Here is a 56,560-nt window from a genome sequence, read left to right as displayed (position 1 = left end):
CGAGCTCGAACGAGCACCCGAACACATCCACACGTACCGGATCACCCGGCTCGGCCTGTGGAACGCACGCGCTGCCGGGCACCAGGCGGACGACATGCTCGCGACACTCGAACGCTGGTCGAAGTTTCCGGTGCCCCCGTCGGTGTCGATCGATATGCGCGAGACCGTCGGCCGTTACGGGCGACTCGTCATCGAGCGCGACGACGAAGGAACCCTCGTGCTGCGCAGCACGGACGGCGCCGTGCTGTCCGAGGTTGCCCGCAACAAGCGCATCCAGCCGCTGCTGACGGGACAGCCCGTGCCGGGCACCTTCACGGTCGACGCGTGGGCGCGCGGGCACATCAAGCAAGAGCTTCTGAAGATCGGCTGGCCTGCCGAAGACCTCGCCGGCTACACCCCGGGTACACCGCACGAGATCGCACTCGACGAGAGCGAATGGAATCTGCGGCCGTATCAGCGGCAGGCCGTCGACAGCTTCACGGATGGCGGATCCGGCGTCGTCGTCCTGCCCTGTGGCGCCGGCAAGACGCTCGTCGGTGCCGCCGCGATGGCCGACACCAAGACGACGACACTGATCCTCGTCACCAACACCGTCTCTGCCCGACAGTGGCGGGACGAGCTGCTCAAGCGCACCACCCTGACCGCCGAAGAGATCGGCGAGTACTCCGGGCAGGTCAAAGAGGTCAAGCCGGTCACGATCGCGACCTACCAAATCCTCACGGCCAAGCGGAAGGGCGAATACGCCCACCTCGCCCTCCTCGACGCGCTCGACTGGGGGCTGATCGTCTACGACGAGGTCCACCTGCTTCCGGCCCCCGTGTTCAAGCTGACGGCCGAGCTGCAGGCGCGCCGCCGCCTGGGGCTCACCGCGACCCTCGTCCGCGAAGACGGACGCGAGGGCGACGTGTTCAGCCTGATCGGACCCAAGCGGTTCGACGCCCCGTGGAAAGAGATCGAAGCCCAGGGCTTCATCTCCCCCGCCGCCTGCTACGAGGTGCGCATCGACCTTCCGGCATCCGACCGCCTCGAATACGCCGCGGCGGCCGACGACGAGCGGTACCGCCTGGCCGCGACCGCGCACGCAAAGATCGATGTGGTTCGCCAGCTGGTCGAGCGACACGAGGGCGAACGGATTCTGATCATCGGGCAGTATCTCGACCAGATCGACATTCTCGCCGAAGCACTCGACGCCCAGAAGATCACGGGAGCGACGCCCGTCGACGAGCGGGAAGTTCTCTTCCAGGCATTCCGAGAGGGTTCGATCTCGGTGCTCGTGGTGTCGAAGGTTGCAAACTTCTCGATCGACCTGCCCGACGCATCCGTCGCCATCCAGGTCTCGGGATCGTTCGGCTCTCGTCAGGAAGAGGCGCAACGCCTCGGACGCCTGCTGCGCCCCAAGACGAATGGCCACACCGCGAGCTTCTACACACTCATCGCGCGTGACACCGTCGACCAGGACTTCGCACAGAACCGCCAGCGCTTCCTCGCGGAGCAGGGCTACGCCTACACGATCCTCGATGGAACGGCCATCGCCGCGTAAGTCCCGAACGCCCCGACGCGAGCCGAGCCCGGCGAACGTCGGAGATCCGGTCGGCGTCGGAGCCAAAGCATCCGATCCCTCCGACCCTCGCCGAATCTCCGACCGCGGCGCAGTCGGCGCCGGCCACCACGAGCCCCGAACGCGCCGATCAGGGCAGGATTCAGCGGATGCATCGCTCCAGTGGGGATAATGGGGTAATGACTGCACCGCGCATCCTCGTCGTGGACGACGAGCCGAACATCCGCGATCTCTTGATCACGAGCCTGCGCTTCGCCGGCTTCCAGGTCAGGGCCGTCTCTAACGGGGCTCAGACGATCTCGGCCGTTCTCGAAGAAGAGCCCGATCTGATCGTGCTCGACGTCATGCTGCCCGATATGAACGGGTTCAGCGTCACCAAGCGTTTGCGAAGCGCTGGCTACACCGCCCCCATCCTGTTCCTGACCGCCAAGGACGAGACCGAAGACAAGATCGAGGGCCTGAACGCCGGCGGTGACGACTACGTCACCAAGCCGTTCAGCCTCGACGAGATCGTCGCGCGCATCCAGGCCATCCTCCGCCGCACCATGCAGGCCGACGAAGAGGCCGTGATCCGCGCCGGCGAGCTGTCGATGGACCAGGACACGCACGACGTCAAGGTCGGCGAGGTCTCGATCGACCTGAGCCCCACCGAGTTCAAGCTGCTGCGGTACCTGATGCTCAACCCCAACCGCGTGCTGTCGAAGGCTCAGATCCTCGACCACGTCTGGGAGTACGACTTCAACGGCGACGCGGGCATCGTCGAGAGCTACATCTCGTACCTGCGTCGCAAGATCGACCCGCACTCCACCGAAGCGCTCATCCAGACCAAGCGAGGCTTCGGCTACATGCTGAAGGCCGGCAAGACCGCGTAGGGGGCTCCCCTGAGCGATCGTCACAAACCCGACAAGGTCACCCGGTGGTGGCGGGGCGTCAGCCTCCGCGCCAAGGTCACCGGGGTCACTGTGGCGATCCTCGCGATCGGCCTGTTCGCCTCGGGGATCGCGACCATGGCGTTCGTGCGCAACGCCCTCGTCGTCGCGCAGGACGAGCAGCTCCAGGCACGCGCGTCCTCGAACCTTGGCGCCGGGCTGCTCGATGTCGAGATCGATGAAGACAACGGCACCGTGAAGATCTCTTTGACCGATCAGGCCGTGGCCGGCGACTATTTCATCGCCGTCTACGAGGCGGAGGGCGAGTCGCTCGGGGGGCGACCCTCCGGTGGCGGCCCGAACTGGCCCGAGGAGTACACGCTCGAGAAGACGATCTCGCTCGGCACGACACCATTCACGTTGTACGACGACGACGGTGCGGTCTATCACGCCAGCGCCGGAACCTTGGACCCCGGCCTGAATGGGCAGCTCTACACCCAGGTGATCGCGCAACCCCTCGCTCCGATCGACCGGACGGTCGCGACCTTCTTCGGCGTCTTCACCATCCTCGGCCTCATCACGATCGCGGCGGGTGCACTCACCACGCGGCTCCTCGTCACCCAGACGTTCCGCCCGCTCGGACAGGTTGAGCGCGCCGCGACATCCATCTCGTCCGGGGACTTCAGCCAGCGACTCACTCCCGGCGACCCGCGCACCGAGGTCGGAAAGCTCACGGGCGCGCTGAACACGATGCTCGATCGTGTGGATGCCTCGCTCAGTCAGCGCGAGGCGACGGTCCGCCAGATGCGGCGCTTCATCGGCGACGCGAGCCACGAACTGCGCACGCCCCTCGTGACGGTGCGCGGTTATGCCGAGCTGTACCGGATCGGTGCGATCCGCGGCGACGAAGACACCGCCCAGGCGATGGAACGCATCGAAAAAGAGGCGATCCGCATGGGCGTGCTGGTCGAGGACCTGCTTGCCCTGGCGCGCCTCGACGAGCGCCGCGAGGTCGAGATCGCGCCGATCGACCTGCGCCCGATCGCGCGTGACGCCGGCATGGATCTGCGCGCCGCCGCACCGCAGCGCACGGTGACGGTGATCGACGCGGATTCTCTCGCGGCGCGCATCGCCCTCGAGGACGATGGTGCGACGGGCACGATCCCCGTGGACACGGATCCCGCAGAGAAGGATGCCTCGGCCCCCCGTCGACGCGGCGGTGCGAGCTCCGGCGCACGAGCACGCTCGCTCCTTCGCCGCATCCCGCGACCCATTCCGGCACCTCGCGGCGGGTCCTCGGCCGGTGCCCCGGGGAGTCCCGCTCAGCTCTCGTTCCCGACCAAGCCGATCCCGGTCGCCGTGAGTCGCCCACCCGTGGTGCTCGGGGACGAGAACCGGATCCGCCAGGTCGTCGCGAACCTGCTCGGCAACGCGCGCCGCTTCACCGCCGACGATTCACCGATCGAGATCGTGGTCGGCACCGACGTCACCGCGGTGAGCGAGACCGCGCCGCTCGGTATGGGATGGGTCGCGATCGTCGACCACGGCGAGGGCGTTCCCGAGCAGATCCGCGACAACATCTTCCAGCGCTTTTGGCGCGCCGATTCTTCGCGTACGCGCGAGACCGGCGGCTCCGGCCTCGGACTCGCCATCGTCGCGTCGATCGTCGCGGCACTGAACGGCACCGTCGAGGTCGAAGACACCCCGGGCGGTGGCGCCACCTTCCGCGTCTCGTTCCCCATTGCGCCCGAATCGACGCTGTACCTCGACACCCAGCCTCTGCCCGAGCTCCCGCCGCGCCCGCCCCTCCCCTGACGCCCGATCCACGTCGCTCCGCTGTCGCACATCGACCTTGCGGCGCGGCACGAGCATCGATCTGCGACAGCGGAGCAGGTCTTTCGTGCCTCCTCCCCAGGGGCGCGTGGCAGGGCGGAGCCACGGAACGGATGTCGGGGCATGGGCAGGCCCGCCGACGCCCGTAGCGTCGGGGCATCCGCCACCACTCGGCGACCCGATCCGCACCTCAAGGAGCCCCTCATGGCCGTTTTCACCGTCGACTCCGACGCCGTCCTCGCCCAGTCCGCCGCGATTCGCGGCACGATCGACCGCATCCAGTCCGAGTCCCAGTCGATGCTCGGCCAGCTCGTCCAACTCCAGTCCGCGTGGACCGGTCAGGCATCCGCGGCCTTCCAAGAGACCATCGAACGGTGGCGCACGACGCAGCGACACGTCGAGGAGAGCCTCGCCGCGATCACCCTCGCACTGGAGTCGGCCGGTCGGCAGTACGCGGATGCCGAGATCACGAACGCCGCCCTGTTCCGGTAACCCGGCCTGCAGGATCCGGTGCAGACACGAAGAAGGGCCCCGGCGTTATGCCGGGGCCCTTCTTGTGATTCGTGCGGGACTTAGAAGTCCATGCCACCCGTCGGGTCGCCCGCCGGGGCGGAGACCTTCTCGGGCTTGTCGGCAACGACGACCTCGGTCGTCAGGAACAGACCGGCGATCGACGCCGCGTTCTGCAGGGCAGAGCGCGTCACCTTGGCCGGGTCGATGATCCCGTGAGCGAACATGTCGACGTACTCACCGGTCGCGGCGTTGAGGCCGTGTCCGATGGGCAGCTCGGCGACCTTGTTCGCCACGACGCCGGGCTCGAGGCCAGCGTTCAGGGCGATCTGCTTGAGCGGCGCCTCGATCGCGACGCGAACGATGTTCGCACCGGTCGCCTCGTCACCCGTCAGGTTGAGCGTGTCGAACACGTTCTTCCCAGCCTGGATCAGAGCCACCCCACCACCGGCGACGATGCCCTCTTCGACGGCGGCCTTCGCGTTGCGAACGGCGTCTTCGATGCGGTGCTTGCGCTCCTTGAGCTCGACCTCGGTTGCAGCGCCGGCCTTGATGACGGCGACGCCACCGGCGAGCTTGGCGAGACGCTCCTGGAGCTTCTCACGGTCGTAGTCGCTGTCGGTGTTCTCGATCTCGCGGCGGATCTGGGTCACGCGACCCTCGATCAGCTCCGAGTCGCCGGCACCCTCGACGATCGTGGTCTCATCCTTGGTGATGATGACCTTGCGCGCCTTGCCGAGCAGGTCGGTGGTCGTGTTCTCGAGCTTGAGACCGACCTCTTCGCTGATGACCTGACCACCGGTGAGGATGGCGATGTCCTGCAGCTGCGCCTTGCGACGGTCGCCGAAGCCGGGAGCCTTGACGGCAGCCGACTTGAAGATGCCGCGGATCTTGTTGAGCACGAGAGTCGCGAGAGCCTCGCCCTCGACGTCCTCGGCGATGATGACGAGCTCCTTGCCCTCCTGGATCACCTTGTCAACGACCGGCAGAAGGTCCTTGATGTTCGAGATCTTGGAGTTCGCGATGAGGATGTAGGGGTCCTCGAACACGGCTTCCTGGCGCTCGGGGTCGGTGACGAAGTAGGGGTTGATGAAACCCTTGTCGAAACGCATACCCTCGGTGAGCTCGAGCTCGGTGCCGAACGTGTTCGACTCCTCGACGGTGACGACGCCTTCCTTGCCGACCTTGTCGATCGCCTCGGCGATCAGGTCACCAATGGTGGTGTCGGCGGCCGAGATCGACGCGGTAGCGGCGATCTCTTCCTTGGTCTCGACCTCTTTGGCGCTCTTCAGCAGCTCGGCCGAGATGGCCGCGACGGCCTTCTCGATACCGCGCTTGAGCGAGATGGGGTCGGCGCCGGCTGCGACGTTGCGCAGGCCTTCCTTGACGAGGGCCTGAGCGAGAACGGTAGCGGTGGTGGTGCCGTCACCTGCGACGTCGTCGGTCTTCTTGGCGACCTCCTTGACGAGCTCCGCGCCGATCTTCTCGTACGGGTCGTCGAGTTCGATCTCCTTGGCGATCGAGACGCCATCGTTCGTGATGGTGGGGGCGCCCCACTTCTTCTCGAGCACGACGTTGCGACCGCGGGGGCCGAGCGTCACCTTGACGGCGTCGGCGAGGATGTTCAGGCCGCGCTCGAGGCCGCGACGGGCCTCTTCGTCGAAAGCGATGATCTTTGCCATGTGTGTGTCGTCCCTCCCGGACGTAGGTATTGGTTTAGCACTCCGGTAAGGCGAGTGCTAACGCCCATTCTGGCACTCACCCCCACCGAGTGCAAGCCGCGCAGAGTCCGGATGACTCAGGTCAGACGACCGCGATGCTCCCGCCGCGCGCATTGGGTACGAGCTCGACCCATGTGTTGCCGGGCGCGAGGTACACGGGGGTGCCGTATTGGTTCGTGAGCTGGATGGGCGCGTCGGCGGATGCCTTGGTCCAGGTGACCTGGATGACCTTCCCGCCCGTCGACACCCACGCCGGCCCGCTGCCCACCATGACGGTCTTCGGGATGTCGCCGTAAGCCCAGTCGATGCTCACCGAAAGCGCGACGACGTTGGTCGCCGCGAGCTGCCCGTCCGCCGAATCCATGTCGGGCGCGCCGTTCTGCGAACGCAGGTAGCGTTCGGACCCCGCGTCCCACCGCCATGACCGGCTTTCCTTGGCCGAGAAGAACAGGTCGAATCCGTTCGCCGCACTCCCGTAGGCCGCGGCGGACGCCGTCTGCGGGCGCTGCGAGTACGCGAACTGCTGTGCCGGCGGAGGCACATCGGCGTATGCGGCGCGCAACTCCTGCGCCTTGACGAGCACGTTGTGGGGCGAGGCCTTGGAGCGGGTGCGGTACATGAACCGGTCATCCGCTCCGCCGTGGATAGCGTTGTGCACGGGGGTGTTCAGCATCATGTCCACAAAACGCTGCTGCCCACCCGAGTAGGCGATCAGTCCGCCGAACGGCGACACGATGTCGGGATCCATCGGACGGATGCTTCGCACCGGACCGATTTCGGCCGGCACATCCGAGAACCACACGGCGACGTAGCGGGTGAGCCCACCCTCGACGAGTTCTTCGAACACGATGTCGGTGTGATCCAGGCCCACCTGCGGGCGTGCCGCGACATGGTTGTCGATCTTCGCGGCGAGCGCGGGACCCGTAATCGTCTCGGGCGGGACGAACGTGCCGCGGAGGGGCTGCACGGCCATCGCGGGAGCTTCGGGAGTCGCGTCGGGAGTGGGCTCTTGCGAAGCGGATGCGTCGGCCGTAGAGCCGTCCGTCGACGCCGGGGACGCGACATCCGTCGACTCGGCGGCGCACGAACCGAGCAGCAGCGCCGAGACGAGCACGCCGACGGTCGCGGCGAGCCGTACCGAACGAGCGCGCACCGAACGAGTGCGCACCGAACGCGGGAGCGCGCGGGCCCGCGCAGACGACGTCATGCGCGCCACATTAGGCCGCACGCTCGAGGTCGCGCCGTCGACACGGCGAACGATGCGGAAGCCGAGGGGTCAGGAAACGACGCGAACGGATTCGGCTTGCGGGCCCTTCTGGCCCGCACCGACCGTGAACTCGACGAGCTGGCCCTCTTCGAGGACGCGGAAGCCCGTCATGTCGATGTTCGAGTAGTGGACGAAGACGTCCTGACCACCGTCGACCACGGTGATGAAGCCGAATCCCTTCTCGGCGTTGAACCATTTGACGGTGCCCTGGGTCATGCGTAACTCCTGTGCTGCGTGGGTGAGACAGGGTCAGACTAGCCAGCACATTCACCCCAAAAGAGTCCCCAGACCAACTATTGACACGGGGGCCGTCAACTCGTAACTCCGCCGAAACATGCGGAGGAATGGAGCACTATCCGGCGGGCGTCTCGGTCGCCGCGGGCTCGATGCGGTCGAGTCCGAGCACCACCGTGAGCTGCGTCGCGGGCGTACCGGGGAGCGGATACTCGGGGTCGAGCACGATCTCGGTGGCACCGATCAGACCGGCGAGGCCGCGTGCGGCACCCTCCGCCTCGGGCGCGGCGTAGTAGACGGTCGTGGCGGGGAAGGCCCGGTCTCCGGCATTGCCCGCGAGAACGCCCTCCTCGGGCCATCCGTTCGCCACCAGTTCGTCCTTGACGAGCGTCGCCTGACCCTCTTCGGGGGTGCCGTTGAGCACCAGCACCGTGTACGAGGTGTCGATGACCGGCTCGGCGGTCGGGACCACCGTCACCGAGGGTGCGGGGGTCGGGAACAGGACGATCTTGCCCTGCCAGATCATGCTGGCGAAGATGCCCAGCGCAACGAGCACGATGGTCGCGGCGAGCGCCCACAGGAGAGTCGTCCAGCCCCGCACGCGAGGGTTTTCGGCCCTGTGCGCCCCCACACGGCCGGGGGACGCGGTGATGTCGTCGAATCGATCGTGTGTGGGGGTGGGCACCACAGAATGCTACCGGCGGTCGCGTGTGCGAACCCTCAACGGCGCGGGAGCCCGGCGCGCGAGCCCGGCGAGGGAGCGGAGCTAGAGGCCGAGTGCGCCCTCGCGCGCGGCACGGTCGGCCGCACGCTGATCGCGGACGCGCCGGAGCCGCTTGACCAGCATGGGGTCGTACGCGAGTGCCGCCTCGGTCTCGATCAGACGACCGAGCAACTGGTAGTAGCGGGCCGGTGCCAGATCGAGTTCCGCCCGGATGGCCTCTTCCTTGGCGCCGACGTGGCGTCGCCACTCGCCTTCGAAAGCCAGGATCGCGCGCTCCTGCGCGGTGAGCGCGTCGCTTCGGGACTCGACGCTTGCGGACTCGGCCATGCCCTCAGGGTAGATCGCGCGAGCGCGTCAGCCCGCGCGCCACTCCACCCACGCGCCAAGTGGATCGGCTGCCGCGAGCACAAGCTCGTTCAGGCTCAGGACGAAGCCGGGCCACACGCTCGCGTCGACCGGTGTGGTCCACCGATCGTGCAGCCCCGGGGGGTCGAGCGAGATCCAGTGGACGCGCCCGTGCTCGCGTTCGCGGAGGTCGGCGATCGTCTCGAACAGTCGCTCACGTCCCGCGCGGGGAACGTGGGGCAGCAGGCCCGGCGTGGTCACGACGATGCTCGCCTCGGCGGGCGCCCCCTCGATCAGGCGCGCGAGCGCGGCGGGATCCGTCGCATCCCCCGACTCGATGCGCAGGCGTTCGTGGGCGGCGATCTCGAGCGCCGACACGATGCGTTCGACGCGTCCCGTCTCGCCGGGCCAGACGAGCGCTGTCGCGAAGCGGCGATCCGCGTCATCGGAGGGATCGAGGGGACGAAGGTCGAGCCCGGCGCGCCAGACAATCTTGGGCATCCTCAGCTCGGGCACCCGCGCGCCGCGCAGATCGCACGACAACACGACCGACGACTCGCCGCCCGCCGGGTCGAGGTCGACCCGCGCGGCACCCGCGTAGCGGTACGAATAGCGATCGGGCAGCAGGCAGAGCCCCGCGGATGCACCGAGCTCGATCAGCGCAATCGGCGCGTCGATCATCGACAGCGCGGGCAGCAGCACGGCCGACCGTTGCGGCTCGTTGGTCTGCAGCGAGCGGACGGATGCATCCGCCACCAGCTCATCGCCGTGCTCCACGAGCCATGCGGCGAAGGCCGCGTACCCCGCCTCGGGCGCCCCCCGGAGGCGTGCGAGAGCGAAAACCAGCGGGGGTTGGCGGCGGTCGGCCGGGAGACGGGCGATCACGTCGCACGCCGAGGCATCCGTCGCCACACCGTTCGCCCAGTCGGTGTAGAGCGCGGAGCGACCGGGAGCCTCGACGCGGGCGAATCGCGCGTACCGCTCGGCAACCTGGTCCCGCGTCATGTCTCTATTCAATCGCGCCCGTTCACACGCCGCGCGCCCCATCCCCGGGCATGCAGGGTTGAATGGAGGAGAACAAGGAGTGTGCGATGGACTACACCGTCACCAAGAGCGACGAACAGTGGCGTGCCGAACTCGACGCCGACCGATTCGCGGTGCTACGCCGGGCGGCGACCGAGACGCCGTTCACGGGCGAGCTGCTCGGCGAAGACCGGGCGGGGCTCTACACCTGCGGCGCGTGCGGCAACGAGCTCTTCGAGAGCGGCACCAAGTTCGATTCGGGATGCGGATGGCCGAGCTTCTACGAATCCGTCCGGCCCGACGCGGTCGAGCTCATCGAGGACGACTCCCTCGGCATGATGCGCACCGAGGTTCGCTGCGCCGCCTGCGGGTCCCACCTGGGGCACGTCTTTCCCGACGGGTACGGCACCCCCACGGGCGACCGGTATTGCATGAACTCGCTCGCGCTGTCGTTCCAGCCCGAACGGTGAGCGCGCTCGACGCCGTCCGGGTCCGGCGGTCGTGGTCGAAGGTCACGGACGAGGCGCCGACCCCCGAAGAGGTGCTCGAACTCGTCTCGGCCGCGGGTCGCGTCGCCGACCACTCGGGTCTGCGTCCCTGGCGCCTGATCGAGCTGCGCGGCGACGACCGCGACACTCTCGGGCGCGCGATCAACAAGGCCGAGGGCGAGAAGGGTGTGTCGAGCAAGCCGCGGCGTGCTCCCCTGCTGATCGCCGTCGTCGCGAGTTATCGCAAGAGCGACAAGGTGCCGCGGTGGGAGCAGGAGGCCGTGGCATCCGGTGTCGCTCACATGCTCAGCCTGCTGCTCGACGAAGCCGGGTACGGGGTGCTGTGGCGCACCGGCCGTTACACGCGGTCGAAGGCTGTCGCGAAGGCGCACGGGCTGAAGCAGAACGAAGAGCTGCTGGGGTGGCTGTACGTCGGCAAGAAGCCCGAGCGCACCCGGGGCGGATTTCGTCGCGGCGTGGACGCCTCCCGCTTCGTCTCGCGGATGCCCCGCCCGTAGCCCCCACACACCAGTCCGCCGAAACACCCAAACTGCGGCGAAACACCCCACGTCGAGAGGTGTCTCGCCGCAGTTTGGGTGTTTCGGCCGCGAGGCTATGCCGGCGGGGGCACGCGGCGCCGGGGTAGCACGACGACCAGCACCGCGGCGAGCGCCACCGCGACCGCGATGAGCGCTCGAGGCAGGTCGAGGTCGGCATCCGTCGGCCATACCGCGTCGAGCACGACGGACGTTGCGAGAAGTCCGACGACCGACCCGAGCCCGAGCAGCAGCACGCCCGTGTAACGGACGAGCCCGGCCGACACGAAGATGTAGACCACGCCCGTGGCTCCCCCGAGGTAGAGCCACGGGTTCGTGGGCAGAGACGCGGGCGGGCCGACGAACGCGATGTGGATCGCCGCCGCGACACCGAGGATGATGCTGCCGCCGAGGAAGTTGACGAACGTCGCGGCGAACGCCGACTCGACACGCTGTCGCAGGCGTCCGTTCGTCGCCTGCTGCCAGGCGATTCCCGCGCCCGCGAGGAACGGCAGGCTGAGCATCCACCACGGCACCGATGTCAGGCCTCCGCCCGCGAGCCCCACCCCCACGGCGACGAGCGCGAGCGCTCCGCCGCCGACACGACGCATCGTCACCGGGACCACCCCGGCCGGTCCGTAGCCGACCCGGTCGAGGACGAGACCACCGACCGTCTGACCGGCAACGACACCGACCGTGAACAGCGAAACCCCGAGCAGTCCGACGGTGAGCCCCTGGGTCGCGGTCGTGAGCGCCCCGGCGAGGCCACCCAACAGCATCCACGACGGGATGCTGCGTTCCCGGACCCCGACGAAGAGTCTCCGCATAGCGCTCCGGCCCGCGGATGTCAGGGGTGCCGCCACGATGAGGATCAGCAGCCCCGAGCCGAACGACACGAACGCGGCCAAGATGCCGTCGCCGGACTCGCTGCCGAGCCCGCCGTTCATCCGGGCTTGCACGGCGGTCATGGCGCCGACCGACACGGCGCCCAGCGCCGCGAGAAGAACCGGGGGGCGACGACCCATCGCCAATCCCTCCTCTGGAGCCGACTACGGGACTTGAACCCGTAACCCCCTAATTACAAGTTAGGTGCGCTACCAATTGCGCCAAGTCGGCAGACACATCAGTCTAGCGACGACGAGCAGGTCGATCGCGTCTAGGGCGTCGGCGTCGGTGACGGCGCAACCGACGTCGTCGGTGTGGGAGTCGGGCTCGGCGTCGAGAAGTAGGCCTCGCTGGCCAGCGTCAGCACGAACTGCGCGAACTCCTTCGCGTCCGTGAGGTCACCGTTGTACGGCTTGCCGTTGACGTAGACCTTCGGACCGGTCAGCGCCTCGCCGGTGCTTCCGACGGGCTCGGCGAGTGCACGTGCCGTGGCCTTCTGCACCCACGGCACGAAGCTCGCATCCTCGATGCACGCGGCGACGCGCTTGGGGTACTCGACACCCACGGCCTGCGCGAGCACGGCGAGGTCGGCGTCGCTCAGCCCGTCCGTGTCGATCTCGGGGCGCTGTTCGAGAAGCTTGTGGTTGAACGCGAAGAACGAGTCCGGCGCATACGTCGCCACACACGCCGCGGCACCCGCCGAACGGAGCGAGTACTTCGTTCCGTTCGACTTGCCCGTCAGGAGCGCGACCGGGTGGTACGAGATGGTCGCTGCACCCTCCGAAACCCACTCGGAGAGCTGTTGGGCGTTCGCAAGCTGGAAGTCCGAGGATGCCTGCGACAGATAGTCGACGTAGACCTCGATCTGCAGCGGCTGCTGCGTGGGCGTCGGCTCGGGGCTCGCGCCCGCCACCGGGGCCTCCGTCGCCGTCGTGTCGCTCGCCGCGGGCGGGTTCTCGGCCGCGCCAGCGCCGGCGAACGATGCCAGCACGCTCGCGGGAATCGACGTGACGACGATGCCGTCGTCTTCTACCGCTGGCGCGAGTTGCGGCTGGGAGGCGGATTCGCCGAGCGTCCACGCCACGGCGACACCGGCGGCCACCACGATCGCGCCCACGACCACGCTCACGGCGGTGATGCGCGCGACGCGTCCACGGCGCTGGCGCGCCTGGACCGCAGCCGCCTTCTCGCGCACGGCCTCGCGGCGGTCGCGGCGCGCGGGGACGTTGGGCGTCTCATCGCTCGACATGGAACCTCGGAATCAGTCGGCCGGGAACATCGGGAGCTCCCGGGTCGGACGCGCGCGGGTACAGCGACATCCGTATCTGATGCTAGCCAGCCAGGCTGGGAAACACCCAGACGGGCGCGCGTTTGCTGTGTCATACTTTCCGCGGGCCCGATGATGAGCCTGCGGCGGTTTACCCCCGCCGTTTCCATTCACTACGGATCGTCCGGCACGTACCTGCCGGTGAAGGAGAAAACAATGTCGTCTGTCACGTTCGACAACGCCACCCGCCTGTACCCCGGCGGTGAGCGCCCCGCCGTCGACAAGCTGAACCTGGATGTCGCCGATGGCGAGTTCCTCGTTCTCGTCGGCCCCTCGGGCTGCGGTAAGTCCACGTCGCTTCGTATGCTCGCCGGTCTCGAAGAGGTCAACTCGGGTCGCATCCTCATCGGCGACCGCGACGTCACCGATGTTCCGCCGAAGGATCGCGACATCGCGATGGTCTTCCAGAACTACGCCCTCTACCCGCACATGACGGTGGCCGAGAACATGGGCTTCGCCCTGAAGATCGCCGGCGTCGGCAAGGACGAGCGGGCCGCTCGCGTGCTCGAAGCCGCCAAGCTGCTCGACCTCGAGCAGTACCTGACCCGCAAGCCCAAGGCCCTCTCGGGTGGTCAGCGTCAGCGCGTCGCGATGGGTCGCGCCATCGTCCGCCAGCCCCAGGTGTTCCTCATGGACGAGCCGCTGTCGAACCTCGACGCCAAGCTCCGCGTCCAGACCCGCACGCAGATCGCGTCGCTGCAGCGTCGTCTCGGCGTCACCACGGTCTACGTCACGCACGACCAGACCGAGGCCCTCACCATGGGTGACCGCATCGCCGTGCTGAAGGACGGCATCCTGCAGCAGGTCGGCACGCCCCGTGACCTGTACGAGAAGCCGAAGAACGTCTTCGTCGCCGGCTTCATCGGCTCGCCGGCCATGAACCTGTTCACGGTTCCGCTCGTCGAGGGTGGCGTGCAGTTCGGCAGCGCGGTCGTCGGAATCGAAGCCGACACCCTCAGCCGCGCGCACGGCAGCGAGGTCACGATCGGTATTCGTCCCGAGGATGTCGTGCTCAGCCCGGCCGACGGCAAGGGTCTGAACGTCGTCGTCGACCTGGTCGAAGAGCTCGGCGCCGACGGCTACCTGTACGGCCACACCGAGATCAACGGCAAGCGCACCGACCTCGTCGCGCGCGTCGACGGCCGTCGTCACCCCAACGCGGGCGAGACGGTCACCCTGGCCCCGATCCCCGGACACATGCACGTCTTCGACGTCACGTCCGGCGAGCGCCTCACCGACAAGCCCGTCGTCTCGGCGTAAGTCCCTCGTGCGGCGCGGGTCCTCTTCGGGGGCCCGCGCCGCACGCATTTTTCCGCGCCCGCACCCGAAACCGACCGAGGAGGAACCGTGAGCGATGCCCTCAGCATCACCGCGAGCGAGGTCGACCCGGGCTTGCTGACCCTGCCGTGGTCGGTGCCGCTCGCCGAGTGGCCGAGCAGCACGATCGTCTCGCTCCCCAAGGGTCTGTCGCGCCACCTGGTGCGATTCGCGAATCTGTCCGGCCGCGTCGTGGCCGTGAAAGAGACGACGGCCGAGATGGCGCGGCGTGAGTACGAGATGCTCGGCAACCTGCACCGACTCGACGTGCCGTGCGTCGACCGCGTCGCGGTCATCGCGGGACGCAAGGATGCCTCGGGCGAGCCGCTCCCGGCAGCCCTGGTGACCGCGCACCTCAAGTTCTCGCTCCCCTACCGCGCCCTGTTCACCCAGGTGCTACGGCCCGACACCGCCACACGCTTGGTCGATGCGCTCGCGGTGCTGCTGGTGCGCCTGCACAACGTCGGCTTCTTCTGGGGTGACGTGTCGCTCTCCAACACGCTCTTCCGGCGCGACGCGGGCGCCTTCGCCGCGTACCTCGTCGACGCCGAGACCGGTGAACTGCACGAGAGCGGCCTGACCCTCGGTCAGCGGGAGCACGATCTCGACGTCGCGCGCACCAACATCGCCGGCGAGATCATGGACCTCGAGGCGGGCGGGCGGCTCGAGGGCGGTGTCGACGCGGTCGAGATCGCCGACGGCATCCTCTCGTCCTACCACTCGCTGTGGGCGGCACTCACGGACCAAGAGAGCTTCTCGTCGGCAGAGTCGTGGCGCCTCACCGAACGCGTGCAGCGCCTGAATGCTCTCGGGTTCGACATTGGCGAGATGTCCATCCAGGCCGCGCCCGACGGCACGCGCGTTTCGATCCAACCGAAGGTCGTCGACGCCGGGCACCACCAGCGCCGCCTGATCCGGCTCACCGGGCTCGACGTCGAAGAGAACCAGGCACGGCGCCTGCTGAACGACCTCGACGAGTTCCGCGCCCGCGTCTCCCGTCTCGGCGTCGACGAAGAAATGGTCGCCCACGAGTGGCTGACGCGCGTCTTCGAACCCGTCGTCAAGGCCATCCCCTACGACCTCCGCGCCAAGCTCGAGCCCGCCGAGGTGTTCCACCAGGTGCTGGAGCACAGGTGGTACATGTCGCAGGAGCGGGGGTCATCCGTTCCGCTCGCCGAGGCCCTGACGTCGTACGTCAACGATGTCCTGCGTCACCGCCGGGACGAGGCCACGATCATGGGCCCGCCAACTGAGACGCTGGCGCTCTCGGTCATCCCCGAGGATGCGCCCATCGAGCCGGACGCCGAGGCAGACGCCGTCGACTGGCGCGACCTCGTCTAGTAGTCAGTACCCGACCGTGAAGCGCTCGCGCGAGTGCTTCGGCGACTCGATCTCATCGAGCACCGCGACGCCCAGGTCGGCGCCCGAGATGAACGACTCCCCGTCGGCGTCGGTCACGATGACATCGCCGCCGTCACGGTACGACCCGGTCCGCTCACCCGGGTTCCATGCTCCGAACCCGCCCGCCGGGTGGACGTAGAAGAAATCGATCGACGGATCCCCGGCCTGCAAGTCCTCGAGGATGCCGATCGCCTCGAACGCCTCGGGCTTGTACTCGTCGTTGAAGCTCGGCAGATCGATGACCCGGGGGCCGCCCGGTGCGGAGAGGCTTCCGCCCGCCCCGCCGATCACGCCGATCCGTGTTCCCGGCTGCAGGGTTGCGACGAGCTCGGCGACGGCGGGACGAAGGAGTCCTGCCATCTCGCCCCGCGCGGGAACCGACACGACGACGACCTCGGCACCCTGGATCTCGGCGACGAGGCCCGGGACGTCCATCAGCGTTCCCTCGATGTAGGTCACACCCGTGACGCGCTCGGACGGCGCGGTGCGGGCGACAGAGAGCACGGTGTGCCCGCGATCCACCGCCTCGGCGACGATGTGACTACCGGCGTAGCCGGTTCCTCCGATGACGGCGATGCGAGACATCCGTGATCCTTTCGCGTGCGGCTAGGCGGGTGCTTCAGTCTCCGACCGACGCGCGCAGCGTCGACACCTGATACAGGGCGACGGATGCCGCGATGCCGGCGTTCAGCGATTCGGTGCTGGCCGAGATGGGGATCGACACGATCTGGTCGCATGTTTCGGCCACCAGCCGCGACAGGCCCTTGCCCTCGCTGCCGACGACGATCACGATCGGCCGGTCGGCGAGCTCGAGTGCGGGCAGCGACACATCGCCATCGCCGTCGAGCCCGAGCACGAAGACGCCCTGGCGTTTGAAGTCCTTCAGGGTCGAGGTGAGGTTCGGTGCGACCACGACGGGCGTACGCGCCGCCGCTCCCGCGCTGGTCTTCCACGCCGCGCTGTTCACGCTCGCCGAACGACGCTGCGGCAGGATGATGCCGTGACCGCCGAACGCCGCGGTCGAGCGGATGATCGCGCCGAGGTTGCGGGGATCGGTGATGCCGTCGAGGGCGACGAAAAGCGGCAGCTTGCCGGCGTCGATGACCTTCTCGAGCAGGTCCTGAGGGTGTCCGTACTCGTACGGCGGAACCTTGAGCGCGACACCCTGGTGCACGCCATCAAAGCCGGCCATGCGGTCAAGCTCCGGGCGGGTGACCTCGAGCACGGGGATCTCGCGGTTCGTCGCGAGCGAAAGCATCTCTTTCACGCGGTCGTCCATCTCGACGCGCTGCGCGATGTAGAAGGCCGTCGCGGGGATCTTCGCCCGGAGCGCCTCGAGCACCGAGTTGCGACCGGTGACGACCTCGGTCTCTTCGTCCTTCTTCGCGCGGGGTGCGCGGCCCGAGTTCGGGTTCGAGCTGGGGCGCCCCTTGCCGCCCGCGGCAGCGAAGCGCTCGGCCGCGGCCTTGCGCTTACCCGCGGGGTGCCACGCGCGATCCTCGGCCTTGGGCGTCGGCCCACGACCTTCGAGTGAACGCTTGTTCTTTCCGCCCGTGCCCTTTGTCGGGCCCTTTTTGCCCCTGCTCGCGCCGGGCCGTCCTGGCTTAGCCATCGATGCTCCAATGCGTGCCGTCTGAGGTGTCTTCTAAAGTGATGCCGGCCGCCGCGACGGCGTCGCGGATCCGGTCTGCCGCGGCCCAGTCCTTGCCGGCGCGCGCACGCGCACGCTGGTCGATCAGGCTCGTGACCAGAGTATGCAATGCGCGGGCCTCTGCGCCGTCCGAATGCCCGCGCAAGCGCTCGGACATGGGGTCGATCCCGAGGATCCCGGCCATCGTGTGCACGTGAATCGCCGCGGTTGTCGCGGTATCCACATCTCCCGCGTCGAGCGCCGCGTTCCCCGCGCGCACGGTCTCGTGCAGCACGGCGAGTGCTTCGGGAACACCCAGGTCATCGTCCATCGCGGCGACGAAGGCGTCGGGCAGGTCGGTGGCGAACCATCCGTACTCCCCATCGCGGGCACGTCCGAGCCGGACCAGGAACGTACGCAGTCGCTCGAGGGCCGACGCGGCCTCCGCGAAGGAAGATTCCGTGATGTCGAGGCTGGAACGATAGTGCGCCGACACGAGTGCGTAACGGACGACAAGCGGATCGTAGGCGCGCAGGATGTCCTCGGCGAGCACGAAGTTGCCGAGCGACTTTGACATCTTCTGGCCGTCGACGGTGACGAGCCCGTTGTGTACCCAGTACCGCGCGAACGCGTCGCCCGCGGCCGAAGACTGCGCGAGCTCGTTCTCGTGGTGCGGGAAGCGCAGGTCGAGGCCGCCGCCATGGATGTCGAACTCGGGACCGAGGTAGCGGCGCGACATCGCCGAGCACTCGATGTGCCAACCCGGCCGGCCGGCGCCCCACGGTGAATCCCAGATCGCGCTGGCGGGTTCGTCCGCCTTCGCGCCCTTCCACAGCGCGAAATCATGCGCATCGCGCTTGCCCCGCGGGTCGGCGTCGGCCGCGGCCTCCATAGCGTCGAGCGACTGACGCGTGAGCGTGCCGTACTCGGGCCACGAACGAACATCGAAGTAGACGTCGCCCTCCGCGGCGTACGCGTGCCCCTCGTCGATCAGCCGCGCGATCAGTTCCTGCATCTGCGGAATCGACGCCGTCGCGCGCGGTTCATACGTCGGAGGACGAATGCCGATCGCGGAATACGCGTCGTCGAAGGCGCGCTCCATGCGGTAGGCGAGCGCCCACCAGGACTCGTCGGGCGTCGCATTCGCGAGCACCTTGTCGTCGATATCCGTGACATTTCTGACGTACGTCACGGGGCCGACGCGGTGCTCGAGCCATCCGCGCAGCACGTCGAACGCGAGCGCGCCGCGCAGGTGCCCGAGGTGCGGGCCGGACTGCACGGTCGGGCCGCAGACGTACATCGACACGCGTCCGGGTTCGCTCGGCACGAAGTCGCGCAGTTGCTGCGCCTTCGTGTCATGGAGCCGGAGAGTCACTCATCTACCCTACCGGCGGGGGTTCGGCGCATCGAGCTGTCACGAAACGCTCGATCTGGCGAGCGGATGCAGCGGTTTGCGACAGTTCGACGCCCCCACGCCGACCGGGTAGAACTGGAGGGTGCTTCCTGTCCTCGCCGTGCTCGCCGCGGCCGTCCTCTTCGGCACGACCGGTACCTCGCAGGCGCTCGGCCCCGACAACACCACCCCCCTCTCGATCGGAGTGGTGCGCCTTGTGCTCGGTGGTACCGGCCTCGCAGTGATCGCGTTCCTGCTCGCCCGGCGTGCCCACCGCCGCGGCACGGTCCCACCGCGCCCCCGCCTCACGGCAGCGCCGCTCGCTCTCATGGCGCTCACGGGCCTGTGCCTCGCGCTCTACCAGCCGCTGTTCTTCCTGGGCACCGCCCGCAACGGCGTCGCGGTGGGCACGGTCATCGCGCTCGGCTCGGCGCCGATCCTGGCCGGTGTACTCGAGTGGTCGCTGACGCGCCGCCGTCCGAGCGGCGCCTGGCTGCTCGCCACGGCACTCTCCACCGTCGGTGTCGCCCTGCTGGGAATGGGCGGCGGGACGGATGCCGCGGGAACCGGCGGCACGGACCCCCTCGGATTCCTCGGCTCGGTTGGCGCGGGCGCAACCTTCGCCGTCATCGCCAATGCGCAGCGACGACTGCTGGACGGCGGGTGGGACCCTTTCACCGTGGTCGGCGCGATGGGCGCGGGCTCCGCCGTGCTCTCCGCCTGCGTGCTGCCCTTTGTCGACCTCTCGTGGCTCCGGGAGCCCGCGGGAGTGGTGATGGCCGTATGGCTCGGCATCGGAACGATATCCGTCGCCTACGTGCTGTTCACCTGGGGCCTGAACGGGCTGACGGCCGCGACCGCGGCGACACTGACCCTCGGCGAGCCACTGACCGCGAGCATCCTGGGGGTGAGCGTCCTCGGCGAGCAGCTGAGCGTTCTCGCCGTGGCGGGGCTCCTGGTGCTCGCCGTCGGCCTCGTCACACTGGCATGGGGCTCACGCGCGCCCCGAGACCCGAAGCCCTTCGCCGTGGAGGCGTGAAATTCAGGCGGGAACGACCAGGGCAACAGCGAAGGCCGCCACGCCCTCACCGCGGCCGGTGAACCCCAGTCCGTCCGTCGTCGTCGCGGCGATCGAGACCGGAGCACCGAGAGCCTCGGACAACACCGCTTCCGCCTCGGCGCGACGTGCCGAGAATCGCGGCCGGTTGGCCTGGAACTGAACGGAGACGTTTCCGACAGCCCAACCCGCGTTGCCGAGGAGCTCTCGCGTCCTCGTCAAGAACGCACCCGCGTGCGCGCCCGCGAACTCGGGGCGGTCCACACCGAAGTGCGTGCCGATGTCGCCCAGCCCAGCGGCAGAGAGGAGCGCGTCGACGATCGCGTGTGCGACGGCGTCGCCATCCGAGTGCCCCGCCAGTCCCGGCTCGCCCGGCCAATGCAGCCCCGCGAGCCACAGCTCGGCGGCAGGCTCCCCGGCGCCGTCGACTCCCGCGAACGCGTGAACGTCGGTGCCGACCCCCACCCGCGGCCCACGCCCGCCGGTTTCGAACCGTGCGTGAGCCGGCGCGAGGGGCACGATGAGCCCGCGCGCGCGGTCCATGTCGGCCGGCGTCGTGATCTTGAACGAGAGGGCATCACCCGGCACGGTGACGATCGGATGCCCCGCCGCGGCCACGAGCGCCGTGTCGTCCGTGTAGTCCTGCTCGGCGCTCGCATACGACGCGACGAGTATCCCGCGCGGGAAGCCTTGCGGGGTCTGCGCGGCCGCGAGATCAGCACGGTCGACGGCCTCCAGCACGACCTCTCCCCCGACCCGCTTGATGGTGTCGATCACCGGAAGGGTCGGAACGATGCCCGACCCGGTACGGTCGACCGCCTCGACGACTCGCTCGAATACGGCGGGCGGGGTGAGTGCCCGTGCAGCGTCATGCACCAGCACGACCTCGACGTCGGCCCAGAGTGCAGCCAGACCCGCGGCGACCGAGCGCTGCCGGGTTTCGCCCCCGGTGACGACGGAGATTAGATCACGTCGACGACCGCTCTCGAGTGCGGGAGCCTCTTCCGAGGCGGCCAGAGCCTCGGTGAGGGCATCACCCTCACGTCCGGCGGGCGCGACGATCACGACCTGCGCGGGTCCCGCGGCGAGCACACCCCGCAGAGCATGCCGAAGCATCGAGTGTCCATCGATGCCGACGAAGGCTTTCGGTGTTCCCGCGCCAAGGCGCGTGCCCGAACCACCCGCGACGACGATGATTCCGATGCGAGGGGAGGGCGTGATGCTCACGCCGGGAGCCTAGCTTGCGAGGACCTCGTCGAGCACGACGCCCGCACGCTCTTCATCGGTCTTCTCGGCCAACGCGAGCTCGGAGATGAGGATCTGCCGCGCCTTGGCGAGCATCCGCTTCTCACCCGCGGAGAGACCGCGGTCCTGGTCACGACGCCACAGATCGCGAACAACCTCGCTGACCTTGATGACATCGCCGGAAGCGAGCTTCTCGAGGTTCGCCTTGTACCGGCGGGACCAGTTCGTGGGCTCTTCCGTGAACGGTGCGCGCAGCACCTCGAATACCCGATCGAGACCCTCTTTGCCGATGACGTCGCGGACGCCGACCAAGTCGACATTCTCTGCGGGTACCTCGATGACGAGATCACCCTGAGTGACGTTGAGCTTCAGGTATTTCTTGGTCTCGCCCTTGATGACCCGGTCTTTGACTTCGATGATCGTCGCGGCCCCGTGGTGCGGGTAAACGACCGTTTCGCCAACCTCAAAAAGCATGCAGTTATGTCCTTTCGGCAACCTACAGAATACCACAGGCGCCATACGCTAAGGTTCGCCGTGCACGGCGGGCAGCCGCGGTCAAGCGCACCCCCCTAGAATGAGATTGCAACGTCTGCGATCTCCCTGGAGGACCCGTGAAATCCCGTCGGCTCGCGTCTCTGGCCCTGGTGGCCGCCGTTCTGGTGGGAACTTCCGGCTGCACGCTGATCTCGCCGCAGGCGACGCTCATCCCCTATGCGCCGGCAGACGGCGTCAGCGCACACACCGGCGATGTCGCCGTGCGCAACGCGCTCATCGTCTCGGATGACGGAATCGACGGGAACTTCCTCGCCGCCTTCGTGAACGAGAGCACCGACCCCGTGACGCTTCGGGTCGAGTACGGCGAGGGCTCCGCCAAGACGGAACTCACGGTGCGACTAGGTGCGTGGGTCAGATCCTTCCGTTAACGCGCCGGGGTGAATCCGGTGGATAGCGCGGGGTGCTGGGAGAATCGATTCATGACGGTGACTGCCAGCCTGGAGGGTCTGTTCGAGGTCGAGCCGGGTGAGGCGCGGGCGCCGGGATCGGCTGCACCGGCGGGTGCGGGCAAGACGTTCCGTGGGTATGACCAGGGGCAGTGTTTCCTGCTCCCGCCGAGTCTGGATGACTGGCTGGACGAGGATGATGAGGCCCGGTTCATCTCCGAGGTCGTCGAAGAGCTCTTGGATCTGACGCCGGTCTACGCGTCGTACGCGTCCGCCTCGGGTGCGCCTCCGTATGACCCGCGGATGATGTTGAAGCTGCTGCTGTTCGCGTACGCGACGGGCGTGACCTCGTCTCGTGAGTTGGAGCGGCGCTGCAAGCGCGATATCGCCTTCCGGTGGCTGTCGGGCAACCAGGCGCCCGACTACCGGTCGCTGGCCCGGTTTCGTCGGCGTCACCTGGATGCCCTGCCGGGGTTGTTCCTGCAGGTGCTGCGGGTCTGCGCGGAGGCGGGGCTGGTGCGGTTGGGGCGGGTCGCGCTGGATGGCACGAAGCTGGCTGCGAACGCGTCGCGGCATAAGGCGATGAGCTATGACCGGATCGTGCCGAAGATCGATCAGCTCCAAGCCGAGGTCGCTGCGCTGCTCGCCGAGGCGGAGGCGGTCGATGAGGCCGAGGATCAGCAGTTCGGCCAGGACCGGCGCGGGGACGAGGTCGCCCCGGAGCTGGCCCGCCGTGAGGGGCGCCTGGCAAAACTACGTGCCGCGAAGGACGCGATCGAGGCCGACGCCGCCGAGAAGGCGGCAGCCGTGGCGCGGAAGAAGGCCGACGCCGCCGGTCAGCCCCCTGAGCAGGCCGACGCGGCCGTCGCGACTGCGGTGGACACGGCGGCGCCGAAGCCGAAAGCGCAACGCAATTTCACCGATCCTGAGGCGCGGATGATGAAGACGGTCCGCGGCTTCGATTACGCGTTCAACGCGCAGGCCGTTGTCGATGAGGGCCACCAGATCGTGTTGAGCGCCGAGGTCACCCAGCAGGCCACCGATATCCAGCAGTTCGTCCCGATGGCCGAGCAGACCCTACGGAACCTCGACGCGGCAGGAATCGAGCGTTCCCCAGAGGTCGTCCTCGCTGACGCGGGCTACTGCTCGGAAGCCAACCTCGAAGCCGCCGACGATCTGGACGCACAGGTGTTGATCGCGACGGGACGGCAACGTCACGGCGAGAGCTTCCCTACCGCCGGCGCCCCGGACCCGGCCCCAGAGGACGCGAGCCGGCGGGAGCGGATGGCGCACGCGCTGCGCACCGAGCAGGGCCGCACCGACTACGCGCGCCGCAAAGCCATCGTTGAACCCGCGTTCGGGCAGATGAAGACCCGGCAAAACGCCGGACAGCTCCGGCTACGCGGACTCGCCGGCGCCCAAGGCGAATGGCTACTCCACACGATCTGCCACAACCTCCGCAAGCTCCGCGTCGCTACAGCCGCCGGGCTGGCGCCCGCATAGGCCTCCCCAGGGGTCCCTGGGCGTCACAGCACGCACCGACAGTCGCCACGAGCCCCTCGCCGTGCGATCCCGCACGCTCTCACACCGCAACGGCCCGCCCGTTCCCGTTCGCGACCGTCAGCGCGCGATGCCAGAGTCAACGCCGCGCGCCACGCCACCCGATTCTGACCCGCGCACCTAGACGCGAGCGAGGCGATCAGCCTCGGCATGGACGGCGCGAACGACCCGCTGCCGTTCCCCGACATCGACACGATGCCGGGCGCGACCATGCCCGTCTACTTCCAGGCCGGCGACGCCGAGGGATCCCTCGTCGAGGTACCGATCCTCACGGGCGAGACCGACTACCTCACACCCTTCGTTCCCTGAGCGCCCTTTCCCTGAGCGCCCGTTCCCTGAGCGCTCGTTACTCCGACTCGAATCGGTAGCCGAGACCGCGCACGGTCACGAGCATCGTCGGTTCACTCGGCGTCTTCTCGATGCGTGAACGGATGCGCTTGATGTGCACGTCGAGCGTCTTGGTGTCGCCGAAGTAGTCGCTCCCCCATACACGGTCGATCAGCTGACCGCGGGTCAGTACGCGGCCGGCGTTACGCATGAGCACTTCGAGAAGCTCGAATTCTTTCAGCGGCATGCTGATCTCCGAGCCATCCACCGCGACGCTGTGGCGGTCGATGTCGAGGGTCACACGACCACCGGTCAGGACATGCTCGTCGAGATCCACGTCGGGCTCGGCGGTGCGACGAAGAACCGCTCGCATCCGGGCGAGCAGCTCGCGCGCGGAGTACGGCTTCGTGACGTAATCGTCTGCCCCGAGCTCCAGTCCCACGACGATGTCCACTTCCGAGTCCTTCGCCGTGACCATGACGATCGGTACCGCCGATGTCTGACGGATGCGTCGGCACACCTCGGTCCCCGACATTCCGGGCAGCATGAGATCGAGCAGGACGATGTCGCATCCGCGCTCTTCGAATGCGGCAACGGCCGCGGGGCCGTCTTCCGCGATCTCGACTTCATACCCCTCGCGGCGCAGCAGGTAGGCCAATGGTTCGGCCAGATCGGGTTCGTCTTCGACGATGAGGACCCGGGTCATGTCTTCTTCTCTCCCTCAGGGGCGCGTTCGGCGCTCACGGCGCTTCGGCGTTTCTTCGTGGTGTCGTTCGCCTTGCGACGATTGCTCGACTCGCCCGCTTTGCGGCGACGGCGAGGCTTCTCGTTCTCTTCGGGAGCCGACGCGCGCGGCAGACGGATGGTGAACGTCGAGCCGCGTCCCGGCTGCGACCACACGCGGACTTCCCCGCCATGTCGCTGCACGGCGTGCTTGACGATGGCGAGACCCAGGCCCGTGCCGCCCGTGCGACGAGAGCGCGCTCCGTCGGCACGGTAGAAGCGCTCGAAGATGCGCTGCTGATCGGCCTCGACGATCCCGATTCCCTGATCGGTGACGGCGATCTCGACGACCTTGTCTTCCACGCGCACGCCGACGCCGACGCGTCCCCCCTTCGGGGAATACGCGACCGCGTTGGCGATCAGGTTGCTGACAGCCTCGATCAACATCGTCGGGTCACCCCGGACGATCGCGCCCCGGTCGCCGCCGCGCAGCAGTTCTACACCGACCGAATCCGCCTGCACGGCGTTCGACTCGACGGATGCCGCGACAACCTCGTCGATCGAAACGTCGCGCGGTTCCGGCAGCTCGTCCGCGGCTTGCAGTCGGGACAGATCCATGATGCGACTCGTCAGGCGAGACAAGCGGGCCGCTTCGGCCTGCAGTCGCACCGCGAACGCGCGTACCTGCGGCGGGTCGTCGGCGGCGGATTCGATCGCCTCGGCGAGGAGGCTCACGGCACCCACGGGCGTCTTGAGCTCGTGGCTCGTGTTCGCGACGAAGTCGTACCGCATCTGCTCGAGGCGTTCCTGCTCGGTGACGTCATCGACGACGAGCAGGACGTGGGTACCGTCGAGCGACGCCGCCCTCGCCGACACCAGCCGCCCCTCGGTCGCGAGCAACGCGGTACCGCCCGCGGCTCGTCGCATGCGGAAGCGCGCGCTCTCCGCCCCACCGGATGTCCGCGTCGCACGGACGAGAACGCGCAGGTCTTCGACACTGATCACCTCACCCGCCGACATGCCGAACCCCGGCGCCGCGGGTGATGCCGCAACGACGGTCAGCGAGGCATCCACGACGGATGCGGCACCTTCCATGGCGTCGAGCACCTGCAACACACCGGAGGGTACGCTCACGGCCGCCTCGGCCTCGGCACGCTCCGCCGCCCGCAACGCTGCGAAGACGAGAGTCGATACTCCGAGACCTATCACCGCTCCCGCCAGTAACGCGAGGAGCGCGATCTGCACCGGGTCCATGAGACCCAGCGTAGGGTCACGCGCCGCGAACGGCCGACCGGAGCCGCAGAGGCACGGTGTCGGCCCGGGTACTATTCACCCGAGCGGCACCATCCGTTAACCTTCGGCGGAGATGATCGCGGAGGTCGCGGGCGCCGTGTCCGACCGACCGGGAAAGGGACCAGCACCGTGCGCGAAGTCTTCCATCAGTCCCTCGAGGACGTCCAGGGACGCCTCGTCGAGATCTCCGAGCTCGTCGCCATCGCGATCGAGAAGGCCACGCAGGCGTTCGGCTCGAGCGACGTTTCGCTCGCCGAAGAGGTCATCGACGCCGACAGCATCATCGACGACAAGGCCGTGGCTCTCGACGAGCTCGCCATCGAGATCCTCGCCCGCCAGCAGCCGGTCGCTCGCGACCTGCGCATCGTCGTGAGCGCGCTGCGGATGTCTGCGTCGCTCGAGCGCATGGGCGACATCGCCGAGCACATCGCTCAGCTGACCCGCTACCGCTTCCCCGAGCGCGCGATCCCCAAAGGCCTGAAGAGCACCTTCACGAGCATGGGACAGATCGACGTGCAGATGGCTCGGAAGCTCACCGACCTCCTGCGCACGCAGGACATCGCGGTCGCTGAAGAGATCCGCAACCTCGATGACCAGCTCGACGACCTGCACGTCTCGGTCTTCGAGAAGGTGCTCGGCGAGAACTGGCAGGGCGAGGCCATGGCGACGGTCGATGCGACCCTCGCGAGCCGCTACCACGAGCGTTTCGGCGACCACGCCGAGTCGGTTGCGAAGAAGGTCGTCTATCTCGCAACGGGCGACTGGTCGGACGCTACGGGCGTCACCGTCGCCTAGCTTCGACACCGAAGAAGGGACCGGATGCCTCGGCATCCGGTCCCTTCTTCGTTTCGCGGGTTCGGTTACTTCTTGCCCTGCGCGGCGACGGCAGCGGCTCCGGCCGCGGCGGCGTCGGGGTCGAGGTACTCGCCCGGTCCGAGGGGCAGCAGGTCTTCGCCGAGGCGGTAGACGAGCGGAATGCCGGTCGGGATGTTGAGCTCCGAGATGTCGTCGTCGCTGATGCCCTCGAGGTGCTTCACGAGCCCGCGCAGCGAGTTACCGTGTGCCGTGACGAGCACGGTCTTGCCGGCGCGCAGGTCGGGAACGATGCCGCTCTCCCAGTACGGGAGCATGCGGTCGATCACGAGCTTGAGCGATTCGGTGCGCGGGATCTCACCGTCGATGCCGATGTAGCGCGGGTCTGAAACCTGGCTGAACTCGTCGTCGTCGGCGATCTCGGGCGGCGGCACATCGAATGAGCGACGCCACAGCATGAACTGCTCCGGGCCGAATTCGGCGAGGGTCTGCGCCTTGTCTTTGCCCTGCAGTGCGCCGTAGTGACGCTCGTTGAGGCGCCAGGTGCGGGTCACGGGAATCCACAGCCGATCGGCCGCATCGAGCGCGATGTTGGCGGTCTGAATCGCACGGCTGAGCACCGACGTGTGCAGCACGTCGGGCAGCAGTCCCGCTTCGGCGAGGAGCTCGCCGCCGCGCTTGGCCTCGGCCTTGCCGAGTTCTGTCAGGCGCACATCGACCCAACCGGTGAAGAGGTTCAGCTCGTTCCACTCGCTCTGGCCGTGGCGGAGCAGGATCAACGTATAAGGCTCGGTCATGCGCCCATGATATCGACGCCAGGTGAAGCCCATTCCCTGCTTCGTGGAGGCATTCCCGACTTCATGGAGGCATTCCCGACATCATGGAGGGATGACCGCGCAGCACCCGCCCGCACGCCGTCCTTCCGCGGGTCGCCCCGTCGGGCAGGCGACACGCGGGACGACGGGCACGAACAGGCTGCGACGCAACGACCGATATCTTGCGGGACTGCCGGCGCTCCGCCGGACCGATGATCCGCTCGTCGTGGATCTGGGATTCGGAGCGAGCGCCGTCACGGCGCTGGAACTCTGGACGCGTCTGGCGCGCTTCCGCCCCGATGTCGAGGTCATCGGCGTCGAGATCGATCCCGAGCGCGTGGCGCGTGCGCGTGAACAGCTCGCGGCGGTGCGCGCGGGTACGACACCGTTCGCCCCTGACGCAAGGGTCCGGTTCGAGCCCGGCGGCTTCGAAGTCCCCCTCCCCGGCGGACGCAGACCCGCCCTCGTTCGCGCGATGAACGTGCTGCGCCAGTACGAAGAAGGGCAGGTCCCGGATGCCTGGGGCCTGACATCCGCTCGGCTCCAACCCACGGGTGCGCTCATCGAAGGCACCTGCGACGAGGTCGGTCGTGTCTGTTCCTGGGTCGATGTCGATCCAGGCGGCGAGCCTGTCCGGTTGACCATCGCGCTGCGGCTCGCCGACCTCGATCTGCCCTCGATCGTCGCCGAGCGGCTCCCGAAGGCGCTCATCCACCGCAATGTCCCCGGCGAGCGCATACACGCCGTGCTGTCTGCGCTCGACACGGCGTGGACCCGTGCCGCTCCCCTGGGCGTCTTCAGCGCTCAGCAACGCTGGGTAGCCGCGGTCGAGGCGCTCCGAGCAACAGGTGTGCCGGTGCTCGGCGGACGCACCCGTTGGCGGCTGGGGGAACTGACCCTGCCGTGGTCGGCCGTCGCCCCCGGCTGATCGGCGAGGTCAGATCTGCGAGATCAGATCGGCGAGGTCAGAGACGCGGGATCGCGGCCCGTGCCTGATCGGCGGGCATACCCGCGCCGATCAGAAGATCGACGACGAACGGACGCAGTGCCGCGATGAGGTTCTGATCGCCGAAGCCTGCGCCCGGCACAACTTCGGTGGGATCGAGATGGTGCGCGATGCCGGTGAGGGCCTCTTGAGCAACGGGCTCGAGTGAGATATCCGCCAGCGATTGCTCGACGAGCGATGCCCCGCGGCCGAGGGAGAGCACAAGATCTGCGGCGACGGGACGCGGGATACCGTCGTCCACGAGGTATGCCGTCCGTCGCGCGACGACACGCAGGTTGCGGGTCGCAAGGTCCATGGCGGCCAGCACGCGCTCGGCGCGCGCCAACTCTTCCCGGCTGGTCCACAGCCACGGCGAGATGCGTGCGATGGCCACGGATGAATCGAGGGTCTCGCGCCACGCCCGAACGAGAGGATCGAGCGCGCGCGCCTTCTGCAGCCCGCGTTCGGCACGGGCCCGGTCGCCCTGGCGCAGCGCGACCGCAAGGCTCATCACGGCGCCGTCGAACGCGCGGAACAGCGTCGCAGTATCCCGGCGCGCTTCCCCACGCGGACTGCGCGGGATCAACGCGGTCGCCAACAGGGCTGCCACTCCCCCGACGACGCCGTCGAGCATGCGCGAGAACGGCACGCTCGTCGAGGCGGGGATGATCAGCACGATGAGCGACTGGATCGCGGCGGCGATCGCGAAACTCGCCTGGGGCGAGAGGAATCGTGCCACCACGAGGGTAAGTGCCAGGGCGAGTCCCACCTGCCACCATCCCCGTCCCGCGACAAGCAGCAGGACCTCGGCGATCAGAATGCCGAGGATCATCCCGATGACCGTCTCGAGAACCCGGCGCGGGCGGGCATCGCGCACGAGTCCCAGGCTCGCGACGGTCACCGTCCCGGCGAGCAGCGGGGTCTGATGCCCGACGACGAAATAGGCGAACGCGTACGCGGCGGTCGCCGCGACGACGATCTGGATGATCGGCAACGCCGAGTTCTGGACGCGGCGTGCGCCCGGTCGCGGATCGAAGCGATCACGCAACCGCACGGGTATGGCGGTCGTGATGGGCGGGAGCGGCTCAGGCTCCGGGACGCCCGAACCGGAACGACCGGGGCCGTCGGTCACGCGCGGGCGCGCGCCGAAAGCCGCGGCAGGCGCGGGACGGATGCCTCGGCTCCCGCTCCCGGCGGGACGATGACCTCCTGCGCCGCAATGACGGTCTCGTCGCCCGCCGCGACCGTCAGAGTCGCGTCGATCGGCAGGGTGCGCTTGACAACGGCGAGCGCGATCGGGCCGAGCTCGTGATGGAGGGCCGCCGATGTGACGCGGCCGACCTCGGTGCCGGCCAGCGAAACGGGCGCACCCGGCTCGGGCAGGACCGCATCGCTGCCGTCGAGGTGCAAGAACACCAGACGGCGCGGCGGATGGCCGAGGTTGTGGACCTTCGCGACGGTTTCCTGCCCTCGATAACAGCCCTTGTCGAGATGTACGGCCGAGCGCAACCAGTCGAGTTCGTGCGGCAGCGTCCGCTCATCGACCTCGTTCGCGCGGCGGGGTCGCCACGCCGCGATGCGGAGCGCTTCGGCGGCGATCAACCCGGCGGCATCGACGTCCGCGGAGCGGCGGATCGCGGCGGCGATGTCAGCGGCAGCATCCGTCGTCACGATTGTTTGGCGCCAGTTCCAGTCGGCACCGGGATGCGGGCCCGCGGCGTACTGGTGTCCTCCTACGGCGACGTGCGACCACGGGTCGATCCACACGAGCGACACACCCGCGGGCGCGTGCACGCGGGGCGTGATCAGGGCCTCGGCCGTACCACCACCGAACGAGCCGAGCACGGTCAGATCGGCTTCGCGGGTCACGACGACCTGCGCGCGGAACACCATTCTCTTCAGCCAGGTTGCGAGCGCTTCGGCGCTGGCGGAATCGGCCATGAGCCACGTGGTCACGCCGTCGTCCAGGACGGATGCCGCATGCTCCACATGCCCGTGCGGATCAAGGATGAGCAGCTCGGTCGCGCGGCCCGGCTCGAGGCGCGCCAGGTGCTGCGAGGTGATCGAGTCGAGCCAGGTCAGCCGGTCGGCCCCCGTCACCGACAGGACGACACGGTCGCCGAGGTGGACGATCGCGCGGCCCTCGGCGAGCAGTCGCTGCTCACGCAGGAAGGTGCCGAAGTGCAGTGGCGCTCCGCCTGATTCGGCGGCGGCCGACTCGTCGGTGACGGCGCCCGGGAGCGCGGCGAACGCAGAGGTCATCAATCGGCCTTCGCGAGACGTGCGGACGCGTGGCTGCGTAGTTCGGTGCCGAGAGCGGCGATATCCCACGCCCAGAGCAGGTGGCCGTCCACGAGGCCGTACAACCGCGTCGCGGCGGCGTAATGCTTCGCCCCCGAGGGGCGCACCACGGCATCCGTCGCAAGATCGATCCGTGGTCCTGTCACATGTCCCAGGTACAGCTCGGAGATACCGTCCGAGTGGACGATCGCGGCCTCGATCTCGAAGCCGCCCTCGGCGACGCGCAATGCCTCGACATCGTCGACGGTTCGCGGCGGCGCAGGCGAGAGAGCAGGAAGCAGACCGGGACCGGCATCGGCGTCGCCGAGGGGGCGGGCGAGACGCCAGTACCCCGTTTCGGCGACCAGCTGCACCCCGGGGCCGTCGCCCGAAGACATCCACGCGGTCGCGGAGTAGTTGAGGTAATCGCCGCCGTCGTGGCTGAAACTCACACGATGGGCGAACTCGCCCGCGTAGCGATGACCTGCCGCCTCATAGTCGATCACACCGGTCCCCTCCCACACCCCGACCAGCCACGAGAGCGGTACGAGGTCGGCGGGTAGGTCTGTCGGCAGATCGATCACGATCGGGCCGCTCAGCGCTGGCCGCGATAGAGGTTGACGATCACCACGCCCGAAACGAACGCGATCGCCAGGGATGCCAGTGCGAGGAGACCCACGAAGAAGATCTCGAGAGCGAGGAGGTCCATGCTCACACTCTAGCCAGGAATGATCGTCGCGAGGCCGACTCCGGCCGAGACGACCCCGAGCGCCAGCAGGGCGCCGAGCACACTCGCGGCCACGCGCCGGATGAACCCCGTGGATCGCCCATAGGCCAGCTGCACGCCGAAAGAGACCAGCAGGCTGGCTGCGAGCGCCAGGACGAACCACTGCGCCTGGTGCGGGGCCGGCACGAAGATCGCGACCGCGATCCCGCCGAGGAGCGCCGCGATCCAGACCGCGGCGATACCTCCGACGCTCGAGCGGGGAGCGAGTTCGGGTGCCGACATGCCTTCATCTTCCCTCACCGGGGACGTCCGCGCGAGCCTGCGAGGACCCGCGGGCCATCGTATTCCCAGGTCGGCGTAAGATGGGCCCCGACGACCCTGGGGGCGTCGCCCGAGAGGAAACGCGTGGCCCAACTGCTCGTCCTGAGTTCCGCACACGGCAGCGGTCCCGTTCTGCCGTCCCTGGAACTCTTGAGCCACCGCGTCCGGCAGATTCCCGCCGAGCCGGCACAACTCGTGAATGCACCGAGCGCCGACGTCATCTTCGTCGACGCCCGAACCGATCTCGTCGGTGCCAAGTCCCTCTGCAAGATCCTCAATACGACGGGTCTCGACGCGCCGCTCATGCTGGTCGTGACCGAGGGCGGTCTGACCGCCGTCAGCACCGACTGGGGTGTCGATGACGTCATCCTCGTCAGCGCGGGGCCCGCAGAGGTCGACGCGCGCGTTCGCCTGGCAATGGGACGGATGACGCAGGAGCAGGTCTCGACCCGCATCCAGACATCCGGAATCACGATCGACGAGTCCTCGTACTCCGCGAAGGTCCACGGAAAGCCTCTCGACCTGACATACAAGGAGTTCCAGCTCTTGCACTTCTTCGCCACGCACCCCTCCCGGGTCTTCACGCGCGAGCAGCTGCTGAGCGAAGTGTGGGGCTACGACTATTTCGGTGGCACGCGCACCGTCGACGTGCACGTGCGACGCCTGCGCGCCAAGCTCGGCGATCTCGAACAACTCATCGGCACCGTCCGCAACGTGGGATACCGCTTCAACGTGTACGAGGACGATCAGCTTCCCACCGGCAGCGGCCGCAAAGGCTGACTCCCGGGGCCGTCCGGTTTACCCGCTGGACACCTGCGCCCTGCAATGATGGAGCATGCTTGAATCCTCGATCCTGGATGCTGGTCTGGGCGATGCCGACGACGACGATTTTGATGAGGCCGTCGAGGCGTTCGACTCGCAACTTCCCGAGAACAGATACCTCGACCGCGAACTGAGTTGGCTGGCCTTCAACCAGCGCGTTCTCGAACTCGCCGAAGACCCGCTCGTGCCCGTGCTCGAGCGCGCGAACTTCCTGGCGATCTTCGCCAGCAACCTCGATGAGTTCTTCATGGTGCGCGTCGCGGGACTCAAGCGCCGCATCCTCACGGGACTCGCGGTCCCGACGAACGTCGGCCGGTCGCCCACCGAAGTCCTGGCAGACATCTCGGCCGAGGCCTACCGTCTGCAGCTGCGCCACGCCGAGGCATGGCGTTCCGTCGTGCAGCCCGACCTCGCCGCGGCGGGCATCGAGGTTGTGTCGTGGGACTCCCTCGGTGACGACGACCGCGTCACGCTGTACGAGTACTTCCAGACGCAGGTCTTCCCGGTACTCATGCCCCTCGCCGTCGACCCCGCGCATCCGTTCCCCTATATCTCGGGCCTCTCGCTCAACCTGGCCGTGCGCATCCGCAACGCCCGCACCGGCCGTCAGGAGTTCGCACGCCTGAAGGTCCCGCCGATGCTGCCGCGGTTCGTCGAGGTCCCGGGAGCAGCGGGCCCGGGACGCGGACGCTACCTGCCCCTCGAAGACCTGATCTCGAACAACCTCATCGACCTCTTCCCGGGTATGGAGGTCCTCGACCACCACGCCTTCCGCCTCACCCGCAACGAAGACATGACGATCGAAGAGGACGAGAGCGAGAACCTCATCCAGGCGCTCGAGGCAGAGCTGCTGCGACGCCGGTTCGGCCCACCGATCCGTCTCGAGATCACCGACGATATGGATGAGGTGACGCTCGGTCTGCTGATCCGCGAACTCGACATCACCGAGCAGCAGGTGTTCCGTCTGCACGGCCCCTTGGACCTGCGCGGCCTGTTCGACCTGTCGCGCATTGCGCGGCCCGACCTGCACTACTCGCCCCACGTCCCCACGACGGCGCTGCCGTTCCAGCCCGGCGACAACAACGAGCGGGCCGATATCTTCTCGGCGATCCGCCAGGGCGACGTGCTGGTGCACCACCCGTACGAATCGTTCGCGACGAGCGTGCAGGCGTTCCTCGAGCAGGCGGCGAAAGACCCGCACGTGCTCGCGATCAAGCAGACTCTCTATCGCACCTCGGGTGACAGCCCCATCGTCGAGGCCCTGATCGACGCCGCCGAGGCCGGCAAACAGGTGCTCGCGCTGGTCGAGATCAAGGCGCGCTTCGACGAGGCCGCGAACATCGTCTGGGCCCGCAAGCTCGAAAAGGCGGGCGTACACGTCGTCTACGGCCTGGTCGGGCTGAAGACGCACTGCAAGCTCGCGCTCGTCATCCGCGAAGAGGGCGGCGTGCTGCGTAGCTACAGCCACGTCGGCACCGGCAACTACAACCCGAAGACGAGCCGCATCTACGAAGACTTCGGGCTCTTCACCGCCGACGATCAGGTCGGTCGCGACCTGACGCGCCTGTTCAACGAGCTCTCCGGCTACGCGATCGAGAAGAAGTTCAAGCGCCTGCTCGTCGCTCCCCTCCACCTGCGCAAGGGGCTGCTGCGGCTGATCGACAAGGAGCGCCGCAACGCGCTCGCGGGCAAGCCCGCCAAGATCCGCTTCAAGGTCAACTCGATGGTCGACGAGCAGATCATCGACGCGCTCTACCGGGCAAGCCAGGCGGGTGTCCAGATCGAGATCTGGGTGCGCGGCATCTGCTCCCTCAAGCCCGGCATCGAGGGGGTCAGCGACAACATCACGGTGCGGAGCATCCTGGGTCGCTACCTCGAGCACTCGCGTATCTTCGCGTTCGAGGCGGGCGGCGACCACCAGGTGTACATCGGCAGCGCCGACATGATGCACCGCAACCTCGACCGCCGCGTCGAGGCGCTCGTGCGCGTCGTCGCCCCCGCACACCTCAAGGAACTCGACGACCTGTTCGACCTGGCGATGAGCGACGGCACGAGTTCGTGGTGGCTCGGCCCCGAGGGAGCGTGGACCCGTCACAGCCTCGACGCCGAAGGGCGCCCGCTCGTCGACATCCAGGACAAGACGATGCACGACGTCCAGCGCCGCCGACGCGCGCGGGCGGTCCGATGACGGACACCGCCGTTTACGCGGCGGGCGCGGTGATCTGGCGGCTGGTCGAGGGCAAGCTGCACATCCTCGTGATCCACCGCACGGCATACGCCGATGTGACCCTCCCCAAGGGCAAGGTCGATCCCGGCGAAATGCTCGCCGAAACGGCGGTGCGCGAGGTGTTCGAAGAGACCGGCATTCGAGTTGCACTCGGCATCCCGGTGGGGGTTTCGCGCTATCGGATGCCGAACAAACGGCAGAAGATCGTGCACTACTGGTCTGCCGAGGCGACGGATGACGCGATCCGCGCCTCGCGGTTCGTGCCGAACAAAGAGGTGGCCGCCCTCGAATGGGTGACCCCGAAGCGCGCGCGCACCTACCTCAGCTACCCGGTGGATCTGGAGATCCTCGACGCGTTCATGAAGTTCGTCGACGACGGTGTGCTCCAGACGTTCCCCCTGATCGTGCTGCGACACGGCAAGGCGGTCAGCCGGGACTCGTGGAGCGGACCGGATGCGTTGCGCCCCCTGACCGCGCGCGGCACCCGCCAGGCCCACGCGATCGTTGGACCACTCCTGGCATTCGGAGCGCGTCGGGTGATCTCGTCGGACGCGGTGCGCTGTGTGACGACCGTCACCTCCCTCGCCGCCGCTCTGGGAAAGCCCGTGCGGCGTACGGAACTGATCGGACAGGACGCGTGGGAGCAGGGCCGTGCGGACATCCGCGCCGTCGTGGGAAAGCGCGTGCGCTCCGGAAAGCCGGCCGTCCTCTGCAGCCACGGTCCGGTGCTGCCCGAGATCATGAGCGAGATCGCCCTGGCGACGGGCACGCTTCGCGGGTCGTACCTCGGCAGCGCCTCGACGCTGGATTTTGCGGCATTCTCGGTCGTCCATCTCTCGGCGACGAATCCCGGATCGGGCATCGTCGCGATCGAAACGCACACCCCCAAGGAGTGAGCGCGCGGCCCGGAAGCACGCTGCTCGCGGGGGTGCGGGTGGCCTGGCAGACGGTCCCGCCCGGGGGGACCCGCCGAGATGTTGCAGACGCCCTGGTCGCGCGCATCGCGACCGCGTCGACGGGCAGTCCGGTCATCGTGGGCCGCCGATGCGAGCGCTGCGGTGCCTCGGATCACGGACGTCCGGTCGTCAGCGGGGCACCGATCCAGGCGAGCGTGTCGTACACGGCCGACGTGGCGGTGGTCGCCGTCGCGGACGCCTGCCGAGTCCTCGCGCTCGGAATCGACGCCGAACGCGGGACCGGGACGAGCGAGGACGGGCTGCGAGGGCTGATCACCCCGGGGCAGCGCACCTCGCTCCGCCGCTGGACGCGCGTCGAGGCGGTGCTGAAGGCCGACGGCCGCGGCCTGTCGGTCGAACCGGGGCGCGTCCGCATCGAGCGGTCACTCCACGGAGTCCACGGAAGCATCGCCGGCGACAGCGCAGCACGCGGTGTCACCACGGCACGCGGTGCCCCCGGCATCCGTCCCCGTCTGCTACGGGTGCGCGGACCGCGGGGCATCGTGATCTCGCTCGCGGTCGCCTCAGTCTGAGACCGGACGGAGGGACGGCAGCCGTGTCTGCGACAGCCAACTCATGAAGAGGTCCGCGAGCGGTGCATCCGCGACCGCCTCCGCGCACACCACGAAATCCTCCGTCGTGGCGAGTCCGTGGCGATGGTCGGCACACCATCGGCGCAGGATCTCGAAGAACGTCACGTCCCCCACCCGCAGGCGAAGGGCGTGGAGCGTCAGCGCACCACGCTTGTAGACGCGGTCGTCGAACATGAGGTCGGGGCCGGGGTCGGACAGCAGCAGGTCCTGCGGCGATGCCTGCAGCATCGCGTGGTGGAATGCGGCGCACGCCGCGACGGACGGGCCACCGGATGCCTCGGACCAGATCCACTCGGCGTAGCAGGCGAACCCTTCGTTCAACCAGATGTCTCGCCAGTGCGCCAGCCCGACACTGTTGCCGAACCACTGATGGGCGAGTTCGTGCGCGATCAGGCGCTCTTCCGAGCCCTCGAGGTGGTTCGAGCCGAACGTCGCCATTCCCTGCGCCTCGAGCGGGATCTCAAGCGCATCGGCGGTCACGACGACGTCGTAGCGTGCGAAGGGATAGGGACCGAACGCGCGCTGGAAGACCCGCATCATCTCGGGCAGATCCGCGAATGCCGTACGCACGGGAACGGAAAGCGCCCGCGGATGATGCACGGCTCCCGGCACGCCATCGAGGTCGACGATCGTCTCGACATAGTGGCCGATCTGCACCGCGACCAGGTAGGTCGGGGTCGGCGCGGGCTGCTCGAACACCCAGGTCGCGGCGCCACCCGCACGCCCGAACGAGACCCGCTCGCCCGTCGCGACCACGCTGTAAGCGGCATCCGTGGTGACAGCGATTCGATAGGTCGCCTTGTCGTCGGGCCTGTCGTTGCAGGGAAACCACGTCGGCGCGCCCGTCGGCTGCGCCGCGACGAGGGCGCCATCCTCCAGCTCTTCCCATCCGATCGTGCCCCACCGCGACCGGCGCGGCGTCGGCGCCCCGGCGTAGGCGAACTCGACCGAGAACCGCTCGTCGAGCGCGATCGGAGTGCTGGGGGTGACGCGGATCATCCGCGGGCCCTGGCGGTATGCCGTCCGGCGGTCGCCGTCGACGCGCACCTTCGAGGCCTGCAGCCCCACGAGGTCGACCGTGAACGAGCGGATGGGACGCCGGGCCACCGCATTCAGGACAACCCGCCCCACGAGTCGGTTGGTGGACGGCTTGTACGTGATCGCGATGTCGTACGACTCCACGTCGTACGACAGGTCCCCGCTCTGCGGCGCATAGGCGTCGGGCGCCGGCAATTGGGCGCCGGTCATCGGGCGCTCATCAGTGCGAGCTCGTCTGGTACGAGCGAACCTTGACCGCTCGCCAGGGACCGATCGGGTTGCCACTCCAGCGGCTGCCGATCGGAACCGTCTCGCCGCGCATCACGAGCGAAGCCGGCCCGACAGTCGCGTGCGCGCCGATCGAGGCGGCGGGCAGGATCACGCTGTGCGGGCCGAGCGTTCCGCCGGGTTCGATCGTGACGACATCCATGCTCATGATCCGATCATGGAATAGGTGCGTCTGCACAACGCAACCCCGGTTGACCGTGGATGCATCGCCCAGTGTGACGAGGTCGGGCTCGGGCAACCAGTAGCTTTCGCACCAGACGCCGCGGCCGATCTTCACGCCGAGCGAACGCAACCACACGGCGAGCGCGGGAGTACCCGTCGCGGCGCGGGCGAACCACGGCGCTGCGACCATCTCGACGAAGGTGTCGGACACCTCGGTGCGCCACACGAAACTCGACCACAGGGGTTTCTCGCCCGCGTGGATGACGCCCACGAGCGCCCACTTCGCGAGCGTCGAAACACCCGCGGCTGCCGCCCCCGCAACGAGCAGAACGACACCCGACAGCAGCACGGCGACGATCGCCCCACACGTCTGCACCAGCAGGGCGAGGACGAACAGCACACCGAGGCCGATCGCGCAGGTCACGATGACGGGCACGATGCGGCACAACTCCCACAGCGCGCGGGCGACCCGCAGCCCCGTGCGCGGCTGATAGGTGCGACTCTCGTCGGCGTCACTGGATACGCGGCGCAGGCGCACGGCGGGCGAGCCGAGCCACGAAGTCCCGGGTTTGGCCTTGAGAGGCGCCGCCGACAGCACGGCGACCAACCCACCCTTCGGCACACGGTGTCCCGGGGCCGCCATGCCCGAGTTGCCGAGGAATGCGCGTTTGCCGATCTTGACCGGCCCGATACGGATCCACCCACCGCGCAGCTCGTATGACGCGACCATCGTGTCGTCGGCGAGAAAAGCTCCGTCTTCGATCGTCGTCATCGCGGGGATGAGCAGAACCGTGGATGCTTCAACATCGCGACCGACGTGTGCCCCCAGCATCCGCAGCCAGACCGGTGTGAACAGGCTCGAGTACAGCGGGAACAGGATCGTGCGCGAGGAGTCGAGCAGACGCTCGATCGTCCAGGCTCGCCATCCCATCGCACTCCGCACGGGGAACGTGCCCTCGAGGAGGCCCCGCTGAAGGAGCCGCACGAGGATGACGACGGATGCCGCGAACACCAGGCCGGTGACCAGCACCGCGGGAACGAGCCAAGCGAATGCGGCGAGTGCCGCCATCCCGAGCGAGTCGGCCCCGCGCATGCCCGCCGCCAGAACGAGCGCACCGAGCGCGAATGCCAGCAGGGGCAGCAGCGCCAGCAGGGCCGACGAGGCCGCATACGCCCACAGCCAGCGCGTGGGCGCGGGCGGGCGCTCGCGCGGCCAGTCCTCGGCGGCACCGCCGACCCGCTCGGCGGGCGAACCGGCCCAGCGCTGATCGGCCCGCACGCGGCCGAACACCGCCGACCCTGGCGCGATCTCGGCCCGACGACCGATGCGCGTGCCGGGAGCGAGTGTGCTGCGCGCGCCGATCGTCGCCTCGGCCCCGATGCGTACCTCGCCGATCCGCACGACATCGCCGTCGATCCAGTAGCCCGTCAGATCCACCTCGGGTTCGATGCTCGCGCCGTCGCCGATCTGCAGCATTCCCGTGACCGGTGGCAGCGTGTGCATGTCGACGTCGCGGCCGATCTTCGCGCCGAGCGCTCGAGCGTAGTAGCTGATCCACGGGGCCCCGGCGAGACCCACGGCATCCACCTGGTCGGCGATCTGCTCCGCCAGCCAGAGCCGGATGTGCACATGTCCGCCGCGGGGGTGGTCACCCGGCCGCACCCCGGCGAGCAGGACGCGAGCGGCGGCCGCCGAGATGGCCATCCGTCCGAACGGTGTGGCGAAGACCAGCAGCGCCGGAACGAGCACCCACCAGTCCACGGTCGGGAGCGCCTCGAAACCCGGAACGAGGCGCAAGAGAGCGCCCGCGGTCACGAGGTAGATCAGCCAGCGAACGCCACTGAGGATGAAGAGGGGAACACCCATGATCGTCTGCAGGATCTGCGTCGAGCGGGGTGTCGGAGCGGGCTCGCGGTACGTTCCCACCGCTTCTTCGCCGAGCGGTCCGAGAGCCTTCGCCATGGCGCCGAGGCGCGGCAGGTCATAGATGTCGGCGACGGCGAACTCGGGCGAGCGTACCCGGATCTTCGAGACGAGCTGAGCCGCGGCGAGCGAGCCACCGCCCAGGTCGAAGAAGTCGGCGTCTGCATCGGGAACCGACACCCCGAGCACCGCCCGCCACTGTTCGGCCAGCCATGCTTCGACACCGGTCAGCGTTGATTCCTCCGTCGGCATACCGACCAGCGGCCACGGCAGCGCGGCCTTGTCGACCTTGCCCGAGGTACGAACGGGCAGGTCGTCCACGACCGCGAGAAGCGGCACCATCGGGGCGGGCAGGGTCGCAGCGAGCTCGGCGCGCGCGGCCTGACGGTCGAACCCCTCATCGACGACGAGGTAGCCGACCAGGATGTCGACTCCCGCATCCGTCCGCCGCACCGCCACCGCGGCGCCCCCAACATGGGGCAAGGCTTGCAACGCGGCCTCGACCTCACCCAGTTCGATGCGGCGGCCGCCGATCTTGACCTGGTCGTCGGCGCGCCCCTGGAAGACGAGCCCGGCGGGGTCGTATCGCACGAGGTCACCCGAGCGGTAGGCGCGGTCCCAGCCGAGCGAGGGCATCGGGGCGTATTTCTCCGCGTCCTTCGCGGGATCGAGATAGCGCGCCAGGCCCACTCCCCCGATGATCAGTTCGCCGACCTCGCCCTCGTCGACGGCCGCTCCCTCGGCGTTCACGACCGCGAGCGCCCAGCCGTCGAGGGGCAGCCCGATCCGCACCGGCGGCGCGCCATCCATGAGGGCGGCGCAGGCGACGACCGTCGCCTCGGTCGGACCGTACGTGTTCCAGACCTCGCGCCCCTCTTCTGTGAGGCGGGCCGCGAGTTCGGGCGGGCAGGCCTCGCCACCGAAGATCAGCAGACGGACGTTCTCGATCGACTCGGCGGGCCAGAGCGCGGCCAGCGTGGGAACGGTCGAGACCACCGTGATCTGCTGCCGCACGAGCCACGGGGCGAGGTCTTCGCCCGACCGCACGAGCGCGCGCGGCGCGGGCACCAGGCACGCTCCATGCCGCCAGGCAAGCCACATCTCTTCGCACGAGGCATCGAACGCGACCGACAGGCCTGCGAGAACACGATCGCCCGGACCGAGCGGGTCGTCCTGAAGGAACAGTGCGGCCTCGGCATCGACGAACGCGGCGGCCGAGCGGTGGCTGACCGCGACGCCCTTCGGCGTGCCCGTCGAACCCGAGGTGAAGATCACCCACGCGTCGTCGTCCTCGGTCGGCGGCGGCACCGCCACGACGGCGTGCGTGCTGGGGTGCGGGACATCACCCGCGAAGAGGGCGGATGGCTCGGGCGCCGCGTCCGCGATCGTCGGCCGAAACTCGCCCGTCCCTTCGACCACCCCGCGCACGGCCGCCTCACCGAAGACGAGTACCGCACGCTCTTCGGGGTCGTCCGCGTCGACCGGCACGTACGACGCCCCGGCAGCGATCACGCCGAGGATCGAGATGTACAGCTCTTTGGTGCCCGACGGCATCCGCACGCCGACGCGGTCACCGCGGCGCACTCCGGCCTCATGCAGCCGCGCCGCGGTGCGGCCCACGCGTGCCATCAGCTCCCGGTAGCTCAGCGCACCCGAACCATCGTCGATCGCCGACGCCTCGGGGTACCGCGCGGTGGTCGCGCGCAGGATGTCGAGAAGCGTGCGCTCTGCGGGTGCGTGGGCACGCCGGTCGAGCTCCGGCTGGCGCGATTCGGGCGCGGACACCGGGGCGGCGGGGTCGGTCACGTCAGCTCGAGAGTAGGTCGATCAGCTGCGCCTTGGTGAGGCGCGAGTAGCCCGTGTGTCCGGCTTCGCGAACGCGGACACGCAGGAGCGCGACGGACAGGCGGGCCAGGTCGGGGTCGTCGACGGCGGACGCATCGGATGCCTCGACGGGCGCCGCGGCCGGGTCGCTGTCCTGAGGCTCGTCGGCCGGAACATCCTGCGGCTCGAGCGCTGCCACGGCCTTGTCCGCATCGGCGGCCGCGCGACGGGCCGCCTTGTCAGCCTTCGCCGCCGCTTTCTTCAAGGCCTTGGCGGACGCAGCTTGTTGCTTCGCCTCGGCCTCGGCGCGCGCGGCGTCAGCCGCGGCACGCTCGGCTTCGGCCTTCAGGGCCGCCTTGCGCTCGACCTTGGCCAGCGCGACCGCCGTGGCCTTGCGAACCTGGGCCGCGGCGTCCTTCGCCTTGGCCGCGACCTTGGCGGGCTTCTTGCGGAGGGTCTTCTTCGAGACATCCGATCGCGCTTCCGCCTCGGCCGCGAGCTCACGCACCTTCTTGGCGGCCTTCGACGGGAAGTCCTTCGCGGCCTTGCGCGCCTGCTTAGCGGCCTTCGCCGCGTCGTCGATCGCGGCTCGCGCGGCCTGCTCTTTTTTGCTGGTCTGGGGCATGGCGCACAGCATATTCCGCCCTGGTGAACGGTCCCGCCGCGCCCGATCCCGTTCACCTCCCGTTCACCACTCTGGCCCACTCTCTTAAGGCGTCGCTCCTACCGTCGCTGTGTGCCCTGCACCGGGACACGCCCTGTCAACGGATCGAACGGAAACACAGTGAAGATCACCCGAATCTCGCGGATCGCGGCCCTCGGCGCCGTCGCCGCCCTTGCCCTTGCCGGCTGCGCCTCGAACGAGGCCGGCGGCAGCACCAGCGAAGCCCCCGCCGAAAGCACCCTCAGCGGCGAGCTCGTCGGCTCCGGCGCGTCCTCGCAAGAAGTCGGCGTCCAGGCCTGGGCCGCCGGGTTCCAGACCGTCAACGAGGGCGTCACCGTCACTTACGACCCGTCCGGCTCCGGCGCCGGTCGCGAGTCCTTCCAGGCCGGTGCCGTCGGGTTCGCCGGCTCTGACCGCGCCTTCTCGGCCGAAGAGATCGCCGAGGGCCCCTTCGACGGTTGCGTCGAAGGCACCGGCATCATCGAGATCCCGTCCTACATCTCGCCCATCGCCGTCATCTTCAACCTCGAGGGCATCGACAGCCTGAACATGGACGCCGCGACCATCGCGGGCCTGTTCGCCGGCACGATCACCAACTGGAACGACCCGGCGATCGCCGCGCTCAACGAGGGCGTCGACCTTCCCGATCTGGCCGTGACGCCGGTGCACCGCGCCGACGACTCGGGCACGACCGAGAACTTCACCGACTACCTGTTCCAGGCCGCACCCGACGTGTGGACCGAAGAGCCCGATGGCGTGTGGCCCTTCTCCACCGGTGAGGCTGCCCAGGGCACCTCTGGTGTCGTCTCGGCCGTCGAGGCCGGCCAGGGCGCCGTCACGTACGCCGACGCGTCGCGCGCCGAGGGCTTCGGCACCGTCGCGGTGCAGATCGGTGACGAGTTCGTCGAGTTCTCGCCCGAGGCCGCCGCGGCGATCGTGGACGCGTCGCCCGTCGCCGAGGGACGCACCGCGGGTGACCTCGCGATCGAGCTCGACCGCACGCCCGACGAGGCCGCGTACCCGATCGTTCTGGTCAGCTACATGATCGCGTGCGAGGAGTACGTCGACGCGGCAACCGCACCGCTCGTCAAGGGCTTCCTCGAGTACGTCATCAGCCCCGAGGGCCAGGACGAGTCGGCTGCCGCAGCCGGCAGCGCCCCGATCTCGGACATGCAGCGCGAGAACATGCAGGCCGCGCTGGACCTGATCGTCGTCGAGTAATACCCGTGCCCGGCCCGCGAGCAATCGCGGGCCGGGCACACCCCTTACGCCTCGTACAACCCGAGAACAGGATGAGATGACCACCACCGCGCCCCCCGCCATCAAGGCGAAGCAGCGCCCGGGCGACCGCTGGTTCTCGGGGACCGCCCTCTTCGCGGGATCGATGATCCTCGTCACCCTCGCCGCCGTCACGATCTTCCTGGTGATTCAGTCGCTCCCGGGTCTGACCGCGACCAGCGAAGACGCATCCGTCCTGACCACGAACTTCTGGGACTACGTCTGGCCGCTCGCATTCGGCACGGTCTGGGCCTCGTTCCTCGCCCTCCTGATGGCCGTCCCCCTCTCGGTCGGCGTCGCCCTGTTCATCTCGCACTACGCACCGCGCCGACTGGCCCAGGGCCTCGGCTATGTCGTCGACCTGCTCGCGGCCGTCCCCTCGGTCGTCTTCGGCCTCTGGGGCATCCTCGTTCTAGCCCCCGCCGTCCAGCCCATCTACAGCTGGTTCGTCGAGAACGCCAGCTGGTTCCCCCTGTTCGCGGGCCCGGTGTCGAGCACCGGCCGCACGATCTTCACGGCCGCCATGGTGCTCGCCGTCATGGTCGTCCCGATCATCACCGCCATCTGCCGCGAGATCTTCCTGCAGACCCCCGTCCTCCACGAAGAGGCCGCCCTTGCCCTCGGTGCGACGCGGTGGGAGATGGTCCGCATGGCCGTCTTCCCCTTCGGCCGCAGCGGCATCGTCTCGGCTTCGATGCTCGGCCTCGGCCGCGCCCTCGGTGAGACCATGGCGGTCGCACTCGTCCTCTCGGCCACGGGCGTCGTGACGTTCCGACTCTTCACCCCCGAGAACCCCAGCACGATCCCCGCGAACATCGCCCTCACCTTCCCCGAGGCCTATGGCACGAACATCAACGTTCTGATCGCGACGGGCCTCATCCTCTTCATCCTCACCTTTGCGGTGAACGCCCTCGCGCGATACTTCGTCAACCGCCGCAAGGAATTCTCGGGAGCCAACTGACATGACCCTCACGACTGCTCCCTCGTCTTCCACATCCCCCGCGTCTCCCAGCGGCCTCACGAACGGTCGCCTCCCGAAGGGTTCCCCCTGGGGCATCCTCGGTCTCAGCGCGGTGGTCAGCGCGATCCTCTTCGCCGTCCTCGGCATCGCCAGCGGTGCGGGGTTCAACGTCGCCGGATTCGCCGTCATCACCGTCCTGCTGTACCTCGCTCTGATCACCATCGTGTCGACAATGGTCGAGGGGCGCCGCAAGGCGGTCGATCGCCTCGTCACGGGGATCGTGACGGCCGCCTTCGCGCTCGCGATGGTGCCCCTCATCTCGCTCGGGTTCACCGTCCTCACGAACGGTATCGCCGGCATCTCCGCGGACTTCTTCTCGTCATCGATGCGCAACGTCGTCGGTGAGGGTGGTGGCGCACTGCACGCCATCATCGGCACCCTCCTCATCACCCTCGCCGCGGCCGTCATCTCGATCCCGATCGGCCTCTTCACGGCGATCTACTTGGTCGAGTACGGCCGTGGGAAGCTCGCGCAGGGCATCACGTTCCTCGTCGACGTCATGACGGGCATCCCGTCCATCGTCGCGGGCCTGTTCGCGTTCGCGGTGTTCGCGCTGTTCTTCGGACCGGGCATCCGCCTCGGCATCATGGGTGCCGTCGCCCTGTCGGTCCTGATGATTCCCGTCGTCGTCCGCTCGAGCGAAGAGATGCTGCGTCTGGTGCCGAACGAGCTGCGCGAGGCCGCCTACGCACTCGGCGTGCCGAAGTGGCTCACGATCGTCAAGGTCGTCCTGCCGACGTCGATCGCGGGCATCACGACGGGCATCATGCTCTCGATCGCCCGCGTCATCGGCGAGACCGCCCCCCTGCTGATCACGGCGGGCGTGACGACATCGATGAACTACAACCTGTTCGAGGGGCGCATGATGACGCTCCCCGTCTTCGCTTACTCGCAGTACATGAACCAGGGCATCCCGGCCGAGGCCTACATCGACCGCGCCTGGGCCGCGGCGCTCGTGCTGATCGTCATCGTCATGGCGTTGAACCTGCTCGCGCGCCTCATCGCCCGCGTCTTCGCGCCGAAGACCAGCCGCTAGCCCTCCCCCGCTCCTACCCGAGAACATCCAGAGGAAAACGTGTCCAAGAGCATCGAAGTCAACGATCTGAACGTCTTCTACGGCGATTTCCTCGCCGTAGAAGGTGTCGGGCTCGAGATCGAACCCCGCAGCGTGACGGCCTTCATCGGCCCGTCGGGCTGCGGTAAGTCGACCTTCCTGCGGACCCTCAACCGTATGCACGAGGTCATCCCGGGGGCCTACGTCAAGGGCCAGGTGCTGCTCGACGGGTCCGACCTGTACGCCCCGGGTGTCGACCCGGTGCTGGTGCGTCGCCAGGTCGGCATGGTGTTCCAGCGCCCGAACCCGTTCCCGACGATGTCGATCCGTGAAAACGTGCTGGCCGGCGTCAAGCTGAACAACAAGCGCATCAACAAGAGCGACGCCGACGCCCTGGTCGAGAAGTCCCTCCGCGGGGCGAACCTGTGGAACGAGGTCAAGGACCGCCTCGACCGCCCCGGCTCGGGTCTGTCGGGCGGACAGCAGCAGCGCCTCTGCATCGCCCGCGCGATCGCCGTCTCGCCCGACGTGCTGCTGATGGACGAGCCGTGCTCGGCCCTCGACCCGATCTCGACGTACGCGATCGAAGAGCTGATCGCCGAGCTCAAGTCCGAGTACACGATCGTGATCGTCACGCACAACATGCAGCAGGCCTCGCGCGTCTCCGACCGCACCGCGTTCTTCAACATCGCGGGCACCGGCAAGCCCGGCAAGCTCATCGAGTACGACGACACCCGCACGATCTTCACCACGCCGACCGTCCAGGCGACCGAGGACTACGTCTCGGGTCGCTTCGGGTAAACCCGTACGCCAACGAGGAAGGCCCGCGACAATCGTCGCGGGCCTTCCTCGTTGGCTGATCAGTCGCGGGGCGAGAGCAGATAGGCGTTGAGGGCGTCGGTCAGCTCGTAGTCGAGCGACACCTCCACCTCGTCGATCCGCCGAACGGGAGCTGCGAGCCGCACGCTCGACACGAGCCACGCGGCATCCGCGGTGGCCAGCTCACTCACGCGCACATCGCGATAAGCGGTCGTGTAACCCTGCCCCTCGAGCCACGCGAATGCGCTCAACTGGGTCGTGCCGTGCAGGATTCCGCCGGTCGGCTCCGGGGTGACGAAGACGTCACCGATACGCAGGATGACGGATGCCGTGGGTGCTTCGAGCACGAACCCGTCCGACGAGACGAAGATCGCGTCGTCCGCACCGCGCTTGTGCGCCTCGCGCAGCGATGCCATGTTCACCGCATACGACAGCGTCTTCGCACCGAGAAGCAGCCACGGAGCACGGGCGGGTGCGTTGAGATCGAACCCGCGGTCGAGCGTCACGACCGCAATACCCTCGCTCCGGGGCCGCGAGAAGTCGGCCGCGTCTGCAGCGGTGACCCAGGCAGTCGGGGTCGGTCCATGCTCGACTCCACGGCTGAGGATGGTCTTCACCACCCACTCTCCAGGGCCGCACAGCGCCGCGGCGGCATCGATGGCCTGACGCCACTGCTCCACGTTCGGCACCGGCAGATCGCAGATCTCGGCCGAACGCACGAACCGCTCCAGATGCGCAGCGACCTCTTGCGGGTGAGTGTCGACCACACCGATCGACTCGAAGATGCCGTCCCCCCGCTGCGTACTCAGCTCCCCGACGCTGAGCGCCGGCGCGGACGCGTCGACTTGCGTGAACGTCGCGGAGAAGTCGGTGCGGGAGTCCCCGGATGCCGTGGGCTCGATGATGAGCGCGAAGCGTGTTGCCATTCTCCGAGCCTACGGCGCCCGGTCGGAATAGCCGCCGCGGCGGCTGCGTTACACTGGAACAGCCGGGCCGCAGTAACCCCGGGCTCCATAATCTGCCGCTCCGAGCGGCTCCGCGCCGAGAGGCGTTCTGCGGCCCGGCACTTCTCTGCCCGAAGGTCGGGCGTCGCTCAGTTCAGCGAGTCGCGGCGCCACAGCGAGGCCGCCGCGGTCAGATCCGCGGCGAATGCCGACAGTCTGAGTGCCCGAGTGGTGAGGTCTGTTGCACGCTCGGGCTCGGTCAGTTCGTAGTCGTCGGCGAGGCGGGTCGCCCCATCCGCTTCAACGCGGCAGAAGGCCGCAGCCCGTTCGAGTGCAACGCCGAAGTCACCCTCGAAGACGCCTCGCAGGATCGTGTCGGACAGCTCGACGAGTTCTTCGGGCCCGGCGGGGGCCGGGGCACCCGCGACGACGACATCGGCCGTCGAGAGCTCGACCCGCCCACGCTCGAAGAGGAGAGCAGCGGTACGGGGGTCGTCATGGATCATCAACTGCAGCAGGTACAGGCGCCAGAGCGTTCCCGGCAGCGTCCGCGCGGGTGAGCGCGACCACAGCTCGGCGATGTCATGGATACCGTGCAGGTCGGTGAACTGCACCAGGCGGTCGACCACCGAGGCATCCGGCTCTTCGCGGACGCGCGAAAGCAGCGCGGCGGCCGTCGAATGGGCCACGCGCGAAACGTCGGCGGGATCCTCGGTGCCGAACAGTCGGTCGAACATCTCGGAGGGGCGTCGTACCGGCTTGTGGAATCCGGGGCCGGTGGCGTCACTCATCCGTCCAGGCTACCCGCGACGTCTGGAGCGAGAGCCGCCGAAGCGTTCGCCCGCCGCGCAACCGAATCTGCCGTGCGTGGTGCGTCAGGCGGTGGGGATGGCGAAGATGGGATCGCTCGTCGGCGCCCCGCTCGGCGAACCGCCGGCGGGCTCCACCGTCACCGCGATGACGTCGCCCGGACTCATGGGCCCGGCCAGAAGTGCCGTCGCGTCACCATCTTCGCCGGCCTCGAAGACCCCGGCTGAGATCGCACCGGCGTCGCGGACGAACCAGAGTTCGTAGCTCTGATCGGCGCCGATCGTGGGCAGGCCATCCGAAACGAAGACGACCTCGCCGACCGTCTCCGACCAGTGCACGGTTGCCTCGCCACCGTCAGACAGCGTCGTCGACGCGGTCTGAGCGTCGGGGGCGGCCTCGATGCGCTCGAGGGCCACCACCGCCACCGGGCGATTCAGCTGCTGCGTGAGGACGACCGCTCCGCCGCCGACTCCGACCAGGAGGACGAGGGATGCGGCGAGCGCGAACCAGGCTCGCGGGCCCCAACTGCGCCGACGCGGCTCGGCGGGGGCCGCGGCCGGGGACTCGAGGCTCGAGGCGGGAGCTGCGACCTGTGCGGGATGATCCTGCTGCACAGAGGCGATCCGCGCCAGCAGATCAGTGCGCAGGGCGGGGGGCGGCGCGACCTCGGCGACGGAGTCCGAGAGTGCGGCGACCGTGGCGGCATCCGAATGCGCGTGGTGCTCCCACTCGGGATGCTCCGCGAGGGCGTCGACGAACGCGGCCTCGTCCTCGGGGCTCAGCGCGTTGAGCGCGTGCCCCGCGGCCAGTTCTGCGAATTCGTGCTCGTTCATGTCGTCACCCCCAATTCTCCTCGCAGACGGGTCAGCCCGTCTCGCATTCTCGTCTTGATCGTTCCGAGCGGCGCCCCGACGAGGGCCGCAATCTCGCTCTGACTGTAACCCCCGTAATACGCGAGGGTTATAGCTTCCCGTTGGGCATCGGGAAGGGTCTCGAGCGCCTGAGCGACCCGCTGCCCTTCGATCCGAAGCTCCACTTGTTCCGCAACCCCGTCATGAGCGACCTCTATGTCTCGGAAGCCCACACGCACGTCCCGGTCCGCGCTCGCCTGCGCCGATCGAACACGATCGACGGCACGGCGGTGCGCGATGGTAAGCACCCATGATCTTCCCTGCCCCTTGTTCGGAGCGAACTTGGCGGCGGATTGCCAGAGCTCGAGGAAAACCTCCTGCAGGACTTCTTCGCTCTGCGAACGATCGACGAGCACACGAAGAATGAGGCCGAATACGCGGGGAGAGAGAAGGTCGTAGAGACGCGCGAACGCACCCTCATCCCCTTGTGCGACGCGTGTCAGCAACTCCGCAACATGGTCGACGGATTCACCGCCCTCTTCGGGCATGTCCACACCGTCGATCACCACGGAATCCAGCATGCCTCACCGAGAGCCCGACCCCCCAACGCGGCACGGGGGTCTGGACAAGCCGAAAAGTTTCTGGTCGATCTCCAATCCGATCCCGGAGCAGCCCCGAATGGCCCTGTGAACGCCGCACCAAGCGGTGCACCGACCCCGCACCGGGGTATGTGTCCACGGGGCCCACAGCCCCACATAGAGGAGGAACTCATGTCACGTACCAAGATGCGCCTGACCGCCGGCCTGTCACTCGCCCTGGCGGCGACGTTTGCGCTCAGCGCTTGTTCGATGGGCGCCGAGACCGCCACCGACGACACGATGGAAGAGCCTTCGAGCACTCCCTCGATGTCCGAAGAGATGGAAATGGACCCGGCGGCGAACCTCGTCGGTGCAGGCTGCGCTGCCTACGCCGAGCAGGTCCCGGATGGTGCCGGCTCCGTCGAGGGCATGTCTGCCGACCCCGTTGCGGTCGCAGCATCCAACAACCCGATCCTGACCACGCTCACCGCAGCGGTCAGCGGTCAGCTGAACCCCGAGGTCGACCTCGTCGACACTCTCAACGGCGGCGAGTTCACCGTCTTCGCGCCCGTCGATGACGCGTTCGCGAAGATCGACCCCGCCACGATCGAGACCCTCAAGACCGACACGGCCCTGCTGACGTCGATCTTGACGTACCACGTGGTCCCCGGTCAGATCGCCCCCGATGACATCGAAGGCACGCACACCACCGTTCAGGGTGCGGACGTCGAGGTAATGGGCAGCGGAGACAACATCATGGTCAACGGCGAGTCCGCCGTGATCTGTGGTGGCGTCCAGACCGCCAACGCCACGGTCTACCTCATCGACACGGTGCTGATGCCCCCGATGTAATCGGACCATCGTGTGTCGCGTGATCCGGGGGGCTCACGCGACACACGCACGACCGCGGCCGTCGGAACCTACCTGCGAGGGGGTTCCGGCGGCCGCTTCCGTGCGTGCTCCGACACCCGCGGGGTTCAGTAGGCTGGTGGGACGGGCCTCTAGCTCAGTCGGTAGAGCATCGGACTTTTAATCCGCGGGTCGTGGGTTCGAGCCCCACGGGGCCCACCCAAGTGTCGATGTTCAAACTTGCGACATCCGCAGGTTTGACATCCTCCCCCGCGCGCACGCTGGCCTCATAGGCCAGCGCTGCCGCGTGGACTGCCGGATCGAGCAGCGTGTCGAACGGTTCACCCGGTTCCGCTTCCACCCGGTCGGCGTTCTCGACCTCGTAGACGTGGATGCGCTCGAAGAATGCTTGGTTGCAGATGCGTCGGAGTGAGTCATCGATGCTCATGTAGATCGCGTGCATGTCACCAGCGAGGGCGAGGCAGTCTTCGAGGTGCGCTTTGGCCTGGTCGTACTCGATCTGGCCTGCGTCGATCTGCGCGTCGAGGAACGCGAGCCGGCGTGCGATGCGGTCCTGTTCTTCCATGAGGAGGTCCAGCGGGACGGCGCCGGCGTGGTGGGCGTGGAGCAGGCTTCGGCGTTCGCCGCGGAGCCGGTCGCGCTCGACGGCGTGGGTGTGCCGTTCTGCTTTGTTCGCGGCGTGGAGGTCATCGAACTGGCGCACGAGCATGTGCCGCAGGGCGGTGACGATGTGCTCGGGTATCTGCACGCGCCGGTAGTAGTCCTCGACCTGTCGTTCGATGTGCTCGATCGGCATGGCCTGGCGGACACAGTTCGTGCGCTTGGAGTGTCGGCCTGCGCAGATGAAGTATGGGTAGACGATGCCTTTGCCGTTCTTTGCGTGGGTGACCATCAGACGGGAGCCGCAGTCGCCGCAGTACACGGAGCCTTTCAGGTAGTGCTCGTGGGTTTGGGTCTTCTCCCCGGACACCTGGTGCGCGGTGAGGACGTTCTGCACCCGGTACCAGAGCTCCGCGCTCACCAGCGGTTCGTGGAGTCCGTCGTAGCGGGCGCCACGGAAGATCACGTCGCCCTTGTAGTACGGGTTGGAGAGCATCTGCTGGATCGTGGACAGTCCCGGCGCCTTCGCAGGCCGTTTCGGGGTCGGCACGGTCGTGAGGCCCCGGTCGACAAGTTCGCTGTGCAGCATCGAGGTCGAGTAGTTCCCCGTCGCGTACGCCTCGAACGCCCATCGCACCAAAGCAGCGCGGTCGGTATCGGGGATCACGGTGGGGATGTCGCGGCCGAGCTCGTCGCGCTTGTGGACGTTGAGGTAGCCGATGGGGGCGCGACCGACGGTGCCGCCGGTGGCGGCTTTCTGGGTCATGCCCTTGGCAACCTCGTTGGCGAGGTTGCGCGAGTAGAACTCCGCGATCGTGGACATGATGCCGTGCAGCAGCATCCCTGACGGGGTCTCGTCAATGTTCTCGGTCGCGGACACGAGGATCACGCCGGCGTCTTTGAGCGCGAGGTGGATCGCTACGTCGTCGGCACGGTTGCGGGCGAGCCGGTCGACTTTGTGGACGATGCAGTACGCGACCTGGCGGGTCTTGACGTACTCGATCATCTGCATCAGCTCTGGCCGGTCGGCCTTGCGTGCGGACTCGCCTGCGTCGATGAACTCCTCCACGACGATCGCGTTCAGATCACGGGCCTTGCGGAGGTTCGCATCGCGTTGCGCGGGGATCGAGAATCCCTCGTCACGGCCACCGCGCTCAGCCTGCTCCTTGGTGGAGACGCGGAGATAGGACACGGCAAGAGTGGTGGTCTCACCGAGCCGGTCGATGCTGGTGGGTGGCGCTGGGGGTGCCAGAGTCATGAGTCGTGTTTCCTCTCACCGGAAGGGTGGGAGCCAACGCGACGGCGAAGCGTCACGCGGTGCGACTCGTAAACGGGAAACACGTCCGCCGGTACGAAACCGGGGTAAGCCACAAGGGCAAAGAGACTGCGCACCCGGCCTGGAGGCCGTGGCGTCGGGTTCTATTCTACGTTGCCGGGCTCAGAACGCCCAGGATCGGCGTCATCCGGCGTGGGCGCGTCGTTCGCCTTCGACTTGCTGACCGCCATGCCGAGGAACACCTGCGCGAGCTTGTGCAGGTCAGGTTGACTGCGCGGCATCGCTTCGACGGTGAAGCGTCGATCCTCACCCCGCCTGCGCTCACGCCTGCTCACGGCACTTCTCCCGTGCTCAGGACAAGACCTGCGATGAACTGATCCTCGGCACGCCGCCGCGCTTCCACATCAGCGTGCATGTACTCCACGAAGTCTTCCTCGCGGTTCGGGATCACGATGTCATCGATGGGGTCGGTGTCGCGTTCTCCGGGCCAGGCGATGCGGCGGGTGGGGCGGTCGGTGGTCAAGCGCGTGCCGCAGGCGGCGGTCCAGTGCCGGAGGCGTTCTTGGGCTTCGGTGAAGTCGCGATGCCACACGAGCATCGCGGAGCCTTTTGCTTCGGGGTGGATCGCGCACAGCCAGTGGATGTGCAACGCGGACAGTTCCCACACCAGTGCCGGGTGGCGGTGCCAGAACGGCGGGCAGACGGCGACGGGGAGGCCGTAGGTGTGGCGCAGCCAGTGCACCCATTCGTTGAGCGCGAGCCATTCTTCTTCTGCGGCGTCGGCGGTGAGGAGATTCCAGTTCACCGGCCCCGGCGGACCCGCCATCCCCTCATCCTCAGCGGTGGAGGGTTCGGTGTCGGGGTCGTAGCTCTCATCGAACTCGTCCTCCGCCACTTCGCCCGGATCAACTTCGCCCGTGTCGGGCAGTTCATCGACCATGATCCGCTCTCACCTCCCGACCGCGGTTGCACCAGCGGGCGCGCGACGCCGAGCATCCGTGGACAGTGCAGCGTCCTCGAACCCGGCATCCAGTGAGTCGGCTTCCGGTGTGCGTCGGGGACGGTCGACGGTGTAGCGGGTGCGGGCGAGGTCGTGCCCGAGCTTCTTCGCGACGAACTCCTCGACCTTGACGGTCTGCCCAGTGTCGTCGGTGCGGTCGTAGTGGTGGGTGTAGCCCTCGGCGACGAACTTGTCGCCTTTCGCGAAGCGCTGGTGGGCGCGTTCGGCGGTCTTCCGGAACGCGACGAGGTCGTGGAAGGTGGTCTCGGTCTGCGTGAACGAGCCATCGTCTTCGCGGCGGTAGTGTTCCTGCCCGATCTTCACGAACAGTCGCGCGTCACCTTTCTCGGTGAACGATAGGTGCGGTTCGGAAGCGATGAACCCGGACAGGGACTCTTGCGTGTGGATAGCCATTGGACACTCCTCGTGACAGCGGCACCCCCGGTCGGGGTGCTCTGTCACTCAGGTGCGCCCACCGCCCCCTCATCACCCGCGGATGCCGGAGAGCCGGTTTGCAGCAGCTCCTCCACCACGCGCCGCTGCCCCTGCAGCTCGCTCGCGTCCTTGCGGCGCGTCCAGGCACGCAGTTTCGCGACGATCGGTGGTGCGGCGCGTAGCAGGATCAGGCCGGTGCCGAATGGGAGGGTGCGGATCACGTCGGGCGGCATGATCGATACCCGGCGTATGGAGCGTTGCGCGGTGCGGGAGCCGTGGTCACCGATGGTGGTGGAGTCGGTGATCTCGTCGCGTTCACCGATGAGGGTGGTGAGGTCTTGAAGGTCACGCGAGTTGGATGCGCCGCCCAAGATGATCTTCACAATGCTGGCGTCCCAGATCGCGCCTGCCGCGTTATCCGACCACTTCTCCCGCGCCTGCGCGAGCGATTGCAGTACCGGCATCGTCGTGATCCCCGTACCGCCACCTTCTGCCATCAACGTCGGAAGCGACGGCAACGGGGCGAGGTTGCCGATCTCATCCAGCGCGAGCAGCAGCGGCGGGTCGAGGCGGGCTGCGGGTGAGCGTGCGGCGAGGCGGCGTGCGGCTTCGACGAGGTCTTCCACGAATGCTGACACCAGCGCGGAACTGTTGTTCGCCCCCGCACCTGTCGCGAGCAGATACACGGTGCCGCGCTTGCGCAGAAACTCCTCCGGATCGAAGCGTTCCTCGGGGCCGGGGCTGACGGCGTCGAGGACGCGGGGGTCTGCGAGGGCGGCAAGGGAGAGGGACACGCCTTGCCAGATGGAGTCGCGGGTTCTGGGGTCTGAGTCGATCATCGCCTGCAACGAATCCGCCCACCCGGTCGCGGCTTTCGGGTGTCCGGTGAGGATCGCGACTGCATCGGATGCTGCGGCGGGGTCGAGGGTCCACCGGAACAGCTCGGCAGGCGCACGCTGGTCGAGGGCTGCGGCGTGAAGCAGTGCTTGGAGGGCGGTTCGGGTCTTCCGGGCCCTGACCCCAGTTCTTGGACACGCTGAATCCAGCATTTTGCTGGGGAAGCGAGATGATCAGAATCATGGTTAGGAAGAACTACTCCGACGGGTTCCGGCGGCAGGCCGTGGACTTGTACGAGTCCACTCCCGGGGCGACGGTGCGTGGCATCGCCGCTGATCTCGGGATCGAGCGCGGCACGTTGCGGCTGTGGCTGGAGCGGCACGGGACGGGCCGGAAGACGGCTGCGGACGGCACCGCCGCGCGCAGCCCGTTCAAGGCGTCGGCGACCTCGCCGACGGCGGATGCGGGGGCGGATGAGACGCCCGCGCAGCGCATCGCACGCCTGGAGGGGCGGGTCGCGCAGCTGGAGGTCGAGCAGGTCAAGCTCGTCACCGAGCGTGAGATCCTGCGGCAGGCGGCCAAGTATTTCGCGGGGGAGACGAACTGGTGAACCGCTTCCAGTTCGTTGAGGACCTCTCAGCCACCTACCCGGTGAAGCGGTTGTGTCAGCTCGTCGAGATCACGAGGTCCTCGTTCTACGCATGGCGGGCCGGCGCCGCCGCCCGGCGGGCGCGCGCCGCGGAGGACGACGTTCTGGCGGGGCGGATCCGCGCCGTCCACGAAGGCGACAACACGATGGGCGCGCCACGGATCACCGCCGAGCTCAATGACGGCGCCGCGCCGTCCGAGCGGGTCAACCGCAAGCGGGTCGCCCGCGTGATGCGAGACAACGAGATCCACGGGTACCAGCGCAAGCGGCGGGTGCGCACCACCGTCCCCGAGCCGTCGGGACAGGTCGTCCCCGACCTGCTGAAACGGGACTTCACCGCCGAGGCGCCGAACCAGCGGTATGTCGGCGACATCACCTATCTGCCGCTGGCTGACGGGCAGAACCTGTATCTGGCGACCGTGATCGACTGCTGCTCGAGACGGCTGGCCGGGTGGGCGGTCGCGGACCACATGCGCAACGAGCTCGTCGAAGATGCGCTGCGTTCGGCGAGGCTGACCCGCGGCAGGCTGACCGGGTCCGTGTTCCACTCGGACCACGGATCGGTCTACACCTCCAAGGCCTACGCGGGACTGTGCAAGCGGCTCGGCGTGACACAGTCCATGGGCGCGGTGGGCACGAGCGCTGACAATGCCCTCGCGGAGGCGTTCAACGCGACGCTCAAGCGCGAGGTCCTGCAAGACCGGGCCGTGTTCGCCGACGAGGCCTCCTGCCGTCGCGAGGTGTTCCGGTGGCTCGTGCGCTACAACAACACCCGCCGCCACTCCTACCTCGGCTACATCGCGCCCGTCGCATTCGAAGCCGAACTCACCGCCGCTACGCTACCGATAGCGGCATAATCCCACCCCGTGTCCAAGAACCGGGGGCAAGGCCC

54 protein-coding genes, 2 tRNA genes and 2 pseudogenes (1 of these 58 cut by a window edge) are annotated in these 56,560 nt (G+C 68.2%); 25 read left to right on the top strand and 33 right to left on the bottom strand.

Annotated elements, in window-relative coordinates:
• The 4 genes from CGU34_RS05110 to CGU34_RS05095 form a co-directional block, all read left to right on the top strand.
• On the top strand, positions 1–1,540 hold the 3' portion of the coding sequence (locus CGU34_RS05110; protein WP_100813480.1) for a DNA repair helicase XPB. 101 nt of this gene lie to the left of the window's left edge; the window shows 1,540 of its 1,641 coding nt (coding positions 102–1,641); its start codon lies off the left edge, out of view; the stop codon is at positions 1,538–1,540.
• Positions 1,541–1,737: 197 nt separating this feature from the next.
• A complete protein-coding gene (locus CGU34_RS05105; protein WP_100813479.1) occupies positions 1,738–2,430 on the top strand; it encodes a response regulator transcription factor in 693 nt (230 codons plus the stop codon).
• A gap of 90 nt (positions 2,431–2,520) precedes the next feature.
• Positions 2,521–4,242 carry a sensor histidine kinase gene (locus CGU34_RS05100; protein WP_232711546.1) on the top strand — a complete coding sequence of 574 codons (1,722 nt, stop codon included), beginning with the start codon at positions 2,521–2,523 and terminating at the stop codon, positions 4,240–4,242.
• Positions 4,243–4,464: 222 nt separating this feature from the next.
• Entirely contained in the window at positions 4,465–4,752 is a 288-nt protein-coding gene (locus tag CGU34_RS05095) for a WXG100 family type VII secretion target (protein ID WP_036300341.1), read from the top strand.
• Positions 4,753–4,832: 80 nt separating this feature from the next.
• Here the strand turns inward: CGU34_RS05095 and groL are convergent, their stop codons facing one another.
• The 6 genes from groL to CGU34_RS05065 form a co-directional block, all read right to left on the bottom strand.
• Entirely contained in the window at positions 4,833–6,452 is a 1,620-nt protein-coding gene (groL, locus tag CGU34_RS05090) for a chaperonin GroEL (RefSeq protein ID WP_100813478.1), read from the bottom strand.
• Between the two features lie 121 nt (positions 6,453–6,573).
• Positions 6,574–7,698 (bottom strand): DUF3048 domain-containing protein, encoded by a 1,125-nt coding sequence (locus CGU34_RS05085; protein WP_100813477.1) that lies wholly within the window; start codon positions 7,696–7,698, stop codon positions 6,574–6,576.
• Between the two features lie 69 nt (positions 7,699–7,767).
• On the bottom strand, positions 7,768–7,974 hold the full coding sequence (locus tag CGU34_RS05080) for a cold-shock protein (RefSeq protein WP_100811699.1): 207 nt from the start codon (positions 7,972–7,974) through the stop codon (positions 7,768–7,770).
• A gap of 136 nt (positions 7,975–8,110) precedes the next feature.
• On the bottom strand, positions 8,111–8,677 hold the full coding sequence (locus CGU34_RS05075; RefSeq protein WP_232711545.1) for a LytR C-terminal domain-containing protein: 567 nt from the start codon (positions 8,675–8,677) through the stop codon (positions 8,111–8,113).
• Positions 8,678–8,758: 81 nt separating this feature from the next.
• Positions 8,759–9,043, bottom strand: a complete 285-nt coding sequence (locus CGU34_RS05070; protein WP_100813475.1) for a DUF3263 domain-containing protein — start codon at positions 9,041–9,043, stop codon at positions 8,759–8,761.
• Between the two features lie 27 nt (positions 9,044–9,070).
• Positions 9,071–10,066: a DUF2332 domain-containing protein gene (locus CGU34_RS05065; protein WP_100813474.1), complete on the bottom strand. Its 996-nt coding sequence runs from the start codon at positions 10,064–10,066 to the stop codon at positions 9,071–9,073.
• Positions 10,067–10,152: 86 nt separating this feature from the next.
• On the opposite strand from CGU34_RS05065, the gene msrB reads away from it, so the two are divergent.
• Positions 10,153–10,554, top strand: a complete 402-nt coding sequence (gene msrB / locus CGU34_RS05060; protein WP_100813473.1) for a peptide-methionine (R)-S-oxide reductase MsrB — start codon at positions 10,153–10,155, stop codon at positions 10,552–10,554.
• Positions 10,551–11,090 (top strand): nitroreductase family protein, encoded by a 540-nt coding sequence (locus tag CGU34_RS05055; RefSeq protein ID WP_100813472.1) that lies wholly within the window; start codon positions 10,551–10,553, stop codon positions 11,088–11,090. The genes msrB and CGU34_RS05055 overlap by 4 nt, the downstream gene beginning before the upstream one ends.
• Before the next feature lie 95 nt (positions 11,091–11,185).
• Here CGU34_RS05055 and CGU34_RS05050 read toward each other — a convergent pair whose 3' ends face one another.
• From CGU34_RS05050 to CGU34_RS05040, 3 genes are all read right to left on the bottom strand, one after another.
• Positions 11,186–12,133, bottom strand: coding sequence for a DMT family transporter (locus CGU34_RS05050; RefSeq protein WP_100813471.1), 948 nt, complete (start codon positions 12,131–12,133; stop codon positions 11,186–11,188).
• Between the two features lie 15 nt (positions 12,134–12,148).
• A tRNA-Thr gene (locus CGU34_RS05045) sits at positions 12,149–12,224 on the bottom strand.
• Between the two features lie 40 nt (positions 12,225–12,264).
• Positions 12,265–13,242, bottom strand: coding sequence for a DsbA family protein (locus CGU34_RS05040; protein ID WP_100813470.1), 978 nt, complete (start codon positions 13,240–13,242; stop codon positions 12,265–12,267).
• Positions 13,243–13,476: 234 nt separating this feature from the next.
• Between CGU34_RS05040 and CGU34_RS05035 the strand changes: the two genes are divergently transcribed.
• Complete coding sequence (locus tag CGU34_RS05035; protein WP_100813469.1) at positions 13,477–14,580, top strand: ABC transporter ATP-binding protein; 1,104 nt, start codon at positions 13,477–13,479, stop codon at positions 14,578–14,580.
• Positions 14,581–14,667: 87 nt separating this feature from the next.
• Positions 14,668–15,978 carry a DUF4032 domain-containing protein gene (locus CGU34_RS05030; protein ID WP_100813468.1) on the top strand — a complete coding sequence of 437 codons (1,311 nt, stop codon included), beginning with the start codon at positions 14,668–14,670 and terminating at the stop codon, positions 15,976–15,978.
• Positions 15,979–15,981: 3 nt separating this feature from the next.
• On the opposite strand, the gene CGU34_RS05025 is transcribed toward CGU34_RS05030, so the two are convergent.
• Genes CGU34_RS05025 through cysS form a run of 3 tightly spaced genes read right to left on the bottom strand, consistent with a single transcriptional unit; the run spans position 15,982 to position 19,043 of the window.
• Positions 15,982–16,623, bottom strand: a complete 642-nt coding sequence (locus tag CGU34_RS05025; RefSeq protein ID WP_036299864.1) for an NAD(P)-dependent oxidoreductase — start codon at positions 16,621–16,623, stop codon at positions 15,982–15,984.
• Between the two features lie 34 nt (positions 16,624–16,657).
• Positions 16,658–17,650: a 23S rRNA (guanosine(2251)-2'-O)-methyltransferase RlmB gene (gene rlmB / locus CGU34_RS05020; protein WP_036299866.1), complete on the bottom strand. Its 993-nt coding sequence runs from the start codon at positions 17,648–17,650 to the stop codon at positions 16,658–16,660.
• Positions 17,643–19,043 (bottom strand): cysteine--tRNA ligase, encoded by a 1,401-nt coding sequence (gene cysS / locus CGU34_RS05015; RefSeq protein WP_100813467.1) that lies wholly within the window; start codon positions 19,041–19,043, stop codon positions 17,643–17,645. The genes rlmB and cysS overlap by 8 nt, the downstream gene beginning before the upstream one ends.
• A 121-nt stretch (positions 19,044–19,164) precedes the next feature.
• On the opposite strand from cysS, the gene CGU34_RS05010 reads away from it, so the two are divergent.
• A complete protein-coding gene (locus CGU34_RS05010) occupies positions 19,165–20,100 on the top strand; it encodes a DMT family transporter (RefSeq protein ID WP_036299870.1) in 936 nt (311 codons plus the stop codon).
• 3 nt (positions 20,101–20,103) lie between these two features.
• Here CGU34_RS05010 and ispD read toward each other — a convergent pair whose 3' ends face one another.
• A complete protein-coding gene (gene ispD / locus CGU34_RS05005; RefSeq protein ID WP_100813466.1) occupies positions 20,104–21,345 on the bottom strand; it encodes a 2-C-methyl-D-erythritol 4-phosphate cytidylyltransferase in 1,242 nt (413 codons plus the stop codon).
• A 9-nt stretch (positions 21,346–21,354) separates the two neighbouring features.
• Entirely contained in the window at positions 21,355–21,837 is a 483-nt protein-coding gene (locus tag CGU34_RS05000) for a CarD family transcriptional regulator (RefSeq protein ID WP_036297846.1), read from the bottom strand.
• Positions 21,838–21,974: 137 nt separating this feature from the next.
• Here CGU34_RS05000 and CGU34_RS04995 point away from each other — a divergent pair, with 137 nt between their 5' ends.
• The 3 genes from CGU34_RS04995 (at position 21,975) to CGU34_RS16885 (ending at position 24,173) form a co-directional block, all read left to right on the top strand.
• Positions 21,975–22,286 (top strand): hypothetical protein, encoded by a 312-nt coding sequence (locus CGU34_RS04995; RefSeq protein ID WP_157811235.1) that lies wholly within the window; start codon positions 21,975–21,977, stop codon positions 22,284–22,286.
• A gap of 51 nt (positions 22,287–22,337) precedes the next feature.
• Positions 22,338–23,807, top strand: coding sequence for an IS1182 family transposase (locus CGU34_RS04990; protein WP_036294992.1), 1,470 nt, complete (start codon positions 22,338–22,340; stop codon positions 23,805–23,807).
• A gap of 207 nt (positions 23,808–24,014) precedes the next feature.
• The gene (locus tag CGU34_RS16885) at positions 24,015–24,173 is read left to right on the top strand and encodes a hypothetical protein (protein WP_157811234.1); all 159 of its coding nucleotides are present in this window, start codon (positions 24,015–24,017) and stop codon (positions 24,171–24,173) included.
• A gap of 37 nt (positions 24,174–24,210) precedes the next feature.
• Here CGU34_RS16885 and CGU34_RS04985 read toward each other — a convergent pair whose 3' ends face one another.
• Both CGU34_RS04985 and CGU34_RS04980 read right to left on the bottom strand, forming a co-directional pair.
• Positions 24,211–24,897 carry a response regulator transcription factor gene (locus tag CGU34_RS04985; protein WP_036297842.1) on the bottom strand — a complete coding sequence of 229 codons (687 nt, stop codon included), beginning with the start codon at positions 24,895–24,897 and terminating at the stop codon, positions 24,211–24,213.
• A complete protein-coding gene (locus tag CGU34_RS04980) occupies positions 24,894–26,168 on the bottom strand; it encodes a sensor histidine kinase (RefSeq protein WP_036297840.1) in 1,275 nt (424 codons plus the stop codon). Before CGU34_RS04980 ends, CGU34_RS04985 begins: the two co-directional genes overlap by 4 nt.
• Before the next feature lie 168 nt (positions 26,169–26,336).
• On the opposite strand from CGU34_RS04980, the gene phoU reads away from it, so the two are divergent.
• The gene (gene phoU / locus CGU34_RS04975; RefSeq protein ID WP_036297838.1) at positions 26,337–27,002 is read left to right on the top strand and encodes a phosphate signaling complex protein PhoU; all 666 of its coding nucleotides are present in this window, start codon (positions 26,337–26,339) and stop codon (positions 27,000–27,002) included.
• A 65-nt stretch (positions 27,003–27,067) separates the two neighbouring features.
• Here phoU and CGU34_RS04970 read toward each other — a convergent pair whose 3' ends face one another.
• Positions 27,068–27,817: a phosphoglyceromutase gene (locus tag CGU34_RS04970; protein WP_036297836.1), complete on the bottom strand. Its 750-nt coding sequence runs from the start codon at positions 27,815–27,817 to the stop codon at positions 27,068–27,070.
• A gap of 91 nt (positions 27,818–27,908) precedes the next feature.
• On the opposite strand from CGU34_RS04970, the gene CGU34_RS04965 reads away from it, so the two are divergent.
• The gene (locus CGU34_RS04965; RefSeq protein WP_100813464.1) at positions 27,909–28,763 is read left to right on the top strand and encodes a class I SAM-dependent methyltransferase; all 855 of its coding nucleotides are present in this window, start codon (positions 27,909–27,911) and stop codon (positions 28,761–28,763) included.
• 37 nt (positions 28,764–28,800) lie between these two features.
• Here the strand turns inward: CGU34_RS04965 and CGU34_RS04960 are convergent, their stop codons facing one another.
• The 4 genes from CGU34_RS04960 to CGU34_RS04945 form a co-directional block, all read right to left on the bottom strand.
• Complete coding sequence (locus tag CGU34_RS04960; protein WP_232711544.1) at positions 28,801–29,952, bottom strand: FUSC family protein; 1,152 nt, start codon at positions 29,950–29,952, stop codon at positions 28,801–28,803.
• Entirely contained in the window at positions 29,949–31,082 is a 1,134-nt protein-coding gene (gene ygfZ, locus CGU34_RS04955; protein ID WP_100813463.1) for a CAF17-like 4Fe-4S cluster assembly/insertion protein YgfZ, read from the bottom strand. The genes CGU34_RS04960 and ygfZ overlap by 4 nt, the downstream gene beginning before the upstream one ends.
• Positions 31,082–31,684 (bottom strand): FABP family protein, encoded by a 603-nt coding sequence (locus CGU34_RS04950; RefSeq protein ID WP_100813462.1) that lies wholly within the window; start codon positions 31,682–31,684, stop codon positions 31,082–31,084. Before CGU34_RS04950 ends, ygfZ begins: the two co-directional genes overlap by 1 nt.
• Positions 31,685–31,818: 134 nt before the next feature.
• Positions 31,819–32,109, bottom strand: a complete 291-nt coding sequence (locus CGU34_RS04945) for a hypothetical protein (protein ID WP_100813461.1) — start codon at positions 32,107–32,109, stop codon at positions 31,819–31,821.
• Positions 32,110–32,232: 123 nt separating this feature from the next.
• On the opposite strand from CGU34_RS04945, the gene CGU34_RS04940 reads away from it, so the two are divergent.
• From CGU34_RS04940 to CGU34_RS04925, 4 genes are read left to right on the top strand one after another with little or no spacing between them, the layout of a single operon-like run.
• Positions 32,233–32,928, top strand: coding sequence for a winged helix-turn-helix domain-containing protein (locus CGU34_RS04940; protein ID WP_036297825.1), 696 nt, complete (start codon positions 32,233–32,235; stop codon positions 32,926–32,928).
• A gap of 55 nt (positions 32,929–32,983) precedes the next feature.
• The gene (locus CGU34_RS04935; RefSeq protein ID WP_100813460.1) at positions 32,984–35,158 is read left to right on the top strand and encodes an RNA degradosome polyphosphate kinase; all 2,175 of its coding nucleotides are present in this window, start codon (positions 32,984–32,986) and stop codon (positions 35,156–35,158) included.
• Positions 35,155–36,093: an NUDIX hydrolase gene (locus CGU34_RS04930; protein ID WP_100813459.1), complete on the top strand. Its 939-nt coding sequence runs from the start codon at positions 35,155–35,157 to the stop codon at positions 36,091–36,093. The genes CGU34_RS04935 and CGU34_RS04930 overlap by 4 nt, the downstream gene beginning before the upstream one ends.
• Positions 36,090–36,686, top strand: coding sequence for a hypothetical protein (locus CGU34_RS04925; RefSeq protein WP_100813458.1), 597 nt, complete (start codon positions 36,090–36,092; stop codon positions 36,684–36,686). The genes CGU34_RS04930 and CGU34_RS04925 overlap by 4 nt, the downstream gene beginning before the upstream one ends.
• Here CGU34_RS04925 and CGU34_RS04920 read toward each other — a convergent pair.
• From CGU34_RS04920 to CGU34_RS04910, 3 genes are read right to left on the bottom strand one after another with little or no spacing between them, the layout of a single operon-like run.
• The gene (locus CGU34_RS04920; RefSeq protein ID WP_198517688.1) at positions 36,678–37,994 is read right to left on the bottom strand and encodes a M1 family metallopeptidase; all 1,317 of its coding nucleotides are present in this window, start codon (positions 37,992–37,994) and stop codon (positions 36,678–36,680) included. The two genes, CGU34_RS04925 and CGU34_RS04920, sit on opposite strands and share 9 nt — an antisense overlap.
• A gap of 10 nt (positions 37,995–38,004) precedes the next feature.
• Positions 38,005–41,964 carry a Pls/PosA family non-ribosomal peptide synthetase gene (locus CGU34_RS04915; protein WP_036297817.1) on the bottom strand — a complete coding sequence of 1,320 codons (3,960 nt, stop codon included), beginning with the start codon at positions 41,962–41,964 and terminating at the stop codon, positions 38,005–38,007.
• A 1-nt stretch (position 41,965) separates the two neighbouring features.
• A complete protein-coding gene (locus CGU34_RS04910; RefSeq protein WP_232711543.1) occupies positions 41,966–42,607 on the bottom strand; it encodes a hypothetical protein in 642 nt (213 codons plus the stop codon).
• Positions 42,608–42,766: 159 nt separating this feature from the next.
• Here CGU34_RS04910 and pstS point away from each other — a divergent pair, with 159 nt between their 5' ends.
• The 4 genes from pstS (at position 42,767) to pstB (ending at position 46,800) form a co-directional block, all read left to right on the top strand.
• Positions 42,767–43,867, top strand: a complete 1,101-nt coding sequence (pstS, locus tag CGU34_RS04905; RefSeq protein ID WP_036297815.1) for a phosphate ABC transporter substrate-binding protein PstS — start codon at positions 42,767–42,769, stop codon at positions 43,865–43,867.
• 76 nt (positions 43,868–43,943) lie between these two features.
• Complete coding sequence (gene pstC, locus CGU34_RS04900; protein WP_036297813.1) at positions 43,944–44,885, top strand: phosphate ABC transporter permease subunit PstC; 942 nt, start codon at positions 43,944–43,946, stop codon at positions 44,883–44,885.
• Between the two features lies 1 nt (position 44,886).
• A complete protein-coding gene (gene pstA, locus CGU34_RS04895) occupies positions 44,887–45,981 on the top strand; it encodes a phosphate ABC transporter permease PstA (protein ID WP_100813457.1) in 1,095 nt (364 codons plus the stop codon).
• Positions 45,982–46,020: 39 nt separating this feature from the next.
• Positions 46,021–46,800: a phosphate ABC transporter ATP-binding protein PstB gene (gene pstB / locus CGU34_RS04890; protein WP_100813456.1), complete on the top strand. Its 780-nt coding sequence runs from the start codon at positions 46,021–46,023 to the stop codon at positions 46,798–46,800.
• A 59-nt stretch (positions 46,801–46,859) separates the two neighbouring features.
• Here the strand turns inward: pstB and CGU34_RS04885 are convergent, their stop codons facing one another.
• The 4 genes from CGU34_RS04885 to sigK form a co-directional block, all read right to left on the bottom strand.
• Positions 46,860–47,744 carry an aminotransferase class IV gene (locus CGU34_RS04885; protein WP_100813455.1) on the bottom strand — a complete coding sequence of 295 codons (885 nt, stop codon included), beginning with the start codon at positions 47,742–47,744 and terminating at the stop codon, positions 46,860–46,862.
• Positions 47,745–47,911: 167 nt separating this feature from the next.
• Complete coding sequence (locus tag CGU34_RS04880) at positions 47,912–48,553, bottom strand: DNA-directed RNA polymerase subunit beta (RefSeq protein WP_100813454.1); 642 nt, start codon at positions 48,551–48,553, stop codon at positions 47,912–47,914.
• 84 nt (positions 48,554–48,637) lie between these two features.
• Complete coding sequence (locus CGU34_RS04875; RefSeq protein WP_100813453.1) at positions 48,638–49,405, bottom strand: anti-sigma factor; 768 nt, start codon at positions 49,403–49,405, stop codon at positions 48,638–48,640.
• Complete coding sequence (gene sigK / locus CGU34_RS04870) at positions 49,402–50,004, bottom strand: ECF RNA polymerase sigma factor SigK (RefSeq protein ID WP_198517687.1); 603 nt, start codon at positions 50,002–50,004, stop codon at positions 49,402–49,404. Before sigK ends, CGU34_RS04875 begins: the two co-directional genes overlap by 4 nt.
• 189 nt (positions 50,005–50,193) lie before the next feature.
• On the opposite strand from sigK, the gene CGU34_RS04865 reads away from it, so the two are divergent.
• Both CGU34_RS04865 and CGU34_RS04860 read left to right on the top strand, forming a co-directional pair.
• Positions 50,194–50,853, top strand: a complete 660-nt coding sequence (locus CGU34_RS04865; RefSeq protein WP_100813452.1) for a fasciclin domain-containing protein — start codon at positions 50,194–50,196, stop codon at positions 50,851–50,853.
• 143 nt (positions 50,854–50,996) lie between these two features.
• Positions 50,997–51,069 (top strand) — tRNA-Lys (locus CGU34_RS04860).
• Positions 51,070–51,682: 613 nt separating this feature from the next.
• Here the strand turns inward: CGU34_RS04860 and CGU34_RS17335 are convergent.
• The 5 genes and pseudogenes from CGU34_RS17335 to CGU34_RS04835 all read right to left on the bottom strand — a co-directional run.
• Positions 51,683–52,729: pseudogene (locus CGU34_RS17335) on the bottom strand (recombinase family protein); the annotation flags it as partial.
• 161 nt (positions 52,730–52,890) lie between these two features.
• Positions 52,891–53,082 (bottom strand): hypothetical protein, encoded by a 192-nt coding sequence (locus tag CGU34_RS04850; protein WP_100813451.1) that lies wholly within the window; start codon positions 53,080–53,082, stop codon positions 52,891–52,893.
• Positions 53,079–53,687 carry a hypothetical protein gene (locus CGU34_RS04845; RefSeq protein WP_100813450.1) on the bottom strand — a complete coding sequence of 203 codons (609 nt, stop codon included), beginning with the start codon at positions 53,685–53,687 and terminating at the stop codon, positions 53,079–53,081. The genes CGU34_RS04850 and CGU34_RS04845 overlap by 4 nt, the downstream gene beginning before the upstream one ends.
• A gap of 9 nt (positions 53,688–53,696) precedes the next feature.
• Positions 53,697–54,161 (bottom strand): single-stranded DNA-binding protein, encoded by a 465-nt coding sequence (locus tag CGU34_RS04840; protein ID WP_100813449.1) that lies wholly within the window; start codon positions 54,159–54,161, stop codon positions 53,697–53,699.
• A 44-nt stretch (positions 54,162–54,205) separates the two neighbouring features.
• Positions 54,206–55,189, bottom strand: a pseudogene (locus CGU34_RS04835) (type IV secretory system conjugative DNA transfer family protein); the annotation flags it as partial.
• A gap of 71 nt (positions 55,190–55,260) precedes the next feature.
• On the opposite strand from CGU34_RS04835, the gene CGU34_RS04830 reads away from it, so the two are divergent.
• Positions 55,261–56,525 (top strand): IS3 family transposase gene (locus tag CGU34_RS04830; protein ID WP_100813234.1). Its coding sequence is split into 2 segments (ribosomal slippage): positions 55,261–55,612 and positions 55,612–56,525, totalling 1,266 coding nucleotides; the frame shifts between segments, so codons are not numbered across the junction.
• The last annotated feature ends 35 nt before the right edge of the window (positions 56,526–56,560 follow it).

Origin of the sequence: Microbacterium lacus (assembly GCF_002812805.1) — a bacterium.
Lineage (GTDB): Bacteria > Actinomycetota > Actinomycetes > Actinomycetales > Microbacteriaceae > Microbacterium > Microbacterium lacus_A.
The sequence above is the reverse complement of the archived record's forward strand: the minus strand, read 5'-3'. Positions and strand labels throughout refer to the sequence as shown.

What these genes read in the sequence shown, in the direction of transcription:
- CGU34_RS05105 (WP_100813479.1), top strand. Translation starts at nt 1,738, where the DNA reads ATGACTGCACCGCGCATCCTCGTCGTGGACGACGAGCCGAACATCCGC.
- CGU34_RS05095 (WP_036300341.1), top strand. Translation starts at nt 4,465, where the DNA reads ATGGCCGTTTTCACCGTCGACTCCGACGCCGTCCTCGCCCAGTCCGCC.
- groL (WP_100813478.1), bottom strand. Translation starts at nt 6,452, where the DNA reads ATGGCAAAGATCATCGCTTTCGACGAAGAGGCCCGTCGCGGCCTCGAG.
- CGU34_RS05085 (WP_100813477.1), bottom strand. Translation starts at nt 7,698, where the DNA reads ATGACGTCGTCTGCGCGGGCCCGCGCGCTCCCGCGTTCGGTGCGCACT.
- CGU34_RS05080 (WP_100811699.1), bottom strand. Translation starts at nt 7,974, where the DNA reads ATGACCCAGGGCACCGTCAAATGGTTCAACGCCGAGAAGGGATTCGGC.
- CGU34_RS05070 (WP_100813475.1), bottom strand. Translation starts at nt 9,043, where the DNA reads ATGGCCGAGTCCGCAAGCGTCGAGTCCCGAAGCGACGCGCTCACCGCG.
- CGU34_RS05065 (WP_100813474.1), bottom strand. Translation starts at nt 10,066, where the DNA reads ATGACGCGGGACCAGGTTGCCGAGCGGTACGCGCGATTCGCCCGCGTC.
- msrB (WP_100813473.1), top strand. Translation starts at nt 10,153, where the DNA reads ATGGACTACACCGTCACCAAGAGCGACGAACAGTGGCGTGCCGAACTC.
- CGU34_RS05050 (WP_100813471.1), bottom strand. Translation starts at nt 12,133, where the DNA reads ATGGGTCGTCGCCCCCCGGTTCTTCTCGCGGCGCTGGGCGCCGTGTCG.
- CGU34_RS05040 (WP_100813470.1), bottom strand. Translation starts at nt 13,242, where the DNA reads ATGTCGAGCGATGAGACGCCCAACGTCCCCGCGCGCCGCGACCGCCGC.
- CGU34_RS05035 (WP_100813469.1), top strand. Translation starts at nt 13,477, where the DNA reads ATGTCGTCTGTCACGTTCGACAACGCCACCCGCCTGTACCCCGGCGGT.
- CGU34_RS05025 (WP_036299864.1), bottom strand. Translation starts at nt 16,623, where the DNA reads ATGTCTCGCATCGCCGTCATCGGAGGAACCGGCTACGCCGGTAGTCAC.
- rlmB (WP_036299866.1), bottom strand. Translation starts at nt 17,650, where the DNA reads ATGGCTAAGCCAGGACGGCCCGGCGCGAGCAGGGGCAAAAAGGGCCCG.
- CGU34_RS05000 (WP_036297846.1), bottom strand. Translation starts at nt 21,837, where the DNA reads ATGCTTTTTGAGGTTGGCGAAACGGTCGTTTACCCGCACCACGGGGCC.
- CGU34_RS04990 (WP_036294992.1), top strand. Translation starts at nt 22,338, where the DNA reads ATGACGGTGACTGCCAGCCTGGAGGGTCTGTTCGAGGTCGAGCCGGGT.
- CGU34_RS16885 (WP_157811234.1), top strand. Translation starts at nt 24,015, where the DNA reads ATGGACGGCGCGAACGACCCGCTGCCGTTCCCCGACATCGACACGATG.
- CGU34_RS04985 (WP_036297842.1), bottom strand. Translation starts at nt 24,897, where the DNA reads ATGACCCGGGTCCTCATCGTCGAAGACGAACCCGATCTGGCCGAACCA.
- CGU34_RS04980 (WP_036297840.1), bottom strand. Translation starts at nt 26,168, where the DNA reads ATGGACCCGGTGCAGATCGCGCTCCTCGCGTTACTGGCGGGAGCGGTG.
- CGU34_RS04970 (WP_036297836.1), bottom strand. Translation starts at nt 27,817, where the DNA reads ATGACCGAGCCTTATACGTTGATCCTGCTCCGCCACGGCCAGAGCGAG.
- CGU34_RS04965 (WP_100813464.1), top strand. Translation starts at nt 27,909, where the DNA reads ATGACCGCGCAGCACCCGCCCGCACGCCGTCCTTCCGCGGGTCGCCCC.
- ygfZ (WP_100813463.1), bottom strand. Translation starts at nt 31,082, where the DNA reads ATGACCTCTGCGTTCGCCGCGCTCCCGGGCGCCGTCACCGACGAGTCG.
- CGU34_RS04945 (WP_100813461.1), bottom strand. Translation starts at nt 32,109, where the DNA reads ATGTCGGCACCCGAACTCGCTCCCCGCTCGAGCGTCGGAGGTATCGCC.
- CGU34_RS04935 (WP_100813460.1), top strand. Translation starts at nt 32,984, where the DNA reads ATGCTTGAATCCTCGATCCTGGATGCTGGTCTGGGCGATGCCGACGAC.
- CGU34_RS04930 (WP_100813459.1), top strand. Translation starts at nt 35,155, where the DNA reads ATGACGGACACCGCCGTTTACGCGGCGGGCGCGGTGATCTGGCGGCTG.
- CGU34_RS04920 (WP_198517688.1), bottom strand. Translation starts at nt 37,994, where the DNA reads ATGACCGGCGCCCAATTGCCGGCGCCCGACGCCTATGCGCCGCAGAGC.
- CGU34_RS04910 (WP_232711543.1), bottom strand. Translation starts at nt 42,607, where the DNA reads ATGCCCCAGACCAGCAAAAAAGAGCAGGCCGCGCGAGCCGCGATCGAC.
- pstC (WP_036297813.1), top strand. Translation starts at nt 43,944, where the DNA reads ATGACCACCACCGCGCCCCCCGCCATCAAGGCGAAGCAGCGCCCGGGC.
- pstA (WP_100813457.1), top strand. Translation starts at nt 44,887, where the DNA reads ATGACCCTCACGACTGCTCCCTCGTCTTCCACATCCCCCGCGTCTCCC.
- CGU34_RS04885 (WP_100813455.1), bottom strand. Translation starts at nt 47,744, where the DNA reads ATGGCAACACGCTTCGCGCTCATCATCGAGCCCACGGCATCCGGGGAC.
- CGU34_RS04880 (WP_100813454.1), bottom strand. Translation starts at nt 48,553, where the DNA reads ATGAGTGACGCCACCGGCCCCGGATTCCACAAGCCGGTACGACGCCCC.
- CGU34_RS04875 (WP_100813453.1), bottom strand. Translation starts at nt 49,405, where the DNA reads ATGAACGAGCACGAATTCGCAGAACTGGCCGCGGGGCACGCGCTCAAC.
- sigK (WP_198517687.1), bottom strand. Translation starts at nt 50,004, where the DNA reads ATGCTGGATTCCGTGGTGATCGACGGTGTGGACATGCCCGAAGAGGGC.
- CGU34_RS04865 (WP_100813452.1), top strand. Translation starts at nt 50,194, where the DNA reads ATGTCACGTACCAAGATGCGCCTGACCGCCGGCCTGTCACTCGCCCTG.
- CGU34_RS04845 (WP_100813450.1), bottom strand. Translation starts at nt 53,687, where the DNA reads ATGGTCGATGAACTGCCCGACACGGGCGAAGTTGATCCGGGCGAAGTG.
- CGU34_RS04840 (WP_100813449.1), bottom strand. Translation starts at nt 54,161, where the DNA reads ATGGCTATCCACACGCAAGAGTCCCTGTCCGGGTTCATCGCTTCCGAA.